The organism is uncultured Bradyrhizobium sp., from assembly GCF_964252615.1.
In the GTDB taxonomy this organism is placed as follows: Bacteria; Pseudomonadota; Alphaproteobacteria; order Rhizobiales; family Xanthobacteraceae; genus Bradyrhizobium.
The window spans coordinates 1-46190 of record NZ_CAXUNQ010000039.1 but is presented as its reverse complement, the minus strand read 5'-3'; the positions used below and the strand labels follow the sequence as shown (position 1 = coordinate 46190).

The window sequence follows — 46190 nt, the reverse complement described above, 5'->3', positions numbered from 1 at the left end:
AGAACCGGGACCCCGGCTCTGCAGCGCACCGCTCCGCAAGGGCTGCGCGCTGCGCCGCGTCCGGGGAACGCGCCCCGGGGAGCGCGATATCGCAACACGCCGCAACACACGCCGCGTCGCGTCAACCGCGGGACGAAGGCGAAGCTCACTCACTCGGCCGCCTGCGCATTCACTTCCGCCGATACCTGCCGGATCGCGCGCGCGAGTTGCTCTGCCGGCTGGGCGCCGGACACAGCGTATTTGCCGGCGAAGACGAAGGTCGGCACGCCGGAGATGCCCTTGTCGGAAGCTTCTCTTGCCTGCGTCGAGATGAGCTCCACGTCCTCGTCGGTGGCAAGACGCTTTCGCACGCTGTCCGCGTCCATGCCGCACGCGGCTGCCGCCTGCACCAGCACGTTTGCATCGGTAAGGTCGCCGCCTTCCCTAAAATACAATTCCATCAAGCGCTGCTTCATCGCGGAGGACTTGTCGCCGGATGGGTCGTGCTCCGCCCAGTGAATGAGCCGGTGACAATCGGTGGTGTTGGGCTGGCGCTTGACGAGGTCAGGCCGGTAGGTCAGTCCTTCTTCACCCGCCGCCGCGACCACGCGGCCCGCGATACCTTTATAGGCTTCGACCGAGCCGAACTTGGCAGTGAGATATTCGTCGCGGCTGATGCCTTCGCGGGGCACCCATGGATTGAGGAAGAACGGCCGCCAACGAATGTCGACCGGCACCTCGCCTGCCAGCGCCAGCGCGTTCTCGATGCGGCGCTTGCCGATGTAGCACCACGGGCACACCACGTCGGAGACGATATCGACCTGAAGCGGTTTTAGCGCGCTCATCGGTGGCTCCTTCTCGTGAAGCTCCACAAATAAGCCGACCGCGGACAGCGCACAAGAGAGTGCATCGCGGAAGCCATCATCCCGGGGGCGCGGAATGCACTCCCGACGCCATAACGGCGGTCTGGATCTGGAACACCAGATCGCTCGCCGCCGCGTCGATTTCGGCGCGGGACCGTCGAGCGAGCGCCGTGATCAGGGACTGAGCGAAGCGCGCCGCTTTGCGGCTGCAGTCCTGGCCTTCGCAATCGTGGATGTCGCGGCGGCCTTGGCTCTTCCGCCGTGGCGGTTCAGCGTCCTGGCGCCGCCCGCGCGGCCGTTCAGTTCGGCTTTGGCTCTGGCGGCCTTCTTCTCCGCCCTCGCCTTGGCGCGTTTTTTCTTTTCGCGTTGTTCGGCGCGCAGCTTCTTACGCTTCTTCTCGCAGGCGGCACACTTGCAGCCAATCGGTTTCAGATACGCCTTGAAGTAGTCGGTGCCGTAATCGTAATTGATCTCGTCGCCAGGCTCGATGTTTTTGATGGCGCGGATCACCACCTTGCGCTTGCGGGCGCTGACATCGGATTCCGCGTTCGGCCTGCAGGCGTGGTTGATGTAGCGCGCCACGTTTTTGCGCACCGAACCGTCAATGGTCCAGCGCCCATTCAGCTCGAACAGATATTTGTTTTCGATATCATCGTGCTTCTTGTTCCTGGAATCCAGCAGCGGACCAAAATAGCGGACGATTTTAGTGCCCTTCTTGATCGGCTTTGTTGCGAAAAGGCCGAGTCCGGTGCGGGAGCGGCCGATGCGGTAAGGCTTGTTCGATGAAATGGCAGGCATGATCGACTGAACTGACGCGCTGTTCGATGGTGGAGGATATCACGGAGACGCTGTTCTAAAACGATTCCACCGGAATGTCAGGTGTTTCGCCCGGGCTTGTCGATCCGTCCCCAGCTTGAACAGCCGGACGGACCCGCCCCGCCGTCGCATGTGCTAGGCTTTCTTCTTCGTTCTGCGGTATCGTGCCAGCAATCTTTCCCCCTTCGCCGCGATGCGCCGGGCTGCAGCGGCCGTCCGGGGCACCGGCTCGCCCCAGGCGTGGGCAGACAATGCGTGGCGCGTCGGCTTACCGCGTTGATCGACCAGCGGCGGCAGGTTGGCACGGCCGTAGAATCGCACCGCCCAACTGCCCTTGCGGCGCATCTCCGCCGGCGTCATGTCGGACACCGCCTTGCGCACGCCGGGCTTCAGATGCGAACCGTCCTTCTTCGCGAATGTTTTCCGTCCCGCCGCGGTCAATCCGCCCCGCGGGTCCTTGTCACGCGCCTTGCGCGACGATTTTTTCGCAGCCTTGTTATGAACCGCCTTCCGGCGGCCGACCTGCTTCTTCCCGGCGGATTTTTTCTTCGATCCTGTCTTTGACGCCATGCGCATATTATCCACGAGGTTGGGATAGGGTCGGCCAGCGCGGCGGGCGCTCGCCTTCGCCGCGGCTTTCCTTGCGGGAGAAAGATGCTTGGATGCCTTCCCCGCGCGTTTGCGCGGGTTGGGCCGCTTCCATGGGGCGCGCGTTGTTCTTGCCATCCGGCCCAACGCGTGACGGCGCCAAGGGTTGCAATTTCCGTACTGCGGAGAGGATGAATCCGCGCGGTGGCGTGCGGCGCAATTACCGCGCCAATGTACATGCTGCCCTTTCAATTCCGAGCGAATTTGATCTAACATTTCGCTGCAGTTCGCCGTAGGACGTACCGGGTCGAAGTCCCGTGCTGCCTACCTTGGATAAAGAATCCAATCCCGTTGCGGAGAGAGCTATGACGCGCCACTTGTTCGGTCTGGCATTGACGCTCGTTCTCGCAGCCGTCGGTTGCCCGCCATCGGCTTATGCGCAGGACCTAACGGATACGCGAAACAATGGCGCCGGCGTACCGAAACCGGTATTTTCCGACACCGGCGCCGATGCGGCGGATTACGGCGCCGCGGCGGGCTTTCCACCCGGCACCCGGGCGACGGCCAGCCAGGTCGGTCACCTCGTGTGGACCTACAGCCATTTCGGTGAGCTGTTTCCGTCTCGTCCGGTAAAGCGCGCGGCGACGCCATGGCTGTTCAAGCGGGCACCCGAACCGCCGATCTTCTACAATTTCAAATCAGAACGTTTCTCGATCGAAAACTATCTCAGCCGCAATCCGGCAACCGGGCTTCTGATCGCCAAGGACGATACGATTCTGGTCGAGCACTATCAGTACGCCCGCACCGATGCAGACCGCTTCCTGTCGCAGTCCATGGCAAAGACGATAACGGCGATGCTGATCGGCATCGCCGTCGCGGAGAACAAAATCAGGTCGATCGATGATCCCGTCTCGGCCTACGTTCCCGGCCTCGCCAACACCGAGTACGGAAGCACGCCGCTCCGGGCGCTGTTGCACATGTCGTCGGGAGTTTCCTTTACCGAGAACTACGACGGGTCCGACGACATCGCCCGGCTCGCACGCGACCTGTTTGAAGAGCCGGGCAAGGACCCCGTCGCCAGCGTTGCACGATTCAATACGCGCGTCGCTCCGCCGGGAACCAAGTGGCACTACGCCAGCGCCGAGACGGAAATCCTGGGTTTGGTATTGCGGGCTGCCGTCGGTGAACCCGTGGCTGATTATCTTCGTGACAGGATCTGGCAGGCGATCGGCGCAGAGTCCGACGCATCATGGGCGATCGACGGCACCGGGCAGGAAATAACCTTCTGCTGCTTCAACGCCGTGCTGCGGGACTATGCGCGCCTCGGCCGGCTGCTCGCTCATGACGGCGCATGGGACGGACGCCAGGTCATACCGCGGCAATGGGTGCTGGACGCGACGACCGTGCAGCCCGGCAATGCCTATCTCGCGCCGGGAACGGCCACGCCGTATTTCGGCTATGGATACCAGGTCTGGCTCGTTCCGGGCGAACCGCGGCGTTTCGCTTTGCTCGGCATCCGCGGCCAGATCATCCTGGTCGATCCGGCCTCGAAGCTCGTCATGGTGCAGACCGCCGTACGCAAGCAACCGTCCGAACCATCCTCCTATGCGGAGACGATTACCCTGTGGTTCAACGTGGTCGCGCAGCTTGGGAAATGAGAGGTTTCAGCGCGCTCGCGCGTCGTCCCGGCGAAGGTGAACCCACCGAGCGGCAGCCATTTCCCCACCGCCGGGGCCTGATCATCGTCACGACGCTGGCCACGGCCTATATGGCGAGCCATTTCTTTCGCGCCGCCAATGTCACCATCGGCCTCGATCTGATGCGCGATCTGGCGATCGGGCCGGAGGCGCTGGGCGCGCTGACCGGCGCCTTCTTCTTCGGCTTTGCCGCAGCGCAGATCCCCTGCGGCTTTTTGTTCGACCATTTCGGCCCGCGCCGGACCGTGGCCGGCATGCTCGTACTCGCCACGATCGGCGGCGCCGTCTTCACACTGGCACCGGGCTGGCCGATCCTGCTCACGGGCCGGGTGCTGATGGGTTGCGGCTTCGGGGTCATGCTGATCGGCAGCATGGTGGTGATCTCGCGCTGGTTTCCCGCGGACCGCTTTTCCACCGTCACGGCCATGGTGATGTCCATCGGCCTGCTCGGCAATCTGGTCGCCACCACTCCGCTGGCCTGGGCATCGCAGGCGATCGGCTGGCGTGGCGTGTTCGGCGCCGCCGTCGTCTTCACCGCGCTGGCTGCCGTTGCGGTCGGGCTGGTGGTACGTGATGCGCCGCCCGGCCACCCCTTTTTGGCGCGCACCCCGGAACCGCCACGCCAGATGCTGCACGGGCTCTTGGAGGTGCTGCGCAACCCCCGGCTGCGGCCCATCCTGGCGCTGAACTTTTGTAATTATGCCTGCACCTTCACCGTGCAGGGCTTGTGGGGCGGCCCGTTTCTGCGCGAGGTTCATGGACTGAGCCCGATCGAAGCCGGCAACGTCCTGCTCATCGCGGTCATCGCCTATCAGCTCGGCATGCTCGCCTTCGGCCCGCTGGACCGCCTGCTCAACACCCGCAAACGGATCGCCGCCGGCGGGACGCTGGCGATCATCTGCATCCTCGCGGCATTGGCGCTGCTGTCGCATCCGCCGGTCTGGGTGCCAATCGGCGCGATTCTGTGCATCGGTTTCTTCTCGGCCTCCTCGACCATGGTCATGACGCATGGCCGCGGCACCATTCCGGACCGCCTGATCGGGCGCGGCATCGCGACCATCAACACCTGCGTGATGTTCGGCGTCGCGTGCATGCAGACGCTGTCCGGCATCATCGTCGGCGCATTCGAACCGCTGTCCGGCGGCGCCCGCAGTGAATCCGCTTACCGCGCGCTATTCGCGGTGTTGACCCTGGTGCTGATCGCAGCGGTCGCGATCTACAGCCGCTCGCAGGACGTAAGGCCCAGCGACGAAATGCTGGGGCGGCGATAGCCGGGGGCATGAGCTCCACCGCGGATGCATTGCGACAAAAGGTCCGATAGTCTGTCGAGCAGAACGAAAAGAAACATGGGGTTGAGGAAGGGCGATGAGGCGGCTTAGCCTTAGCCCTGGCGTGGAGGGAACGATGAAGCTCGTTGCGAAGCTGTTCGCCGCGTTGCTTGTGCTGCTCATAGCGCAAGCGGCATCGGCGCAATCCGGTTATCCGAACCGCCCAGTGAAAATCCTGGTCGGCTTCACGCCCGGTACCGCGCCCGACCTTGCGGCGCGCATCCTTGCTGACCGGTTTTCGGACCTCTGGGGCACGCCGTTCGTGGTCGAGAACGTTCCCGGCGCCGGCAGCAACGTCGCCACCGATCGCGTCGCCAAGGCGGTAGCCGACGGCACCACGCTGCTGATGGGCGGCAACCCGTCGCTCGTCATCAATCCAAGCCTTTACGAGAAACTGCCGTTCGATCCGGTCAAGGACTTTGCGCCGATCTCCCAGGTGTTCATCGCGGCAAACGTGCTCGCCGTTCCAATCGACCAGCCGGTCAAAACCGTGGCGGAGCTGGTGGCGCTCGCCAAGGCGCAGCCCGGCCAGTTGTCCTATGCGCATGCCGGCGTGGGCACCTCGCAGCATCTCGGCGCCGAATTGTTCAAATACATGGCGCAGGTCGATATTGCAGCGGTGCCCTATCGCGGCAGCACGGCGTTGATGCCCGACCTGCTCGCCGGCCGCATCAACATGTCGTTCGCCAATATCGTGAACGTGTTGCCGCTCGCGCGCGAAGGGAAATTGCGCGCGCTGGCGATCACCTCGCGCAAGCGCTCAGGCTTGGCGCCGGAGTTGCCGACCATGGCGGAATCCGGCTTTCCCGGCTTCGAAGCCGTGCCGTGGTTCGGCCTGCTCGCGCCGGCCGGCACGCCGAAGGACGTTCTCGATAAATTGCACGATGAGACCGTCAGAACCCTGGCGATGCCGGAGGTTCGCAGGAAGTTCGATGAGCTTGGGCTGGAGCCAATCGGCAATACGCCGGCCGAGTTTGCAGCGGTCATCAGGAAAGAGACGCCGGAGTGGGCGAAGGTGATCAAGGATGCCGGCATCAAGCTCGGCAACTAGCTCACATAGGGCCCAAAAGCGAAGCGTATTGCATCATGTTGAGGCGACTGGCGGGTTACGCTTCCGGCTAATCCGACTACAATCTCCAGCCAGCGCGGCCCGGAGGTCATTGCAGCCGGACCGGCAGATTGAGCGGGCCGCGGAAACCGAATCCGTGCCAGCGCACGCCGGCCGGATCAGGCAAGGTCATGTTGGGGAAGCGCTCGAACAGCATGGGCAGCAGGATGACGCCAACGGTTCGCCGCGACAACTGCGCGCCCGCGCAATGGTGCGGGCCGTTGCCGAAAGCCTGGTGAGGATTGGGCTCGCGCAGCGCATTGTAGTTCTCGCCGTCTTCGAACACCTCCTCGTCCCGGTTGGCCGACGCCTGGATCGTCATCACGGTGTCGCCCTTCGGGATCCGGCAGCCGCGAATTTCAGTGTCCTCCATGACCCGCCGAGAACTCGCCTGGATCGGCGCCACCCACCGCACGCCTTCCTCGAAGGCCGCACGCCACCGGCCGGCTGCGCGCACGGCTTCAAGCTGATCCGGATGGGTAAGCAGACCGTAGAGGATGGTCAGCAAGGCGTCGCGCGGTTCGTTGATGCCGCCGCCGATCGCGATCTTGACGTTGGCGATGATCTGGCTTTCCGGAATCGGATTGTTCGCGTTTACCATGAAGGAGAGCGCCGATGAGTCCGGCTCGGCGGCCACGCGCGTCGCGTTGGCGCGGATGCATGTGTCCATTTCCGCATTGGCGATATCGGTGGCTTCGAAAGGTCCCGGCGTCCAGCCGAAATTGCCGGCGCCGTCGATCAGCGTCTGCGACCATCGCTGCATGGCTTCGTCGCTCGCATCCGGAACGCCCATTGCATGCGCCAGAATCCGCGCGGCAAGCGGTCCGGCAAGGGCGGGAAACAGATCGACGACTTCGCCGCGCGGCAGCCGGTCGAGATAGGCCGCGGCGAGTTTCGCATATAGCGGCGCCCACACCGATTCGATCGTCTTGGGCATCAATGCCGGCATCATCGCCATGCGCTCGGCGCGGTGCTCCTCATGGTCCTTGCGCATCAGCGTGCGTGCAAGAAAGGCGCGCCTCATGGGCGTGTCGGGGTCGTCGGAGCTGAACAGCGCGGCATTATCCTTCACCATTCTGGTGTCGGCAGCCCTGGTGAGGAAGGTACGGCCCACGGATTTGACCCGTAATACCGGCGCTTCGCGTCTCAGGCGCCGGTAGATCGGATACGGATCGCGCGTGAGTTCATCAATCGTTATGGTGTCGTCGAGGGGAGCCAGACCCGCGGTCGGCATGGGGCGATCCTGTTGGCTGCGGCCCATATGTGACAAACCATAAGGGCGGGCGCGGGACAGCGCAACCAAGGCGGCTGACCAGGTTATAAATAAGCCGCAACAAGCGGCGAGCCTGACGGGCCCCCACAAGGCGCGGTCGCGGTGTAATCGAAAGCCAAAGGCCGCCCGTTCGGCGGCCTCTTTCGTGTGCTGGAAAGCAGCCTGCGCGGCGGTGCTCGATTACATCTCTGCTTCGGCTTCGACGTTCACCACCGCCTTGGCAAGGGTGGATAACGCCGCGTCCGTCGCCTTTTCTTCCTTCAGCGTTGCCTCCAGCAGCGCCGCGGCGTCAGGCATGCCCAACTCATCGGCCCAGGTCCTGAGCGTGCCGTAGCGCGAAATCTCGTAATGCTCGACGGCCTGCGCCGCCGCGGTAAGACCGGCATCGAGAGCCGGCATGCCCTTGTAGTCGGTCATGATCTCCGCGCCCTCGTCGGTAATGCCCATGATGGCTTCGCACTTTTTGGCCTGCGGCTTCTTGCCCAAAATTCTGAACACCTGTTCGAGCCGTTTGATCTGGCCGCGCGTTTCCCGCTCGTGCTTGACGAATGCGGCCTTCAAATCTTTCGACTGCGCGGCCTTCGCCATTTTAGGCAGCGTTTTCAGGATTTTGTTTTCGGCGAAATAGACATCTTTCAGCGTGTCGTGGAAAAGGTCGCTGAGCAGTTTCGGCTTTTTGGCCACGGCTATCCTCCAGTGCCCCGCAATGCGGAGGCGTCGGTTTTGTTTGTTGAGCGGCAACGCGCCGATATGAACAAAGGTTCCAGAATGAAACCGCGCGTGACCGTCCCCGCGCGGCCGATTGATTTGTGCGTTCGCGAACCGGCACGGTGCCGCTATCGTCCGTCGTATTGTTCGGGCTCCATCGCCCACAGCCACTGGTCGTGACCGTGCGCGTAGTTGCGATTGGTCTGCGCCGGATTGCGGTTGACCAGTTGCCGCAGATACATCGGGTGGGTGGCGCTGCGCACCTCGTGCTCGATCGTGAACACAGGCCGGCCGCTTGCAGGTTCGACGATGTCGCGGAAGCGATATTGGTATTGATTGTCGTCGCTGTAGATCAAATTGCGCTCGCCGAGCCGTCGATAGGGCCCGGAAAAGTCGGTGATGTACATCTGCACGTGGTGGCCGTCATAGGCCGGCTGCGGCCGGTCGGTTTCGCGGAAGCGGAAATACTGATCCCGGCCCGTCTTCACCTGCGCGACCGTACCGTCGCCGTTCTGCAACGCGGCCGGCATTCCCATGATCTGCCGATAAAACGCGCAAATACCCGGCGCGGTCCCAACCGGCACGTCAAACTCGACATAAGGGATGCCGAGCGTGATGCGTCCGAACCGTGCGGCGTCCGGCTCGTAGCACCGCACGCGATTGCCCCACGGGCACGTCGCCTCAACATAGTCGTTGTGTTCGCTGAACGCGAAGGCCGACCCGTCAAGCTTTTTGGCGACCGACGCAAGCCGGGCAAGCAGCGCCTCGCGGCCCGACATCACGATACCGGTATAGCCGCGCAGCACCTGAGCCTCGCCGCTGGGCAGATGAAACTGGCTTCTGCCCACGTTGATCCACATGTTGCTGTCGGACACCATCACGTAGGGATCGCGGGTAAGTCCCAGCCCGGCCACATAGAACAGCGACGCCAGGCGCTGATCTGGCACCTGGACATTGACATGCTCGAAATGAATCGAGTTGCCGAGATCTTCGGCGGCGCGGTCGAATTGCTGGTTCATGCTGAAGGCATCCGGTGCAGGGCACACAGCTTGTTGCCGTCCGGATCGCGCAAATACGCGATATAGAGTTTCATTCCATTGCCTTCGCGTATCCCCGGCGGGTCTTCGCAGGTCTTTCCCCCGTGCGCGATACCGGCCGCATGAAACGCGTCGGCCGCTTCCGCCGACTCGGCGATGAAGCCGATGGTGCCGCCATTTGCCGGGGTTGCGGGTTTGCCGTCGATCGGCTTCGACACCGAGAAGGTGCCGGTCTTGGTTCGATAGAAAATGCGCTGGCGGTCGACCCGCCCAGGCGGGACGCCGAGGGGGCCGAGCAGCGCGTCATAAAACGACTTGGCTTTGTCCAGGTCGTTGGTTCCGATCATGATATGCGAAAACATCCTGCTATTTCCTCCCGATGTTCGTTGGAACGATGCCGCTTAGCTTCTGCGCTCGACTTTTACGGAATGAACGCTGATCGCGCTAGTGGCTGCCTGGCGTCGCCGTAAGTCCTGCCGCGGGCGGCCTTGCCCGCGCGTCGCGAAGTACTCACGCCCCAGGCCGGCCCATCGATCGCAGCATCGCATCAAGCAGTGTTTCGGCCTCGGTACCCTCGGGCAGGCGATGCAGGATATCGGTCAGCCGGCCGTCCAGCAGCAGCATGGTAAAGCCGTGCACCAGCGACCACGCCCGCGCGACGGCCGCGGCCTGATCCAGCGACAGCGTTTCGGCGGTGATATGTTCGTGGCGGCTGGCGCCGATCGCACCGGCGAGGCCGGCAAACGACGCATTTGCGGCCTCGTGCAGCGACGGCCGCGCCATGTCGAGCCGCTCGGTACGGAACATCAGCCCGTACATGCCGGGATGCGCGCGCGCATAGGCGACATAGGCTTTTGCCCGGGCCATGGCCCTGTCGAGCGGCGACGGACCGCGGGAATCCGCCGCGGCCATCGCGACATTGAACTGGCGAAAGCCGATCGCGGCGAGTTCACTGAGAAGGCCGGTCAAGTCGCCGAAATGATGGGTCGGTGCGGCATGCGACACGCCGGCTTCCCGCGCCACCGCGCGAAGGGTGAGACCCTGCAGCCCGTCGCGTTCCAGCACATTCTCGGCCGCCGTCAGCAGTGCCTCGTGCAGATCGCCGTGATGATACGGCGGATCCTCGCCAGCGCCCGCGCGGCGAACCGTCCCTCGCCCGCCGGCTCTCCGGTTCGACGCATCCTTGCGGCGAAGGGTCCGGATGCGGCCGATATTCGCTTTTGTCATGGGCGCCTTATAGGCTGCAATTTTGACACTGTAAAGATTCCGCTTGACCGCCATGCCGGCTTCGTCCAATAATCTTTACGATGTAAAGATCGATCCATGGGAGCGACCGATGCGGCAGCAGACGACCAATGTGGCCCGTACCAATCTGGCACCGATTCCGTTTGAATCCGACGCCGCTTTTCTCAAGATCGAGGGCGAACTGCCGCGCGAACTCAACGGCACGCTGTATCGCAACGGCCCCAATCCGCAATTCGATTCGCCCGGCGCGCACTGGTTCGTTGGCGACGGCATGCTGCATGCCTTTTATCTCGAAAACGGCCGCGCCAGCTATCGCAACCGCTGGGTTCGCACCACGAAATGGCAGACCGAGCATGACGCCGGCCGCGCGCTGTTCGGCGGGTTCGGCCAGAAACTTCCCGGCGCGCCGGCATCGACGCCGGCGGACGGCGGCGTCGCCAACACCAACATCATCTTTCACGGTGGACGCCTGCTCGCGCTGGAGGAAGGCCACCTGCCGACCGAGATCGAGCCGGGCACGCTGAAGACGCTGGGCACCACCAATTACGACAATCGCATCGCCGGCCCCTTCACCGCACATCCGAAAATCGATCCCGTTACCGGCGAGATGATGTTCTTCGGATATAACGCCGGCGGCCCGTTCACCCCCCTGCTCTCGTTCGGATCCGTCGATGCCTCCGGCATCGTCACCAGATTCGATCGTTTCGAGACGCCCTATGCCAGCATGGTGCATGACTTCATCGTCACCGAGAACCATCTGCTGTTCCCGATCCTCCCCGTCACCGGCAGCATGGAGCGCGCGAGGCGCGGGCGGCCAGCTTATGCCTGGGAGCCCGACAAGGGCGGCTATGTCGGCCTGATGAAGCGCAACGGCACCGCCGGCGATATCGCCTGGTTCCGCGCCGAAAGCTGTTACGTGTTCCATGTCATGAATGCCTGGGAAGACGGCGACCGCATCATCGCGGACGTGATGCAGTTCGAGGAAGCGCCGCTGTTCACCCATCCCGATGGCTCGCGGACCGATCCGAACAAGTCGCGCGCGCGCTTGTGCCGCTGGACCTTTGACCTAGCCGGCAATACCGATTGCTTCACCCAGACCTATCTCGACGACGTCACCGGCGAATTTCCGCGCATCGACGACCGCCGCGCCGGCCTTGCCAGCCAACACGGCTGGTACGCCTGCGCCAATCCCGGCCTGCCGATATTCGGCGCGCTGTCCGGCGTGGTGCATGTCGACGGCCGTGGATCGCGGCTCGGGCAGTATCTGCTACCCGCCGGCGACACCATTTCCGAGCCGGTATTCGTCGCGCGCGGACCTGACGCCGCCGAGGGCGATGGCTGGCTGCTGGCGGTGGTCTGGCGCGCGCCGGAAAACCGCAGCGACCTTGCGGTCTTCAACGCCTGCGATGTTGGGGCGGGTCCCACGGCATTGGTGCAGCTCGGCAGCCGCGTTCCGGACGGATTTCACGGCAATTGGGTCAGTGCAGCGTGATGAAGTCAAACATCATCGTCATTCCGGGATGCGCCACTTGGCGCAGGCCCGGAATCCATAATCGCCGATCGTAGTGAAAAGCATTGTAATTATTACACATTTTGAAACACGCCCGTTATTTTGACATTGTCAAGATTTCCGTTGACCCCGCCTCGAGTAAAGCTTAAACACATCTTTACAACGTAAAGATAACAGGCCCCGTGAGGCACGCCATGACCATCTTTCTGATCCTTGCTCCGTTCGGTGCTTTCGCCCTGCTGATGCTGATGGCCTCGGCGCCGGTCAGCCTGTTCACTTCCGCCGCGATCTGCCTTGCCGTCATCGGCTACGACGTCGTGCGCGGCCGCTCGATCAAGCTGCTCGGCGCGGCGTCGGTAGTGCTGTTCGGCGCCCTGGGCTGCTATGTCGCTTTGGTCGATCCCGGCCTCGGCACCTCTGCGATAAAACTCTGCATCGATGCCGGTGTGTTCGCGATCTCGCTGGCGTCGATCGCGTTCGGTTTCCCGTTCACCCTGCAATATGCCCGCGAGGTGGTCGATTCCGAAACCGCCGAACTGCCGGGCTTCCTGCCGGCGAACTACGTCATCACCTGGGCATGGACCGCGGCGTTCCTGGCGATGATGGCGGCAAACGTCCTGATGATCTACAGCCCGAGCCTGCCGCTGTGGTCGGGCCTCGCGATCGCCTTTGCTGCCCGCAACAGCGCCAGCTATTTCACCAAATGGTATCCTGAATACCGGAAAGCCAAGTATGCTGCCGCTCCGACCGCCGCCAACGCGATGGCCAGTTAGGAACCCGCCGATGAAAGACGTCTTCGCCAAGCTCGCCACCGATTTTTTCTCCACCATCGTTTTCCTGGCGTTGTACGTCGTCACCGGCAACCTCCTGCTCGCGACCGGCGTTGCCATCGCCGGCGCGATCGCGCAGGTGGTCTATGCCCGCGTCAAGGACGAGCGCTTAAGCTTCATGACCTATGCGAGTCTCGGGCTGGTCATCGTTCTTGGCAGCGCGACGCTGCTGACCAACGATCCGCGCTTCGTGCTGGCGAAGCCCTCGATCGCGCATTTTGCGATCGGCGCCATCATGCTGAAGCGCGGCTGGATGCTGCGCTACATGCCGCCGATCGTAACCCAGACGATCCCGGAATATGTCACCATCGCCGGCTACGCTTGGGCGGCGCTGATGTTCGTGCTCGGCCTCGGCGTGATCGCGGCGGCATCTACCGGCGACATCAAGCTGTGGGCGTTCTACGTCTCAGTGGTCGCGATCGGCGCCAAGATCGCGGCATTCGCCGTCCAGTATGCTGCGTTCCGCATTCTGGTCACCAACCGGATTCGTGCCGCACGCGCCTGATCGCGGCTGCGACGCCCTCGCCTCTTGCGCGCCGGGCTGTTGCTGTGACATGCCTATGCACGAGCAACGATTATCGAAGGAGATACCATGTCGGTCGACGGAAACTGGAAAATCACCATGAGCACGCCGATGGGGGAGCGCAAAGCGGATCTGACGCTGCAGAGTTCCGGCGGCACGCTGACCGGCACGCAGGGGGCAGAAGGCCAGTCCGGCCCGATCTTCGACGGCACCGTCAATGGCGACAACGTCGCCTGGAAAATATCGATCACCAATCCGATGCCGCTGACGCTGGCGTTTACCGGCAAGGTCGCCGGCGATACCATCAGCGGCGACATGGGCATCGGCGCGATGGGCAGCTTTCCATTCAAGGGGGCGCGGGCGTGAGGGCACGCAGCCTGCATTATCACCGTCATTCCGGATGCGCCTATTGGCGCGGGCCCGGAATCCATACTCTCCGTGGTGGTTATGGATTCCGAGCTCGCGCTTCGCGCGCCCCGCAATGACGAGCGTTTTTGTTCCACGTAACTCCCCTCACCCCAAATTCAACTCCTTGAAGAAATCATTGCCCTTGTCGTCGATGATGATGAAGGCCGGGAAATCCTCGACCTCGATCCGCCAGGTCGCTTCCATGCCGAGTTCGGGATATTCCACCACCTCGACCTTTTTGATGCAGTGCTCGGCGAGGTTTGCCGCGGCGCCTCCGATCGAGCCGAGATAGAAGCCGCCGTGCTTCTTGCAGGCCTCGCGCACGGCAGGCGCGCGATTGCCTTTCGCCACCATCACCATCGATCCGCCCGCGGCCTGGAACTGGTCGACAAAAGAATCCATCCGGCCCGCCGTGGTCGGCCCGAACGCGCCGGAGGCGTAGCCGTCCGGCGTCTTGGCGGGCCCGGCATAGTAGACCGGATGGTTCCTGAAATAATCCGGCAGCGGTTCGCCCTTTTCCAGCCGCTCGCGCAGTTTGGCATGCGCCGAATCCCGCGCGACGATCATGGTGCCCGTAAGCGACAGTCTTGTCTTGATGGGATGCCTTGATAGCGTCGAAAGTATTTCCTTCATCGGCTGGTTGAGATCGATCTTCACCACTTCGCCGCCGAGCGTTTGCTCCACCTGCGGCAGATATTGCGCCGGGTTGTGTTCGAGCTCTTCAAGATAGACGCCGTCCCTGGTGATCTTGCCGAGCACCTGGCGATCCGCCGAGCAGGACACGCCGAGCCCGATCGGAAGCGACGCGCCGTGGCGCGGCAGCCGAATCACCCGCACGTCATGACAGAAATATTTGCCGCCGAACTGCGCACCGACGCCGAGCGACTGCGTCATCTTCAGGATTTCCTGCTCCATTTCCAGATCGCGGAACGCGTTGCCGTCCGCCGAACCGTGGGTCGGCAGCGCATCGAGATAACGGGCCGAGGCGAGTTTCACCGTCTTCATGCAGAGTTCGGCCGAGGTACCGCCGATTACGATGGCGAGATGATAGGGCGGACACGCCGCGGTGCCCAGCGTCAGCACTTTTTCCTTCAGGAAGGCGAGCAGCCGGTCCCTGGTCAGTACCGACGGTGTCGCCTGGAACAAAAAGCTCTTGTTCGCGCTTCCGCCGCCCTTGGCCATGAACATGAACTTGTAGGCGTCATCCCCTTCGGCATAGATCTCGCACTGCGCCGGCATGTTGTTGGCGGTATTTTTCTCCTCATACATCGACAGCGGCGCCACCTGCGAGTAGCGCAGATTGCGCCGCAGATAAGCGTCGCGCGCGCCTTCGCTTAACGCCGCCTCGTCGTCGCCGTCGGTGATGACGTTGCAGCCTTTCTTGCCCATGATGATGGCGGTGCCGGTGTCCTGGCACATCGGCAGCACGCCGCCGGCGGCGATGTTGGCGTTCTTCAGAAAATCGAACGCGACGAACTTGTCGTTGTCGGAAGCCTCCGCATCGTCGAGGATGGAGCGCAACTGCCTGAGATGCCCCGGCCTGAGGTAGTGGTTGATATCGCCGAACGCGGCCTCGCTCAATGCCCGCAGCGCCTCGCGCGACACTACGAGCATCTCGCGGCCGAGCACCTTTTCGACGCGGACACCATCGGTAGTGATTTTCTTGTAGGGCGCGGTGTCGGCGCCGAGCGGGAATAAGGGCGTGTGTCTGTACGGCGGTACAGGGGTGGCGGCGGACGGGATCGGAGTTGGGGCGTTCATGGCAGACTCAGCTGGCAGCGGCATATAAGATCAAGAACCCCGCCTGTATGCGCCAAGAAGAGCTGCGTTTTCAATGCAATTCTGTACCGGGCTTGACCCAGCAACCCATCTTCCTGAAGAGTCTTTTTTAGACGGATGCGCGGGTCGAGCCCGCGCATGACGATTCCAGGCGAGGAAATTTGACGATGACATTCATGCAAAAATACAGATCGCAGTCTTCCGCAGCGGCCTTCGCGCTATTCGCGACCTTCGCCCTCGCCTCCCCCGCCCGCGCCGACCGTTGCGAGGATATCGCGGGCCAGCTCAAGGGCCAGATCGACGGCCTCAAGGTCGGCATCACCGCGGCACGGGTGGTTTACCTGTCGCATCCGGACGCCAAGGAGCTGTCGCTGGGCTGCCGCGGCCGCGATTACAGCAATGAACTCTATGCCAAGGCCGATGGCCGTAAGCCGAAGCCGGCGTTTTACGATTTGGTGGCGCGGGCGTCGGCGATCGTGTTCACGGTACCGGTGGACAACACGCTGAAAGGCGCGACCCGCTGCATCAAGCGGATGGGGATTTTCCGCGGCGACAATGTGAAGATCCGCTATCGCCGCCTCGACATGGTATGCAACCGCACCAAGACCGACGCCGCGATCGCCATTTCTCGGCGCAAGGACGAGTGAGGATCTATCCCGGATCCGATGCAGCACTCCGCAAGCCGGGATAGGCGTTCCTCCCGCGACGCCCGTCAATGCTGCAACCAGCCCATCGGTGAGAAGTTGAACCGGACTGCAATCCGGGATTTAGTACCGCAAGCAACAAATTGCCTGGAGGCCGGCGATGCCCGACGCAAAAACCTACACCGGCGGCTGCCATTGCGGCATGGTGCGGTTCGAATGCACCTGCGATCTTGCCACGGTGACCGCATGCAACTGCTCGATCTGCACCAAGAAAGGCCTGCATTTCACGTTCGTGGCGCCGAAACGTTTTCAGTTGCGCGCCGGCGAGGAGAATTTGAAAGAGTACCTGTTCAACAAGCACGTGATCCGGCACCAATTTTGCGCCGATTGCGGCGTCGAGGTATTCGCACGCGGCCGCAGGCCGGACGGCACCGAAATGGTGGCGTTGAACGTAAGCTGCATCGACGGCATCGAACTGGCAAAATTGCAGATGACGCCGATCGATGGAAGAAGCATGTAGCCTTCATTCCGGGGCCCGCCGAGCGCGACCTGGAATCCAGAGCAGTACGCGGTGCCGGATTCCGGATTCGCGCCAAGTGGCGCGCCCGAATGAGGAGTATCTAAATATCCAGCGCCTTGTAGCGGCGGAAGATACCGTCTTCGTTGAAGGGAATGCGGCGGTCGCTTTCGAGATAGGCCCTGATGTTGGGCCGCACGGCGACGCGGTCGCGCAGTTCCACCAGCCTCGGAATCCTGCGCTCGAATTTCGCCATGCGCTTGGGAAACGCGTAGCGCAGTCCCTCTACGATCTGCAACAGCGAGAGATCGACATAGGTCGCGCGGCGCCCGGTGGTAAAGGTGCCGCCGCTGTCGCTCACCAGGCGCTCGAAATATCCGAGATATTTCGGCACCCGCTCGTTCCAGAATTCGTCGGTGCGTTTTTTCGCCGGCCCGCGCTGGTCCTCGTAATACAGCGACGGCCCCAGCGGATGATGGGTGTCGTGAATTTCCAGCACCATATCCGCGATGGTGAGCTGCAGTTGGTGCACCCACAGCTTTCCTGCTTCCGCCTTCGGCGCAAGGCCGTGGCGCGCGCCCAGATAGAGCAGGATGTTGGCGGTCTGTGCGATCACCAGCTTGCCGGCTTTGAGGAACGGCGGCGCGAACGGTGGCGTGCCGGCGGCCGCCATCATCCCGGTCATCGCCGCCATGCCGCCGGCGCCGCGCGCCACATCGTCGTAGCCGGCGCCGGCATCTTCCAGCGCCAGCCGGACATATTCGCCACGGCCCTGGATGCCCGGCCAGTAATAGAGTCGGTAGCGCATGCAGGACCTCCTGGGCGTCGCGCAGCCCGAACGGGTTTAACGGGTCGTTAAGCCATTCGTTCGAAACCACCGTTATAGATCGAACTCCGAAAGGAAGCCGCGACATACTTACGGAATCTCAACGCTATTCGGTAAAGCGCCGGTTCCAGACAAGATGAATGCGCCGCAATACCCAGGCTTAAGATTTAGGTTTGTTACGTAATCCAGCAGGGGGAAGCACGCGTCATGCCGCCGGATACCGGTTTCGCTTTTGCCTATCACCAGTTGCTTGTCGCCGCGGCAGGCTCGGTTTGCCTGTTCGGCACCTGGGTCGGCATGCGGCATTTCGCGCGCGCCCGCGCGACCCAAGGTCCGACGCGCTATGGCTGGCTGTTCATGGCGTCGGTCGGCACCGGCGTCGCGCTGTGGGCATCGACGTTCATCTCGATTCTCGCGCTCGATCCCTCGCTTGACAGCGGTTTCGAGCCGCTGGCAACCGCCGCCGTGCTGGTGATCGCCATCGTCGCCTGCCTCCTGGGCTTCCAGATCGGCAGCCGGCCATATCCGGCACTGGCGCCGGAACTGGGTGGACTGGTCGTGGGGGTCGGCCTGCTCGCCATGCACTATGTCGGGCTGAGCGGCTGGCATGTCGCCGGCACCACGCATTGGAACCCGTGGGGCGTCGGCCTCACATTGATTGTTGGCCTCAGCCTCAGTGCGCTCTCGGTCAATCGGGCCAATCGCCCGGTGACGCGATATTGCCGTCATGGTGCGGCGATCGTGATGGCCTTCATGATCTGCGCCATGCATTATACGCTGACAGCAGCGTCCAGCACGATCCCCGATCCTTCCGTGACGCTGCCGGGATACCTGATCCCCGCTTACATGCTCGGCATCAGCGCGGTCGGCGCCGTGCTGCTGGTGATGGGCAGCGGTTTTTCGACGTATGTCGTCGACCTGCGCACGCGCACGGAATCGGCCGACCGCATCAACCAGCTGTCGTTCAACGACAGCATGACAGGATTGCCGAACCGTATCGCGTTCAACGAACGGCTGGCGTTCACATTGGCCGAAGCGCACGAACTGGCGCACCAGGTCGCTGCGTTCTCGATTGACCTCGACGGTTTCAAGGACGTCAACGACGTGTTCGGCCACAGCGCCGGCGACCTGCTGTTGATCGAAGCCGCAGACCGGATGCGCCGGCTGCTCGGCCCCGGCGAATTCCTGGCGCGGCAGGGCGGCGACGAGTTTTTGGGGCTGCAGATGTCCGGCAATCACCCCCACGACGCGCAGGCCTTCGCCGAACGCATCGCCGCCGTGTTTGACCTGCCATTCCAGCTCCATGACCGGCCGGTCGCCCTCACCACCTCGATCGGGTTTTCGATCTTTCCGACCGATACGCCGCAACGCGACCAGCTATTGAGCAACGCCAAGCTCGCGATGCACCGGGGAAAAAGCAAACAGCGTGGGTTGATCACGAAGTATCAGCGCGAGATGGACGATGCCGCGCGCGACCGGCGCGCCCTGGCACGCGACCTGCTGACCGCGACCGCGGGCGGCGAGCTCGAACTGCATTATCAACTGCAGGCATCGCTCCATGACGGAAAGGTCTGCGGCGCCGAAGCCTTGATGCGCTGGCGCCATCCCAGCCGCGGCATGATCTCGCCGGCGGAATTCATCCCGCTGTCGGAGGAAACCGAAGCGATCATCCCGATGGGCGAATGGGCGCTGCGCACCGCCTGCCGCGACGCGGCGGCAGGCAAAATCCCTGGCACGATAGCGGTCAATCTGTCGCCGGTGCAGTTCAGCCGCGATGACCTTGCCGAAAAAATCCACGCCATCCTGATCGAAACCGGACTGTCGCCGAAACGGCTCGAGGTCGAGGTCACGGAATCCACCTTGATGTCGGACCAGGCCCGCGGCCTGCACATCCTGCGCAAGCTGAAATCGATGGGCATATCGATTGCGATGGACGACTTCGGCACCGGCTATTCGTCGCTTGCGATGCTGCATGCATTTCCATTCGACAAGATCAAGCTCGACCAGTCGTTTGTAAAGCGGCTGCCTGCCGACGCCGCGGCGGCGGCAATCGTCCGCACCGTACTGACGCTGGGGCGCAGCCTCGGCATCCCCGTGCTTGCGGAAGGCATAGAAACCGAGACGCAGTGGGATTTCCTGGCGCAGGAAGGGTGCGCCAAAGGCCAGGGCTTTCTGTTCGCAAAGCCCGTCGCATTGGCGAAATTATCCGGCGCGATCGCGGCGGCGGCGGCTTTTGAAATCGCTCTCGATGCCGAGACAACCGCGCGGCGTAGGGTGGGGTGAGCGCAAGCGAAACCCACCTCACCTACCGCAATCGGATGGTGGGGCGTTCACGCACCTGCGACAATTCAATTTGCGGCGAAGCAGTACATCAGCCCGTCGCCCCCGGTGCTCTTCAGGTCGTTCTGCGAGCAGCCGCCGTCGGGTCCGCGTGAAGGATGCGACGAGTTCCAGGACTTTGAGGCATCGTCGTCGCGAAGTCCGATACGGTCGGAATGGCCGACCATTGCCGAGCCCTGCGTGCTGCTCGTCCAGTTCTTGCAGGTGCGGTCGTCGGCGCCTGCGAATGCGGTGCCGTCCGGCTGCGATCCGGTCAGCACGTCATGGCAGTTCGGGGTGTCGCCGCGGCCGTTGATGACGTCGCCCTTTTCGCTGAGCGCGGTCTGTTTGGTGAGGTTGTTGGCGCCGTGCAACTCGGCGACGTCCTTGGCGACCACGACGCCCTTGGCATTCTGCCACGGACCCTGACCGATGCGGTCGCGCGCGTTGATCGCGGGCTTGCCGTCGGCGGCCTGGGTCGACAGATATGCGCGCCATGTCTTTGCACCGGCGCCCGCCGCCTGCGCCAGCGTCTGGCAATAATTGTCCGCACCCGCAAGGCCGCCGAGATTGGCACCGTTGCCGATGCCGGTGCTGGTAAGGAAGAATGTGGTGCCGGCGCCCTGCGCATAAGCGCCTGTCGAGATGACGGCGACTGCGGCGGCGAGGCACGCGCGGGAAACCATTCTGCGAACTGAAAACATCATATTCCTCCCGATTTGTTCTGATCCGCCGGTTCGTTGACCGACGGGCATGCCCAATATCAACACGCATTACCAGACATTATTCCCGCCGCACCGAGCTGCAACCACGGTGCGGCGGCGTCAAATCAAAAGGCGCCGCGAGCTCGTCGCGGCGCCTCATATTCAGACCATCAGGCAGGCTCAAGCCTGCTGAATGGCCGAAAGTTCCCAGCTTGCTGCGCGCGGCCGCACGAAGGTCCATACTTCGGTGACCTCGGTGGGCTGCTCGCTGCCGCCGACCAGGCGGCCGGTGCTGCGCTCGATGGTCTTGTCGACCAGCGAAAACCGCATCGCGACGCTGGCGTAGTCGGTATCGCCTTCGCGCCAGGCTTCGGCAAGATCCCCCTGCAGCAACTTGACGTCCGAAACCTTGTTGAGGTCGTTGCGGGCCTTGTTCTCCGCAAGGTCTTTGGTGAAGTACGATACCATTTCCGGCGTCGCCAGCGTATGCAGCTTGGCGACATCCTCATTGGACCAAGCGGCCTGGATTTCGCCCAGCAGGCGTTCGAAGGCTTCGTAGTCGGAAGGCCCGATTTCGAGCGGCGCGCTGCCTGATCCCAGCCCAAAACCGGAGCCGGTGCGTAAACTGGCCAGCGGACCCGGCCCCGCGGCCGGTCCAGACGCGGGGCCGGCATAGGCCGAAGCCGTCGCGTTGCGGCGCTGCCACCAATTCATGGCCAGCCGGACCACAACGATGATGAGGCCGATCTGCAGGATCAGCCCGAAGATCGACGACAGTCCGCCAAGGCCGCCGAACATGCCGCCACCGAACAGCATGCCAAGCAGGCCGGCGCCGAGGAAGCCCGCGGCGAGGCCGCCGAGCATGCCCATGCCGGGCCGGTTGAAGAAACCGCCCCTGGCGGCCGTGGCCGCACCTGCGCCCATTCCGGGGCTGCCCGGCTGGGTCATGGTGCGATTGAACGGCTGCGCCGCATTCGGCGCGGTCGAGGTGCTAGGCGGCGCCGAGAAGGTCCGCGACCCTCGCGAGCCCGAGCTGCTGCCGCCGCCGATCCGGGCGTCGGCCGCGGAGATCGCGAGCATCAGTGGTAACGCCAACGATAGAACGACGGCGATCATCTTGACGATGCCGCGTGTGCGCTGCGTGAAATTCATCGGTTTTCCCTCATTCCCCGGCAGGGGGAAGCGCTCCTAACATGGGCACCCCTGCCCAAAAGTGAAGCGCCCATGACGACGCAGGGCTGCGGCGCTCGGTCGCGGGCGGGCGGCGATACCGCCGGAAACAGTCGTCCCGCGCAGCGGTGACCGATAACCCCTGGCGTTAATGGGTAGCGCGCATCGTTGTAACGGCGTTCATCAAACAAGACGACAAAGCATGTGGGTCCCCGCCTGCGCGGAGACGACGCAATGCGGCAGCGTCGGCGCGTATCACCCCGGCGCCATGGTCTGCTTGACCTTCTCGACCAGCGCGCTGAGCGCGAACGGTTTCGGCAGGAACGCGAACTGCTCGTCGTCCCGCAGCACGCTCTTGTCAAAGGCGTCCTCGGCGTAGCCCGAGACGAAGATGATCTTCAGATCCGGATTGCGCGCGCGCATCGCCTTCAGCAGCGTCGGCCCGTCCATCTCCGGCATCACCACGTCGGAGACGACGAGATCGACCGCGCCGTTCTTTTCTTCCAGCGCTTCCATGGCTTCGACGCCGTTGGCCGCCTCGATCACGCTGTAGCCGCGCGAGCGCAAACCCCGCGCATTCAGCGAGCGCAGCCCGTCCTCGTCCTCGACCAGCAGAATGGTGCCCTGCCCGGTCAGGTCAGCGGCGCGTTTGGCTTCCGGCTGCTCTTTTGCAGCGCCATTGACAGCGGCCTCCGGCTGCACCTCCTGTTCGGCATGGTGCCGCGGCAGGAAGATACGGAACGAGGTACCCCGGCCGGCTTCGGAATCGACATAGACGAAACCGCCGGTCTGCTTGACGATGCCGTACACCGTCGACAGCCCGAGCCCGGTGCCCTTGCCGACGTCCTTGGTCGAGAAGAACGGCTCAAAGATCTTGTCGACGATATCGGCCGCGATCCCGGTGCCGGTATCGCTGACGTCGATCCGCACATAATCCGCCGGCGGCATGCCTTTATAGGACAATTTTCCGGCTTCCTCGGCGGAAACGTTGGCGGTGCGCACCGTCAGCCTGCCGCCGTCCGGCATGGCGTCGCGCGCGTTGACCGCTAGATTGACGATCACCTGCTCGAATTGCGACAGATCCGCTTTCACCGGCCACAGGTCGCGTCCGTGCTGGATTTCCAGCGCCACTTTTTCTCCGATCAGCCGCTTCAGCAAGCGGTCGACGTCCGACAGCGCTTCGCGGAGATCGAGCACCTGCGGCCGCAATGTCTGCTTGCGGGAGAATGCCAGCAATTGCCGCACCAGCGTCGCCGCGCGCGTGGCATTCTGCTTGATCTGCATAATGTCCTGGAATGACGGGTCGGTCGGCTTGTGGGCGTTGAGCAGGAAGTCGTTCGCCATCATGATGGCGGACAGCACGTTGTTGAAGTCGTGCGCGATGCCACCGGCGAGCTGGCCGACGGTTTCCATCTTCTGCGCCTGATTGATCTGGCTCTCCAGCCGGCGCCGCTCGGTGGTTTCCAGCATATAGACGATGGCCGCTTCGCTGTCGTTTTCCTCGCCCTCCACCGCGGTGACGAAGAATTGCCCCCAGCGTTCCCCGGTCCCCTTGAGCATCGCCTCGACCGGCGCAATGTCGCCGTGCCCTTCGGCGGCCTGGTTGATCGCGGCGACGAGCCGGCCGCGGTCGCGATCGTTCACCGAGGCGAGAATCGATTTGCTGACCCCGCCATCGTCATCGAGGTTCTGCGCCAGCTTGGCGAAGCGCGCATTGGCGCGCACCACCGCGCCTGCCTTGTCGACGGTGGCGATCGCCATCGGGGTATGATCGAAGAACCGCATGAAGCGTACTTCAGCGGCGCGCTGCGGATCGAGCCGCTCGTCGCGGGCTCGGCTGATCACCAGCGTCCGTGATGCGCCGGGCACGCCGTCGGCGCCGAATGCCAGCTTGTGATAGAGCCGCACCGGCATGGTCTTGCCGCCGCGCATCCGCAGATCGATGTCGAACACTTCGGTTTTGACCTCGCCGGGCACCGGCACGATCGAGGTCAGCAGCGACGCGCCGTCGCCGGATACGACATCGGTCAGCTTCAACCCGCCGTTGCCGATCTCCGCCAGATCGTAATCCAGCCAGTTCGCCAGCGTGGCGTTGACATAGACGAGGTTGCCGGCCGCATTGACCGAGAAGAATCCGCACGGCGCGTGATCGAGATATTCGATGGCGTGCTGCAACTCCTGAAACACGTCTTCCTGCCGCTCGCGATCCCGCGTAATATCGGCAATCGACCACACCGCGAATTTGATCTCGCGCTTGCTTCGGCCGAGCGGCCGGACCCGCATCCGCAGCCAGCGGCCCTGCATGCCGTCGCTGCCGGCAACGCGGACCTCCTCCTGCTGGCGTTTTCCCTCGCGCGCGGCTTTCAAGAGGCGGAACACCGCTTCGGATACGTCGGGATTGCCGATAAATACCCGCTCCACCGGACGGGCATCCTGCGGCGTCGCGGCCCCGGTCAACGCAAGATAGGCGGCGTTGGCGTAGACCACATGGCCGCGCGAATCGGTGACCGCAAGTCCGTCGAAAGCGTGATCGGCAATCGGCCGCATGATCGGATCGTCCGCAATGCGGTCGGCAAAACGAACGATGCCGGCTGCGAACGCGAACAGGTTGAACAGCCCGACCATTGCCAGCAGCGCCAGCAGCCCCAGGATATAAGGCTGCGCCTGCGCCCGGCCGAGGGTCATGAACGCAACCGCCGCCGCGACAATGGCGCCCGCGACCAGCAGCACCAGCACGATACTGCCGCTGCGCCGCGCCGGCTCATGCGCCGGGGATGGTGGCAGATCGTTGTCGGGCTCGATGGTCATCGGATGAGCGGTGGCCTGTTGAAATGGATGGAACGCACGCAGACGCGATAACTCCTGAGTGCCTGAATCGGCCCCACCGGTGCAAGCATGTCGTGCGGTTATTTCATGATTTCACGCCCCGACGCAGCGCAGCGCGCTGGTGCGCTGCTGAGCCGGGGCCGTAACGAACGCCGGCTTTTGCCACGGTCCCGGTTCTGCAAAGCAGCGCCGAAGAAGCACTGCGTCGCGCCGGGGTCGCGGACACTTCAAACCCGTCGTCCCGACAGCCCCCGCTTCAGCCCCATTACATAGCCGATGATTTCGGCAACGGCGTGATAATGCTCGACCGGAATCTCGTCGTCGATCTCCACCGTGGCGTGCAGGGCGCGGGCCAAGGCTACGTTCTCGACGATGGGAATATCGTGGGCTTTCGCGACTTCCCGAATCTTGAGCGCGATAATGTCGACGCCCTTGGCGACGCAGATCGGCGCCGACATGCCGCGCTCATAGGACAGCGCCACCGCGTAATGGGTCGGGTTGGTGATGATCACCGAGGCTTTTGGAACCGCGGCCATCATCCGCTTCTTCATGCGCGCATGACGCAACTGCCGGATCCGGCCCTTGACGTGCGGATCGCCTTCGGACTGCTTGAACTCTTCCTTCATTTCCCGCAGCGACATCTTCTGGCGCTCGAACCATTGCCGGTACTGGAAGAAATAATCCGCAATTGCGACCAGCGCCAGCATCGCCACCACCGCGCCCATCAGCTGCAGTATCAGGGTGATGGTCGTGCCCAGAATTGACGCCGGGTCGAACCGCACCATCGCATCCAGCCGATGCCGCTCCGGCCACAGGATCGCGGTCATGACCGCGCCAAGTGCGGCCAGCTTGAAAATGCCCTTGGCGAAATTCACCGCGGCCTGTTTGCCGAACAGCCGCTTGGCCCCGGCCAGCGGCGAGATCTTGCTCAGCTTGGGCTTTAAGGATTCGCCCGACCACACCAGCCGGTGCTGCACCATGTTGCCGGCGACCGCCGCGATCATCAGCAGCAGCAGCGGGACGCCGATGGCCGCGATCACCGCCATTCCGAGGCTTTGCGCCAACGCCAGCAGGCTTGGGCCATCGGCGTGGATCATCCAGGAATTGGCCACCAGACTGCGCAACGGCAGCAGGATGCCGCCGCCGATCGATCCGGAAAATGTCGACAGCACCAGCGTCGCACCGGCGATCATGAACCAGGTGTTGACCTCCTGGCTCTTGGCGACGTCGCCGCGGTCATGGGCGTCATCCAGCCGTTTTTGCGTCGGATCCTCTGTTTTTTCCGCGGCGTCGTTCTCGTCGGCCATCGTTTTAGCTCCGCGGGATCAATTGATGCATGACGCTGACGACGTAATCCATGTAAGTTCCCATCATCGTCGCCAGCACCGCGGCGAAAATCAGGAAGCCGGCCAGGATCGAGAGCGGCACGCCGACGAAATAAACCTGCATCTGCGGCATCAGCCGCGCCAGCACGCCAAGCCCCACATTGAACACGAGGCCGAATACCAGAAAAGGTGCCGCCAGCTGGGCGCCGATCTTGAAGGCGGCGGCGAATGCGCGGGTGGCGAGCGCAGCGATGTCGCCGCTGGGCATCAACTCGCCCGGCGAAAAGATCGCGTAGCTGTCGTTGAGCGCGGCGATCACCAGATAATGGGTGTCGGTGGCAAACAGCAGCGTCAGGCCAAGAATGGTGAGGAAGTTGCCGATCAGGAGGCCCTGCTGGCCCTGGGTCGGATCGACGGCGGTCACGAAGCCGAGGCCGAGCTGCTGGGCGATCACCGAGCCCGCGACCTGTAGCGCGGACAGCGTGACCCGCGCAGTGGCGCCGAGCACCACGCCGATGACGATCTCGTGCACCAGCATCACCATCAGCGGCGCCATCGACTGCATATCGATGGTGTAGGCGGCGCGGTGCAGCGGCAGGATGATCAGCGTCAGCGCCAGCGCGATCGCAAGCTTGATGCGGACCGGAATGTTGGTCTCGCCAAACCCCGGCAACAGCATCACCATCGCGCCGATGCGGGCGAATACCAGCATGAAGGCGGCGGCGAGCGCGGGCAGCAGCGAGATATCGATACGCATGGGCAAAGAGTGCCTTGAATGAATGGACGCCGCATTCAGCCTGGCCCCATCCCGAGAAGCGTGATCTTGCATCAGCCCCCGATGATTCGCGACGAGATCCGCAGCATGTGGCCCTGCAGCGCGTCCGCCATGAACGGCAGCGCCAGCAGCAGCGTCACGAAAATCGCAAGTATCTTCGGCACGAAGATCAGGGTCTGTTCCTGGATCTGCGTCAGCGCCTGGATCAGCGACACTGCGACGCCGACAATGAGGCCGACGACCATCAGCGGCGACGACACCACCACGATGGTCCAGATCGCATCGCGCGCGACGTCGAGGGTTTCAGCGCCGGTCATGATCTCAATTCCATTCTTGCTCGGTCAACTCGTTCGTCATTCCGGGATGCGCCGCTTGGCGCAGGCCCGGAATCCATGCTTTCTGTGCCAGCGTGGGGAGGCTGACACGAATACCGGAGATACATGGATTCCGCGCCCGCGCTTCGCGCGCCCCGGAATGGCAACTAGATCGGCATCTTCATGATGTCTTCGTAAGACTGGATCACGCGGTCGCGCACCGATACCAGCGTGGAGACCGCGACGTCGGTTTCCGCCACCGCCGTCACGACATCCATCACGTTGGACTTGCCCGACGCCATCGCCAGCGTCTGGGCGTCGGACTTGCGCCCGGAATCCATCACGCTGCCGATGGCGTCCTTGAGCATTGCGCCGAACGACTGGCCGCCGCCTTGTTCGGAAGCCTTCCCTGCACCGATACCGCCGCCGGATTCCAGCATGCGGCCGAGGCTCGCGTAGGCATTTGCAGCGACTGTCGGGGAAGCCATGGCTATAATTTCCTTCAGGCTTTGAGGATGTCGAGGGTGCGTTGAATCATCCGCCGCGTCGCGCTGATGATATTGAGGTTTGCCTCGTAGGATCGTTGCGCGTCGCGCATGTCGGTCATTTCGATCAGCGGATTGACGTTGGGGTATTTGACGTTGCCGGCGGCATCCGCCGACGGGTTGCTCGGCTCATACTTGACGCGAAACGCGGACGCGTCGGTCTTGACCTTGCCCAAGGTCACGACCTTGGCGTCCAGCGTACGGTCGAGCGCTGAAGAGAAGGTCGGCACCTTGCGGCGATAGGGTTCGCCTCCTGCGGTCGGCGCGGTCGAATCCGCATTCGCGATGTTTTCCGAGATCACCCGCATCCGCCCGGCCTGCGCCCGAAGCCCGGAAGTCGCGATGCCCATGGAGCGAATGAAATCCCCGCCATCGTCGGCCATGATGTCGTTTTCCTATCTCAGCGTTTTCCGATTGCCGTCTTCAGCAGCCCGAGGCCGCGGCTGTAGAGCGATGTCGCTGCCGCGTAGTCCATCTGGTTGGCGGAAACCTTCAGCATCTCGTCTTCCAGGTTGACCGCATTGCCGGCCGGCCGGGTCTCGTAACCGGCCTTGGCATTCTGCGCGAAGCCGCCTCCGCCGCCGGACGGGGCGATATGCGCGGCGCTGGTGCGCATCATCGCCAGCGATCCCATGCCTGCTGCGGCGCCCGCGCCATTGCGGCCGAACTTCGGCTCGACCAGATCGCGCGGCTTGAAATTCGGCGTGTCGGAGTTGGAGATGTTCTCGGCAAGCACGCGCTGACGCTCCTGATGCCACTGCATCTTGGTGCGCAGCGCCGACAGAACCGGAAGATCGTTGATCGGCATCGGCGGGCCTCCGCTTCAGCGCGCAATGGCGCGAAGTAGGCAGAATTTGCCGCTGTTATGGTTAACAGCGGGTTAAAGAATCCGGACCTTGTGGGCCGGGATGCTGCTCCGTGATGGATTGCGCTTGCAGCTCATTTTGCTGCGTACGGCCGCATTAACCAACCAAACCGTTGACGTTCTACGCGCCCAGAAGTTGTTTTGGTTGCGCCGATTCATGCTTTATTAAGGGATGCGGCGGCAGTTCTTGCCGCGGAGAATTAAGAGTTAGGGCAAAACTTACGCTTTTGCGCCGTTTGCTGTATCGTCCTGAGCGGCGTTCGACGAATCTTAAGAGGTCAAGAAAGCGCTATTTGCCGGGGATAACGCATGTCGACACAGCTCACATTCTTCTTCGCGTTCGTGGTCGTTCTGGCCCTGATCGGCGCCGCCGCCTGGTTGGTACGCCGATTCGCCGGGAATCGGCTCGGCGCCAACACCAACCGCGGGCGGATGCCGCGGCTGGCCGTGATCGATGCCGCCGCGGTGGACGGCCGCAGGCGGCTGGTGCTGGTGCGCCGCGACAACGTCGAACACCTGCTGATGATCGGCGGTCCCAGCGACATCGTCGTGGAACAAAATATCGTGCGCGCCATCCCGGCACGCGACCAGGCGCCGCCGCGGCCCAATGTCGGAGCCGAACTGCCGCCGCGGGTGGTACTTCCCGACGTCGGCAGTTGGCCGGACGGCGACGCCGCGCCCGATCACCCGGAACCCGCGATGCCGGAGCCGCCGCCGCGTTCCGCCCGGCCTCCTTTCGCGGACGAGGTTCGCCGTCCGGCCGCGCTGCCCGAGCGGCGCGGCAGTGATCTGTTGTCGGGTCCGGCAATGACCGAATCCACGCTGCGTTCCGAATCGCGCCTGGAACCGCGCGGTGAACCGATGCCATCGCGGCCGGCGCGCAGCGAGCCGATCATTCCCCGTCCCTCGCGCCCGCTCGAGCCGCCGAAGCCGCCGCGCGCGCCGGAACGAGCCGCGGTTCCGCCTCCGGCTGCACCGTTACCTGCCGTTTCCTCGGCCGACCAGAACCTCGCCGAGATGGCGCAGCGGCTCGAAGCAGCCTTGCGCCGTCCGGCCGGCGATTCGGACGAGCCGCGAGTCGGCGCGCCGCCGGTAGCGCCGGAGCCGCCGGCTAACCGGCCCCGCAACGAGGCACCGCCGGTTGCTCCGCCGTCGCCGAAGAGCGGCTTCGAGAATCTCGAAGACGAAATGGCGTCACTGCTGGGCCGCCCGAAATCGCCTTCGTGAGATCGGCGACAGCCCCGCGTAGAGTTTTATTTTTTGTCGGTCTGATATTGGCGGGGTCAACCGCCGATCCGGCGTTCGCGCAAGATATCAGCATCAATCTCGGCCAGAGCAATGGCGGCGTCACCGAGCGCGCGATCCAGTTGATCGCGCTGTTGACGGTACTGTCGATTGCGCCGTCGATCCTGATCATGATGACGTCGTTCACCCGCATCGTGGTGGTGCTGTCGCTGCTGCGTACCGCTTTGGGCACCGCGACCGCACCGCCGAACTCGGTCATCCTGGCGCTGGCGCTGTTTCTCACCGCCTTCGTGATGGGCCCGGTGCTGCAGAAGTCCTACGATGACGGCATCAAGCCGCTGGTCGCCAACCAGATCAGCGTCGAAGAAGCCTTGCAGCGCGCCGTGGTGCCGCTGCGCGGCTTCATGCAGAAGAACGTGCGCGAGAAGGACCTGAAACTGTTCATGGACCTGTCGGGCGAGCCGCCGCCGGCGACGCCCGCCGACATGTCGCTGCGGATCCTGGTGCCGGCGTTCATGATCTCCGAGTTGAAGCGCGCATTCGAGATCGGCTTCCTGCTGTTCCTGCCGTTTCTGATCATCGACCTTGTAGTCGCCTCGGTGCTGATGTCGATGGGCATGATGATGCTGCCGCCGGTGGTGGTCTCGCTGCCGTTCAAGCTGATCTTCTTCGTGCTGGTCGACGGCTGGTCGCTGGTGGCGGGCAGTCTGGTGCAAAGTTACGGCGGGTAGACAACCATCGTCATGGCCGGGCCTGAACCTGGCGATCATCCACTTTGAAGGATTCCCGCGAAGATTGATGGATGCGGGCCGAGCCCGCGCATGACGCTTCGTTTGGCATGGTCCCGGTCTGCGACGCGGCACTTCGCGTCGCGTCCGGGATACAACTCAACTCACGTCATATTGCTTGCTGAGATGGTCGCCGATCTGGACGACCATTGCGACGCATTCGGGATAGCCGGGTTTGCCGACGGTGGTGGCGTCGGCCGTGGCCCGGAGTTCCCAGCTATCACCGTCACGCAGTACCGAGATGGCGATTCCGTCCGGGCAATTGAGATGGGCCTTCAACTCCGCCCTCGCCATCGCAATGAGTTCGGCTTCGGTCTTGGTGGGCTTGCTCATGATGGCGGCTTTCTCCGGACGGTCGATGGCCGCACGTTGCCGTTTCGGCGCGTGTCTGTCGAGGGGGAGCAGTGTCGCGCCAACGCAGATGTCGTCCTTGCGAAGATGGGCACCCATAACCCGCTGCGGATGGAAGCGCGCTACCCTATCTTGCCGCCTCGACCCGCTTCAGTCCGACGATCGCTGGCAGCGAGCCGGTCGGGAAAGGGTCGGGCTTCTGGGTTTCCGGCGGCAGCGGCGCCTTCGCGGTCATGTCGGGGAAACGCGCTTTCATTTCCCGAAGAAACCCGTCAAGCGTATCGACGCTGGCCGCCATCTTGGCGATCTGAGCGAACTCGGCACTGTTAGACGAAGCCGGCTTGCTCGCAGCCTCGAACGCGGCGCGGTCGGTTTCGCCGCTCATCAGCGCCGCATATTTTTCGCGGAAGCGCGCCAGCCCCAGCGAATCCTCCGCCAGCGCGTAGCCGACCATGGCGCGGATCACGTCGCCCTTCTCCACCGGGTTGAGCGGTTTGAAATCGCGCCAGCGGTCGCCGTAATAGAGTTCGATCTGCTCGGAAGATTCGCGCCATCGCCGAGCCGCCCAGTAGATATCCGAGCGCAGCCGGACCGCCTCGCGCCCGCCGATGTTGGAGATGATGTCGAGGCCGAGATCGCGGCGGCCGATGTCGCTCTGCGCGCGCGCCTCCAGCAACAGCCGCTGCTGGCGCAATTCGCCTGCGAGATCGGAAATGCGGGTGGTGCGAAGCGCGGCGATGGCGCGATCCGGCTTGCGGTTCATCAGGTAAACCATTGCCAGCCTTGCCGCCACCTGCGCGCGCGCGGCACCCTCCAGCCGGTGATCGACCTGGTATTGCAGCAACTCTGCGGCCTGGTCGAGCAGGTCGACACCGGCCAGGCGATCGGCGAGGCGGCGGATCATTTCGTCGCCGCGCCGTCCGATCGGGGTCAATTCACTGTATTCGTAGAACAGCGCCAGCGCATCGACCGGCGGCATATCGTCGCCTTTCGGGCTAAGGAACAGCTGCGCAAACAGCGCAGCCGCGGCGTCCTGCGCACCCCGCGAAAGGTCCGAATTGGGCTCCAGTTTTGTAGCGGTCCGCGCCGCCGCCAGCGACTCGCCGTAGCGGCCGCTGTCCGAATAGATCCGCGCCATCATCTGCAGCGCCTTGACCTCGAGCCCGTCGCCGCGCCACGTCATCGAAAGCGTTTCGAGATCGCGCAGCGCATCCGCCTGGGTAACCTCGTCGCGCTTCTGGCGCAACGCGATGTCGAGCAGCCGCGCTTCCATCGCGGAAGCGCGATCGGCCGATTGCGCCGCCGACTTGTATTCGGCCAACGCATCCTTTTCGCGTCCCAGCGCCTCGGCCATTTTTCCGCGCAGCACCGAAATCTGGGGTTTCAGCTCGGTTGGAATACCGATTACGTCGAGATCGTTGCTGCGGCTCGCCGCACCGGAATAATCCTTGACCTCGATCGAGGCGCGCATCGCTTGCGTAATTACGACGCGCTGCAATTCCAGCGGCAGCGAGGTGATGGCGAATTCCACGTTCTTGAACTTTTCCCGTGCGTCGGCCCATTTGCCCTGCCGCGCCAGCGCGAGCGCCTTCCAGAGCTGCGAATCGTAATTGGCGCCGATTGCCGGAGCCGCGAGATCTTTTAACCCCTGCTCGGGACGGCCCATCAGCGTCGAGGCGACCGAATGCACGATCAGCGCGGAGAGGTCTTCCTGTCCCGGTTTTGCCTCGCTCAACGTAAGATCCAGCACGCCTTTGGCTTCCGGATACATCGCGCGCGACATATAAAATCGCGCCAGATCGAGGCGCGCCGCCGAACGCCGCTCGGCCGTTGCCCCGGACGCCGCTGTGATCAACGCATCCAGTCGCTTCACAAATTCGTCGGCCTGGTTCTTGCGCCATTCGTTGATATCGAAGACGGGACGAACCGCCATGGAGGCGCGCTCGGCGCCGGCATCCGCCGGCGACAGCGTAAGGCCGCCGGGCCGGCTCAGCGTGATCTTGTCGGATGCGATTTCGGCGGCGACGTCGTCGGAGTGGGGCTGGATCACCACGCCATGGCTCGATTCGAGCAACGAAAACTCGACAAAATCCTGCTGCCGGATGAAACCGGCACCGGGCGGCGGTGCGGTGACCACCATCAGGGCGTCGCCGGCATCGGGATCGACCATCCGATGCATCGCTCCCGGCCCTGCGAGCGCCACGGTGACATTGGCGCGCGCCGGATCGCTAATGTTGCGGGTCGCCGCGAGCGGCTGCGACGGGGCTTGCATGGTGTCGGCGAAGGTCACCAGCCAGTTCTGCCCGGTCCTGTCTTCGCCGGTCAGCGACGCCAGTTGCGGGCGATTGAGACGCATGCGGATCGCCTGCCCCTTCTCCATCGGCATCGCACTGACATCGCCGATCACCGATCCCGCCTCGCGGCGGATCGGCTCCAGATCGAGGGGCCTGGTGGAATCGAACACGAGCCAGACGACGTCGGCGCGGCGGAACAAGGCCGCCGGCGCCGACGTTGCGAATGAAAATACCAGGTGCAATCCGTCGCTGTTGCGCCTGGCTTCGACCCGGTCGACCGCGTCCGGCTTGGCCGCAACCGGTGGTTCGGCGGCAGCGAGCACGATTTTCGGCGGCGCTGAAATCGGCACGGCCGCTTGTTTTGTAGCCGCAGCGGCGGATTTGGCCGGCGTTACCGGGCGCGGTTTCGTCTCGGGTTCGGGTTTCGGATCGGGCCTGGCTTCGAGCTTGACCTGCTGCGCTATCGTTTCCTCAGTCGGCGGCACGATCTCGCCGGAGCGTTGCGGCGGCGCTTCGTCACCGGGCTTGCCTGATTTGGCCGCCGGAGCGGTCGGCACGGCCGCCGCAGGCGACGGGGCCGGCTTTTCCGATTGCTGGAAACCGATATCGACAATGTAGTTCTTGTCCTCGCGGAACGAATGGACGTCGACATCGCCGATCAGCGCAACTTCTACCGACGCGCTTTCGCCGTCGATCTTCTGGTTGATCGAGGCGATGTTGGAAGGGGCGGCAAGCTTGGCGTCGGCGAGATCGAAAATCAGCGCGCTGTTGAATGCCAGCGCCAGCTTCTGCTCGTTCAGAGCCGAGGAGACGCTGGCGCCATCCGGCAGTTCGAATACGAAGCGTACAAAGGTCGGCTGAACCGAGGCACGCACGCGGACCGGCGCCCGTTTCAACGCCGATTCCGCGGCGCGCTGTGCGCGCAACGCGCGCTCGGCGGCCCGGGCACGCTCGGACAATTCACGGATCACCTCCTGCGGCAGGTTTGGCGGCAAGCCGTTCCAGCTCTCCGGCAACAGATCGACGAAGATGCGTTCACCCGCCGTCATGGCATTGACGGTGACCCGCCGCGCCAACGATAACCGGATCGCAGCACCATCCGGATCGCGCCGCGCTGAGCCAACGTAACCCGGCACCGCCTCCGAAAGTTTGTCGACGGATATATCGACCGGCCGCTTGAAACGGATCACGACAATCGAGCCGGCCACGCTGACATCGGATTCGACGTCCTCGGCGAGCTTGATGACAAGCCGCGCGTAGCCGTCGGGCGCGGAGAACACCGCCTCGCCCTTGACAGGCTCGGCCCGGCAGGCGCCGGCGAACAGTAAAGCCAGCAGGAAAAGGCCGGCGGCGCACGCGGACAGGCAGCGCTGCGCGCATGCGCGAGCTTGCGACCGATCGTCAGCGGCAGCCGCCTGGGCCATGCAAAGAGTCTTCCCGCTCACGTTTCGTCCGCGGCTCGAAGTCGCGTGCCCTAAGTCTAGAATTGCCGATTTAAGGACTTGTTAAATATCCCCGCTAATTACGATTTTGCGGGAGCATCTTGCCTTCGATCTTGGGGAGTTCGGCGGCGGTGGCCGACTTGTCGCCGCCGGCGCGGCGCGCCATTTCGACGGTCAGGCGTTCGGCAGCCTCCGGCGACATCAGCCCCAAAATATCCGACATCTTTCGTGGGGCGATTTTCGAAGCAATCTCGAACAGCACGTTCATCTCCAGCCGGTCGAACACTTTTGCGGCGTCCTTCGGCTTCATGCCCTCATACATGGTGACGAGGCCTTTCAGGCGTACGTCTTCTGCTTCCTTCTTCTGCTCGGTCGCAGCCCCCATGCGCGATTCGGCGGCCTTCAGTTCTTCGACCTTTCCCTCGATGCGCTTCTCGGCCGACTTCAGGAGATTTTCCCGTATGTCAATCTCCCGTGCGCGGGCTTCCAGCTCCTGGCGGCGCGCCTGCAGCCGCTCCAGCAACGCGCGCTCCGAGGGCGATATCGATGGCGCCTGGTCCGGAAAGGCGACGGTGCCCTCCGGCGGCTTCGCCGTCTCCGGTGCGCTCAACGCGGGCTTGGGCGGCGCCTCTTCCTTTTTCGCGGCGACCGATCCGGTGATATCCGACGGATCTGACCTGCCGCCCGGGAAGTTGAAACTTTCCTGTGCCCAGGAGCGCTTGGTCGATTTGGGCTGGTAGTCGAACACATAGCCGCCGTCGATCACCAGGCCCGCGACCTTCAGCGCCGCGAGGCCGAGGATCGCGATCAGGACAACCGGAATGACGCGGATCTCACGGAGCGCCTTCATGCAGCGAGACCGTTCGGCCTCCTGCGGTCGGAGAAGGCTTGCGCCGCAGCGGCAACCGCCTTCGCCGCCGATAGCTTCGGCGGTTCCGGCTCAGCCGGCCGCGCCGCGACCGCGATCTTGCTGATCCGCCGCAACACGCCGTCGCCTTCCGCGAGCAGCTTTGTCAGTTGCCTGGACATGTCGGTAGCGGCATTGAGCTGGCTGCCGAGATTCTCGTTGACGTCGCGCACGGTGTGCTTGAGCCCGCCGATGGCGCGCTCGGCAATCTCCGTCGCGGTGATCAACTCGCCGATGGTCGCCTTCAAGGACTGCTCGTCGGCCTTGAGCCGAAGCAGGCGTTTGTTGAGCACCATGCAGTAGCCGATCGTGAGCAGCAGCAGCACCGCAACCAGACTCTCGATCACCATTCCGAATGAATGACTCATTGTGCCTCCATCAACTTGGTTTGCTCTTCGGCCTTCTCGAACATCGCGAAGGTAGTATTGGGCTTTCGGAGTTGCTTGGTGACGCGGATGGCGACGCGATCGCCGACCCGGCCCATGCGGCCTTCGGTCAGCGTCACATTGCCGCAACGCACCGCGATCAGCGCGTCGGAGCGCATTTCCAGCGGCAGCGTATCGCCGACCTTCAGCCTCATCAGCTGCTTGAGCGGAATGTCGGCCTCATAGAGCACGGCGTCGACCGAAATCTGCGCCTGCGCAATTTCCGTCGCCAAATGTCCTTCCCAGATCGGGTCGCGGCCGAATTTCTCGCCCATGAACATCTGCAACAGCACGTTGCGGATCGGCTCGATGGTCGCATAGGGCAGCAGCAATTCGATAATGCCGCCGCGGTCTTCCATGTCGATGCGCAGCCGCACCAGGATTGCAGCATTGGCCGGCCGGCTGATGGCGGCGAAACGCGGGTTGGTCTCCAGACGATCGATCTTGAACGTCACCGGCGAGAGCGGCCGGAACGCCTGCTCGGCATCCGACAGCACGACCTCGACCAGCCGCTTCACCAGATTGGTCTCGATGGTGGTGTAGGGCCGGCCCTCGATGCGCAGCGATGTCTGGCCGCGCCGTCCGCCCAGCAGCACGTCGATCATGGAATAGATCAGGCTGGAATCCACCGTGGCGAGGCCGAAGTTTTCCCACTCCTCGGCCTTGAACACGGAAAGCACCGCCGGCAACGGGATCGAATTCATGTAGTCGCCGAACCGTACCGAGGTGATGCGGTCGAGGGAAACCTCGACGTTGTCGGAGGTGAAGTTGCGCAACGACGTGGTCATCAGCCGGACCAGCCGGTCGAACACGATTTCGAGCATCGGCAGGCGTTCGTAGGACACCATCGCGGAATCGATGATGGCGCGAATGCCGGAATTGTCGTCGAGATTGACCTCGCCGACCGAGAAGCCGAGCAGGTTGTCGATTTCCTCCTGCGACAGCACGCGCTCGCCGCCGTTCTTGCCGCTGCCAAGATCGCGGCCGCCGTCCTCGACCATGGCGGCCCACTGCAACGCCATCGCGCCGGAGAGTTCGTTGTCCGCAGCGGATTCTGCGGCCGCCGCCGGATCCTCGGAATCCAGCGACGCCTCCCACTGGGCGGCGATTGCATCCTGGTCGACCTGGTCGTTGCCCGCCATCGTCTCACACCCGTCCCGTCACTGAATGACGATTTCCTTGAACAGCACGGCGTTGACCTGCCCCGGCGCCACCACGACGTTGACCCGTCGCGTCAATTCCTCCTTCAGCCGGAACAGTCCGGCCGAGCCGGTGAGATCGGCGGGGCGCAATTCACGCATGTAGGTCTGAAAAATATCGCTGACGCGCGGCATGGTCGGCTTGATGGTTTCGACCTGCTTTTCTTCCTTGACCTCGAGCACGACCTTCACTTTGAGATACTGGATCCGCTCGCCGGGCGCGCCGACCAGGTTGACCAGCACCTCCGGCACGTCGAGGAAGATGGGCGCTTTCGGCGCCGCGATTTCGGCGTGGGCTTCCTCGCCGTGACCGCGAAAGAAAAAGAACCAGGTCGCGCCGCCGCCGCCGACCAGCAGCAGCGCCGCGGCGGCCATGATGATCAGCTTCTTCTTGCTTTTTTTCGGCGCGGCAGCCGCCGCAGCGCCGTCTTCCTTGTCGTCATTGTCCGCCATCGCCCGCCCGCCAAGTCCCATACCAGAGGAGATTCGATGCGGCCGAGCAGGCTTAAGACGCGATACAAGGCCCCCGGCGCGCATGCGCCATCATTCGTGCGACACTAGGTTTGCAATGGTTAATGGAACCTTTCTTTTGTCCCTCAACTAGGAAAAAACTGCCGGGTAGGCTTGGGCTACATCCCCCGCGAGTCGTCCCCGCAAACGCGAGGATCCATACGCTGTGTCGCCTGGTTTGCGCACCGGAGCAAAGGCCTTTTGCGACCATCGGCGCCAGGGGTAGGTCCCCGCCTTCGCGGGCACGATTCGGAGAGAGGATGCCGTCATCCTGGAGAGCCGCGCGCTTGCGCGGCGTCTCGAGAATCGCCATGAGGGCTTGCGGCGATCCTTCGGGGCTCGCCCAATGGGGCGAGCACCCCAGGATGACGGCGGTGTTGTCCCAGCCAGGTAAAAACTGCCGGGTCATTATGGTCAACAAGACCTTTCTGCCTGGCGCGGCCCGGCCAGGGCAACGTCTAAACCATTGCAAAACAACCGCTTCTTCAATTGGCACGGCTTTCGCTCTGGGTGCAGCGAACCGCGGCTTGGGAGAGCCTTGGCGGTTCGCTTAGGTCCGCACCCGGCTTGGGAGAGCCGATGCGGATCGCGAAAGGGGAGAACCACCCGATGGAGAATATGCTTCTCGTCGGACTATCGCGGCAGATGACGCTGGAACGGCAGATGGATGTCGTCGCCAACAACGTCGCCAACGTCAACACCACCGGCTACAAGGCCGGCAAGTCGCTGTTTCACGAATACCTGACCTCGGGCGCGCACCAGGACGATTTCAAAGGCGCCGACCGCCGTATCAGCTATGTGACCGACCGCGCCACCTATCACGATTTCGCGCAAGGCGCAGCCGAGCCGACCAAGAACCCGCTCGACCTTGCAATCGACGGCCAAGGCTTCCTGGTGGTGCAGACCCCCGGCGGCGAGCGCTATACCCGGGACGGTTCGCTGCAGATCAATTCGCAAGGCCAGCTTGTCACGGCGGCCGGCAATCCGGTGCTGGGCACCAGCGGTCCGATCGTGTTCCAGCCGACCGACAAGGAAATCAGCATCACCGCCGACGGCAGCGTCAGCGTCCTTGAAGGCACCAATCGGATTGACTCGGTGCGCGGCAAGCTGCGCCTCGTCAGCTTCGCGCAGGCGCAGAAGCTGGTGAAGGAAGGCGCCAATCTTTATTCAGGCGGCGAAGGCAACGCGGCGCAGCCCGACGCCGCCTCCAAGGTGCGCCAGGGTTTTGTCGAAAAATCCAACGTCAATTCGGTGGCCGAGATGAGCAAGATGATCGAGGTGACGCGCGCCTACACGCAAATCTCGTCGATGCTGCAGAGCCAAGGCGACTTGCGGAAATCCGCACTCGAAAAACTAGCCGACGTTCCGGCGTAAGGGAATCCAATCATGCGCGCTCTCTCTACCGCGGCGACGGGAATGGCGGCCCAGGAACTCAACGTCCAGGTGATTTCCAACAACATCGCCAACCTGCGCACCACCGGCTACAAGAAACAGCGCGCGGCGTTCCAGGACCTGATCTACGACCACGTCCGCCGGGTCGGCGCGCAGGCGTCCGACCAGGGCACCATCCTTCCCGTCGGCATCGATATCGGCGGCGGCGTGAAAACCGTCGGCACGCCGCGGCTGATGACGCAAGGCACGCTGTCGCCGACCGGCAACGATCTCGACATCGCCATCCGCGGCGAAGGTTTTTTCAAGATCCAGATGCCGGACGGCACCTACAGCTATACCCGCGACGGCTCGTTCCAGATGGACGCGCAGGGCCGCGTGGTCACCGCGCAAGGCAATCCGGTGCAGCCGACCATCACGATCCCGCAGAATTCGTCAGGCCTGACCATCAATGCGCAGGGGCAGGTGACCGTGACGCTGCCGGGCTCCACCACGCCCACGACCGTCGGTCAGATCGGGCTGACGCGCTTCATCAACAAGGCCGGACTGCAGCCGAACGGCGACAACCTGTTCACCGACACCCCCGCATCCGGCACGCCGCAGGACGGCGTGGCCGGCGCCGACGGCTTCGGCGACATGCAGCAGTCCAACCTCGAACAGGCCAATGTCGAGGTGGTCTCGGAGATCTCCGACCTGATCGCGGCGCAGCGCGCCTACGAGATGAACGCCAAGGTCATCAGCGCCGCCGACCAGATGCTGCAATCCACCGCCAACCTGTTCCGCTGAGGCGCCGATGATGACCGTCCGTTCGCTTCTCCTCGCAACCGCCCTGCTCGCGGCCGCCGCACCGGCTGCGCGCGCGCAAAGCCCCGCAGACATCGCCGCACCGGTGCTGCGCGCCAACGTCAACGTGACCGGCGACGTGGTGCGGATCGGAGACGTGATCGACAATGCCGGCGCCGCAGCCCAGATCGCGATCTATCGCGCGCCGGATCCTGGCACCACAGGGACGGTGGCGACCGCGCAGGTGATCGGCGCGTTGCGCGCGCATCAGGTGATCGGCGTCGATACCAAGGACCTGAAGGCGATTTCGGTGACGCGGCTGGCGCGCACGCTGGAGGCCAGGGATATCGAACTGCAGGTCGCCCGCACGCTGGAGCGGCGCAACGGACTTGGCGACGCCGCCAACCTCACATTGACTTTCGATCGCGAAGTGCAGACGCTGCAGCTCGAAACCTCGAACAGCGGCGCATTGCAGCCGGTTTCGTCGCGTTACGAGCCGCGCAGCGGCCGTTTCGACGTAAGCTTTGAAATAACCAACGCCTCGGGTTCTTCGCCGGCGCGGCTGCGTTTCACCGGCACCGCGGTCGAAACCGTCGACGCCGCGGTGCTGGTGCGCGGCGTCGAGCGCAATGAAGTGCTGAAATCCTCCGACGTGGTGATCGAGCGGCGGCCGAAGGCCGAGGTCGGCGGCGATGCGACAGGCCGCGACGGCGCGGTCGGGATGCAGGCGCGGCGGCAATTGCGCGCCGGACAGGCGCTTCGCGCCGCCGATCTGGCAAAACCCGATCTGGTGACGCGCGACCAGAACGTCACCCTGATCTACCAGTCGTCCGGGCTCTATCTGACCATCCGCGGCAAGGCGCTGGAGGGCGGCACCGAAGGCGACGTGGTCAATGTGCTCAATCTGCAATCCAAGCGCACCGTATCAGGCATCGTGGTCGGCCGCGGCCAGGTTTCGGTTGCGATGGCTGCACCCCGCCTTCCCGCCGCTGCCGACGCATCCGCAACGGGTGCCGCCGAACCCGCCGTTCCCGTCTCCGTAGCCGCCATCGGCACCGGTCCTCAAAAAGCTGAGTAGAGTTGATGTTCATGTCCCCATCGTTCAATCGCGCCGCGCTCACCGCCCTGTCGCTGGCGGTCGCCGGACTCGGCGGCGGCTGCTCGGCGCTCGACCGTTTCGCGGCGCTCGGCGAGAAGCCGGCATTGACGGCGATCGAAAATCCGACGGCGCAGCCCGGCTACAAGCCGGTACAGATGCCGATGCCGAAGCCGGAGCCGGCGTCGTACAACGCCAACTCGCTGTGGCGCAACGGCTCCCGCGCGTTCTTCAAGGACCAGCGCGCGCATCAGATCGGCGACCTGCTCACGGTGACGGTGAATTTCACCGACAAGGCCAATATCGCCAACGAAACCCAGCGCAGCCGCGCGGCCAAGGAAGATTCGGGTATCACGGACTTCATCGGCTCAAAACTGATCAAGAATCCGGCCACCGCCGTCCTGCCCGGCCGGCTATTGACGGCCGACGGCACGTCGTCGACCGACAACAAGGGTTCGGTGCAGCGCCAGGAGAATCTGCAGACTTCCATCGCCGCCGTGGTCACGCAGGTGCTGCCCAACGGCAACCTGGTGGTCGAAGGCAAGCAGGAGATCCGCGTCAATTTCGAAATCCGCGAACTGATCGTCGCCGGCATCGTTCGGCCCGAGGACATCCAGAGCGACAATACCATCGACTCCGGCAAGATCGCCCAGGCCCGCATCGCCTATGGCGGCCGCGGCCAGATCACCGACGTGCAGCAGCCGCGCTACGGCCAGCAGTTCATGGATGTGGTCTTGCCGTTCTAGAACTTAACGCGTGCCCCCGACGCAGCGCCGTTCTCGCGGTGCGTCGGGGCACTAACGAACGCGGTGTCCGGTACGGGCCCGGTTCTGCGGAGCAGCATGACCGGCGATGCCTTGCATCGCCTTGGAATCTGCATCGCGCCCGGGATACGAAAACAGCTCCCACGCCAAAGCGCGGTCCAGCCGCGACAAGGCGGTCGACGCGGCCTTCGTCAGCTCCCCTGGCGAAGGCCGTGTCATTTTATATGGAGCAAAGCAGATCAATGACTTACGAGGAAAAACCGGAACAGACCTTGCGCGAAGGTGCTGACCATTTGACGAACGAAGCAAGTACTTGCGAGCCCGGTGACGCAGGGCTGACACAGCGGCGTTCACGACGTGTTCGCAAGCGTCCGGCTACGCCAGAGCAGCGCAAGCTGATCGCCATCCGCGTGAGGTTTGGCGCAGACACCCCGAAGGGTGCATCTTGCTCGAACCTGGTTGAACAGCTCGGCCACTACCCAAAGGCTGTCGGGGTTCAACGGGCAGACCTAGCCAAGCTGATCCCCGAACAAATAGCGCGGCTGGCCCGTCCATGAGCCTTAAACGAAACATCAAGGAACTGACCTTGGCGCGTCTGCGCGATGTGCTGGACTATGACCCGGCGACGGGAGCCCTGACGTGGCGGATTCGCCTGGGACCGATGTGCAAGTTCGGCAAGACCGCAGGCATCGTCAAATCTGGCTACCGCCGGATTGCCATTGACGGTCACAGCTATACAGCGAGCCATCTTGCCTGGTTCCACCATTACGGCGAAGTCCCGAACGGGTTGGTCGATCACGAAAACCGCGACACTGACGACAACCGCATCGAGAACCTTCGTTTGGCAACATTTTCCGAAAACGCCAGAAACAGGAAATGCTCGGCTCTGAGCACCACTGGCCTCAAGGGCGCCGCACGATTTAACAGCCCAAAGAACGCCAAGCGGTTCCGCTCAACCATCACGATTGACGGCCGGCGGATTCACCTTGGGCAATTCGATACCGCCGAGGAAGCGCACAAAGCTTACGCCAAGAAGGCTGCGGAGCTTCATGGCGAATTTGTACGGACACGTTAGAGCCGCTGATGGTGGCAGAGGGAGTGAGAGATGGCGAACCTTTACGACGTGATCGAGGTTGGGATGGAAAAACCTCACCCTGTCCGAATCATAACTCGGCGCACGAGCCTGAAAAATGCCGATGCCATCATAGCGACGGCCGTGGCCCGGCGTGGTGTCGAGGGCCACTTTTTCACCAAGGTACGGCCCGACGCTTACAAGGACGGCGAGTCGTATCGGTTCGGCGACCCTCAGTAGGAAACGCTGATGTCCCCTACATGCGGTTTCTGAGGAGGCCCGCTCCCATGCCTCACCCATAGCCAAGAGCCGAAAATGACAAAAGACCAGAAGATCGCAGCAGTTGCCTACGACATTGAGCGCCTGCTTATGGAGCGTCTTGATGGTCCGAAGGACGCGGCGAAGGCTCTCCTAATGGCTCATGTGACGTTGACCAAGCACGAAGGGCTTGGTCGCAAAGCGGTTGGCGTAATGCTAACCGAATATTGGCATATGTTTAGGCTGGGCTATTTCGGATGTGAACAATGAGTTCCTACACGCTGGAACGTCGGCTTGCTGCCCCCGTGGCTTGCGGGGATGCCATTGGAGAGGCGTTACCGGAGACCTTCGCGGATGTAGCCAGCTTGACGGAGCGCCATTCAGTTGCCCGCGCTGCGCCAAGGGATGGGGCCTTGTTTGGATTGAAGCCCCGACGACAGAGGTGCTGCAATGACAGCAAGGCTTTGGAAAATGAAGGTGGACGAAGTGATGAACCGGATTGAGAACGAGACCTATAGCGGCAAAACCTTAACTGGAGATATGACGGTAACGGCAGGCACCAATCGCCAGCGCCGCTATGTCTCAATTCGCATCGCAGCTAGCCCCGGCGATGCAGAATTACATTTCGACGCTACTGTGGCCGAGCAGTTGGGAAAGATGCTCGTTGCCGCCGCTGAGAGCACACGAGCGCAATGACAACCGCTTACCCATTCGAGGGGAAGCGTGAGGGCCAGCCTCACGCGGTACGCGGCGCCCGTCTCGGAAGCCGCGCTAGAGGTCTTAGAGGAGCGAACATGACCGAGGAAGCTATCTGCCCGGTGTGCGGGGAGCGCGACCCCTACCCGCAATGGTTCTGCATGACTCGTGCGACAGGCAACGCCAAGCAGGGTGAGCCTTGCAGCTATAGCTTGGATGCTGCGGTCCGCATGAAGGACCGCTTCAACGCGCCAGCCGTCTCGAATGGAGAGCGTTGATGTTCCCTGACGAAGAAAAGAATGCCGTTCGCCAGTTAGGTGAGTTGATCGGCTATCCGCGGCTGATCTCACTCGCGATGCATTTGCGGGTCGAGAAGCCACCGCCGGTTGACCTCTCTCGCGGTCGTTGCGTTCATCGAATACCCCTCAATGAGCATTGTGAGCAATGCGCCCAACAGACACCGGGAGCGTGACGTGAATCTGTTTATAGTCATTTATATCGCCGGACAGATCGGCGGCACGGTCGGCCCTCTCCCTTATGGGATGGAAGAGTGTCAACTGCGTGCGGCCACACAATGGTCCAAAGGCGATCCGAACATTGTCACGCCGCAAGGGTACACGATGCAGGACATCCGTCTGACGTGTGGGTGGCATGAAGTCAGGCCCGGTAATGACCCGGACGCCGCGCGCCCGCGTTCGTGACCGAAGAAAGCGAGAGAGCATGAACCAACCGCCAGAACACTTCGGCCAAGAACCAGAGCGGCGCGTCTCGTTTGGAGATCGGCTCGCGGGTCTATGCGCCATTGAACTATCCGCCGCAAAGGGCGATCCTGATCGCGCTGCGGCAATGATAGAACGGCTCTTGAACTCCTTGGCCTTCACTATTGCCGTTGCGTCACGCGGCGACCCCAAGGGCATTGGGGAGATGTTGCAGGGCGCGGAATCATATCTCTATGAGGCCGCCGCCGATCATCAAAAAGTTGCTGGTGCCCTTGAGGGGCTACAGCGTTCCTGAGCAGGAAATGAGACCATGGCAGAGAGCTATATCGTTTCGCCGTTCAGGAAGCCCAAGACGCCCATCCTGAAAGGTGGCGCTGCCGTGCGGATGATCTGCCCGACGTGCGGGAATGACGATCAAAACAGATTTCTGACGGTGACCAGCCTAGGCGGGACTGAGTGGCATGGCGCAGTTTGCGCTCCCTGCGAGGCAACCGCCATAGACCAGCACTCATAAACAGCGACAGAGCCATGGCAACCATTATCCGGGAGATCGATGAAGCAAAGAGCGAGCGCGGCCTGCAGCGGCGCAAGGCCGGGGAAGGTTTCGGCGCCCCCCTACTGCATTGTTGCTGTATCTGCCATACGGTTGCGCCGTGGGGCAACGGCTGGTCTACCTACTGCAGTGAAAATGACATCGACAATAGCGTGGCGATTCCGAAATTCTGCTCTCGGCTGTGCGTGGAGAAAGGTGGTCCAGAAGCCCGCAATGTGACCGAGGTCATGCGGGAAGCCGCGCGGGCTTTGGAGTGGCGGGAGCCAAAGATCGTTTACCGGGAGCGGGAATTGACCGAGCGCGAGAAGTGGCAAGATGCTGTCCGGCGCCAGAGCCTAAAACATCCACGATCATAAGCGACACAGGCGAGAGAGACCATGGGAACTGTAATACTCAATCCGGCTGCGGCGGCCGAAACGGTCTGCCACGAAGAGCAGCTACGCCTCTGGGCCGACGATATGATCTCTGCCATCGGCATGCAGGGGGATTTTTTGAAGGACCTGGCATATTGCGATCTTGTCAATCTCCACCGCGTTGTGGAGAGCGAGATCAAGAGCATCATCGAAAGCGCCTTTGATCATCCCGAGGCGCGCACAATACGCCGCACCTGAGCGCTCTTGGCCAATAAGCACCCCATCACCATGACCCTACCCCACCCCACCGACGACGACCCGAACGAGGCCTATGAAGTCCTGCCCTCGCCCGATGAACCGCATGGCCCGAAAGGATGGTGGATGGTGACGCGGAACGGGATTCCAGTGCGGCACTCAGGAAGCAAAGAAGCAATGGAGCGATACGCAACCGATCCTGAATGGAGGAAACAGGTTGCGGCTGGGGAAGTGAAGGTGTGGAAGGGGTAGATAAGCCCGAGGCGGACGCGCAACCGCCGATCAGGTTAGCATCGCCGTCCATCCAGGGGCGATCCGAGCGGGCGAAGGCAACTATTGGATGGTTGCCGTGCCAAAACCGCCGGTCCTACCCTCTGTCTTCATGAGCACCAAATCCCGCGAGCACTTGTTTGACAGCACCATCCGCGCCAGCGCGGAGCAGGCCAAGAACGCGCGCAAACAAGCCGACAAGCTATCCTGCGAAGCCTGGAATTACCGCATGCTGGGCTACAAAGGACCGGCCCAACCCTCTCCCATGGTCGGCGACGCCCTGAACGCTGGATACCGTT

The 46190-nt window shown here is 63.2% G+C and carries 51 protein-coding genes and 1 pseudogene; 27 read left to right on the top strand and 25 right to left on the bottom strand.

Translation table 11 applies throughout. The annotated features are described in order from the left end of the window. Nucleotides 1–149 precede the first annotated feature (149 nt). The 3 genes from ACFE72_RS17775 to ACFE72_RS17765 form a co-directional block, all read right to left on the bottom strand. Nucleotides 150–824, bottom strand: a complete 675-nt coding sequence (locus ACFE72_RS17775) for a DsbA family oxidoreductase (protein WP_375414439.1) — start codon at nucleotides 822–824, stop codon at nucleotides 150–152. Between the two features lie 192 nt (nucleotides 825–1016). Then, nucleotides 1017–1640, bottom strand: a complete 624-nt coding sequence (locus ACFE72_RS17770) for an SET domain-containing protein (RefSeq protein WP_375414438.1) — start codon at nucleotides 1638–1640, stop codon at nucleotides 1017–1019. Between the two features lie 153 nt (nucleotides 1641–1793). Continuing rightward, nucleotides 1794–2228, bottom strand: coding sequence for a DUF6321 domain-containing protein (locus tag ACFE72_RS17765; RefSeq protein WP_375414437.1), 435 nt, complete (start codon nucleotides 2226–2228; stop codon nucleotides 1794–1796). A 383-nt stretch (nucleotides 2229–2611) separates the two neighbouring features. On the opposite strand from ACFE72_RS17765, the gene ACFE72_RS17760 reads away from it, so the two are divergent. The 3 genes from ACFE72_RS17760 to ACFE72_RS17750 all read left to right on the top strand — a co-directional run bounded on the left by ACFE72_RS17760 (nucleotide 2612) and on the right by ACFE72_RS17750 (nucleotide 6322). Beyond that, a complete protein-coding gene (locus ACFE72_RS17760) occupies nucleotides 2612–3904 on the top strand; it encodes a serine hydrolase domain-containing protein (RefSeq protein ID WP_375414436.1) in 1293 nt (430 codons plus the stop codon). Next, nucleotides 3901–5214, top strand: coding sequence for an MFS transporter (locus ACFE72_RS17755; RefSeq protein ID WP_375414435.1), 1314 nt, complete (start codon nucleotides 3901–3903; stop codon nucleotides 5212–5214). Before ACFE72_RS17760 ends, ACFE72_RS17755 begins: the two co-directional genes overlap by 4 nt. Nucleotides 5215–5347: 133 nt before the next feature. Then, nucleotides 5348–6322 (top strand): Bug family tripartite tricarboxylate transporter substrate binding protein, encoded by a 975-nt coding sequence (locus tag ACFE72_RS17750; protein WP_375414434.1) that lies wholly within the window; start codon nucleotides 5348–5350, stop codon nucleotides 6320–6322. 106 nt (nucleotides 6323–6428) lie between these two features. On the opposite strand, the gene ACFE72_RS17745 is transcribed toward ACFE72_RS17750, so the two are convergent. The 5 genes from ACFE72_RS17745 to ACFE72_RS17725 form a co-directional block, all read right to left on the bottom strand. Further along, nucleotides 6429–7613, bottom strand: coding sequence for a cytochrome P450 (locus tag ACFE72_RS17745; protein WP_375414433.1), 1185 nt, complete (start codon nucleotides 7611–7613; stop codon nucleotides 6429–6431). A 219-nt stretch (nucleotides 7614–7832) separates the two neighbouring features. Continuing rightward, on the bottom strand, nucleotides 7833–8336 hold the full coding sequence (locus ACFE72_RS17740; protein ID WP_375414432.1) for a ferritin-like domain-containing protein: 504 nt from the start codon (nucleotides 8334–8336) through the stop codon (nucleotides 7833–7835). Between the two features lie 152 nt (nucleotides 8337–8488). Next, on the bottom strand, nucleotides 8489–9379 hold the full coding sequence (locus tag ACFE72_RS17735; RefSeq protein WP_375414431.1) for a hypothetical protein: 891 nt from the start codon (nucleotides 9377–9379) through the stop codon (nucleotides 8489–8491). After that, nucleotides 9376–9759 carry a VOC family protein gene (locus tag ACFE72_RS17730; protein ID WP_375414430.1) on the bottom strand — a complete coding sequence of 128 codons (384 nt, stop codon included), beginning with the start codon at nucleotides 9757–9759 and terminating at the stop codon, nucleotides 9376–9378. Before ACFE72_RS17730 ends, ACFE72_RS17735 begins: the two co-directional genes overlap by 4 nt. Nucleotides 9760–9907: 148 nt before the next feature. Then, nucleotides 9908–10624 (bottom strand): TetR/AcrR family transcriptional regulator, encoded by a 717-nt coding sequence (locus ACFE72_RS17725; protein ID WP_375414429.1) that lies wholly within the window; start codon nucleotides 10622–10624, stop codon nucleotides 9908–9910. 109 nt (nucleotides 10625–10733) lie between these two features. On the opposite strand from ACFE72_RS17725, the gene ACFE72_RS17720 reads away from it, so the two are divergent. The 4 genes from ACFE72_RS17720 to ACFE72_RS17705 all read left to right on the top strand — a co-directional run bounded on the left by ACFE72_RS17720 (nucleotide 10734) and on the right by ACFE72_RS17705 (nucleotide 13871). Continuing rightward, a complete protein-coding gene (locus tag ACFE72_RS17720) occupies nucleotides 10734–12134 on the top strand; it encodes a carotenoid oxygenase family protein (protein ID WP_375414428.1) in 1401 nt (466 codons plus the stop codon). Nucleotides 12135–12346: 212 nt separating this feature from the next. Beyond that, entirely contained in the window at nucleotides 12347–12925 is a 579-nt protein-coding gene (locus ACFE72_RS17715; RefSeq protein ID WP_375414427.1) for a hypothetical protein, read from the top strand. A 10-nt stretch (nucleotides 12926–12935) separates the two neighbouring features. Beyond that, nucleotides 12936–13487: an inner membrane-spanning protein YciB gene (locus ACFE72_RS17710; protein WP_375414426.1), complete on the top strand. Its 552-nt coding sequence runs from the start codon at nucleotides 12936–12938 to the stop codon at nucleotides 13485–13487. A gap of 87 nt (nucleotides 13488–13574) precedes the next feature. Next, a complete protein-coding gene (locus ACFE72_RS17705) occupies nucleotides 13575–13871 on the top strand; it encodes a hypothetical protein (protein ID WP_375414425.1) in 297 nt (98 codons plus the stop codon). Between the two features lie 147 nt (nucleotides 13872–14018). Here the strand turns inward: ACFE72_RS17705 and ACFE72_RS17700 are convergent, their stop codons facing one another. Beyond that, a complete protein-coding gene (locus tag ACFE72_RS17700) occupies nucleotides 14019–15674 on the bottom strand; it encodes a fumarate hydratase (RefSeq protein ID WP_375414424.1) in 1656 nt (551 codons plus the stop codon). A 185-nt stretch (nucleotides 15675–15859) separates the two neighbouring features. On the opposite strand from ACFE72_RS17700, the gene ACFE72_RS17695 reads away from it, so the two are divergent. Next, nucleotides 15860–16339 carry a hypothetical protein gene (locus ACFE72_RS17695; RefSeq protein WP_375414423.1) on the top strand — a complete coding sequence of 160 codons (480 nt, stop codon included), beginning with the start codon at nucleotides 15860–15862 and terminating at the stop codon, nucleotides 16337–16339. A 157-nt stretch (nucleotides 16340–16496) separates the two neighbouring features. Then, nucleotides 16497–16856 (top strand): GFA family protein, encoded by a 360-nt coding sequence (locus ACFE72_RS17690; protein ID WP_375414422.1) that lies wholly within the window; start codon nucleotides 16497–16499, stop codon nucleotides 16854–16856. A gap of 100 nt (nucleotides 16857–16956) precedes the next feature. Here ACFE72_RS17690 and ACFE72_RS17685 read toward each other — a convergent pair whose 3' ends face one another. Next, nucleotides 16957–17661 carry a glutathione S-transferase gene (locus tag ACFE72_RS17685; RefSeq protein ID WP_375414421.1) on the bottom strand — a complete coding sequence of 235 codons (705 nt, stop codon included), beginning with the start codon at nucleotides 17659–17661 and terminating at the stop codon, nucleotides 16957–16959. Between the two features lie 225 nt (nucleotides 17662–17886). Here ACFE72_RS17685 and ACFE72_RS17680 point away from each other — a divergent pair, with 225 nt between their 5' ends. Continuing rightward, a complete protein-coding gene (locus ACFE72_RS17680; RefSeq protein WP_375414420.1) occupies nucleotides 17887–19962 on the top strand; it encodes a putative bifunctional diguanylate cyclase/phosphodiesterase in 2076 nt (691 codons plus the stop codon). 65 nt (nucleotides 19963–20027) lie between these two features. On the opposite strand, the gene ACFE72_RS17675 is transcribed toward ACFE72_RS17680, so the two are convergent. From ACFE72_RS17675 to flgB, 9 genes are all read right to left on the bottom strand, one after another. Continuing rightward, a complete protein-coding gene (locus ACFE72_RS17675; protein WP_375414419.1) occupies nucleotides 20028–20702 on the bottom strand; it encodes a lectin in 675 nt (224 codons plus the stop codon). A gap of 180 nt (nucleotides 20703–20882) precedes the next feature. Beyond that, nucleotides 20883–21854, bottom strand: coding sequence for a Tim44-like domain-containing protein (locus ACFE72_RS17670; RefSeq protein ID WP_375414418.1), 972 nt, complete (start codon nucleotides 21852–21854; stop codon nucleotides 20883–20885). Between the two features lie 273 nt (nucleotides 21855–22127). Beyond that, nucleotides 22128–24680, bottom strand: a complete 2553-nt coding sequence (gene cckA, locus ACFE72_RS17665) for a cell cycle histidine kinase CckA (RefSeq protein ID WP_375414417.1) — start codon at nucleotides 24678–24680, stop codon at nucleotides 22128–22130. 245 nt (nucleotides 24681–24925) lie between these two features. Further along, nucleotides 24926–26005: a flagellar biosynthesis protein FlhB gene (gene flhB, locus ACFE72_RS17660; protein ID WP_375414416.1), complete on the bottom strand. Its 1080-nt coding sequence runs from the start codon at nucleotides 26003–26005 to the stop codon at nucleotides 24926–24928. Between the two features lie 4 nt (nucleotides 26006–26009). Next, complete coding sequence (fliR, locus tag ACFE72_RS17655) at nucleotides 26010–26780, bottom strand: flagellar biosynthetic protein FliR (protein WP_375414415.1); 771 nt, start codon at nucleotides 26778–26780, stop codon at nucleotides 26010–26012. 71 nt (nucleotides 26781–26851) lie between these two features. After that, nucleotides 26852–27115 carry a flagellar biosynthesis protein FliQ gene (gene fliQ, locus ACFE72_RS17650; RefSeq protein ID WP_375414414.1) on the bottom strand — a complete coding sequence of 88 codons (264 nt, stop codon included), beginning with the start codon at nucleotides 27113–27115 and terminating at the stop codon, nucleotides 26852–26854. 164 nt (nucleotides 27116–27279) lie between these two features. Beyond that, nucleotides 27280–27600, bottom strand: a complete 321-nt coding sequence (fliE, locus tag ACFE72_RS17645) for a flagellar hook-basal body complex protein FliE (protein ID WP_375414413.1) — start codon at nucleotides 27598–27600, stop codon at nucleotides 27280–27282. A 14-nt stretch (nucleotides 27601–27614) separates the two neighbouring features. Next, a complete protein-coding gene (flgC, locus tag ACFE72_RS17640) occupies nucleotides 27615–28040 on the bottom strand; it encodes a flagellar basal body rod protein FlgC (RefSeq protein WP_375414412.1) in 426 nt (141 codons plus the stop codon). Nucleotides 28041–28057: 17 nt separating this feature from the next. Continuing rightward, nucleotides 28058–28465: a flagellar basal body rod protein FlgB gene (gene flgB, locus ACFE72_RS17635; RefSeq protein WP_375414411.1), complete on the bottom strand. Its 408-nt coding sequence runs from the start codon at nucleotides 28463–28465 to the stop codon at nucleotides 28058–28060. A gap of 366 nt (nucleotides 28466–28831) precedes the next feature. Here flgB and ACFE72_RS17630 point away from each other — a divergent pair, with 366 nt between their 5' ends. Both ACFE72_RS17630 and fliP read left to right on the top strand, forming a co-directional pair. Continuing rightward, nucleotides 28832–29749: a flagellar biosynthetic protein FliO gene (locus ACFE72_RS17630; RefSeq protein ID WP_375414410.1), complete on the top strand. Its 918-nt coding sequence runs from the start codon at nucleotides 28832–28834 to the stop codon at nucleotides 29747–29749. Then, complete coding sequence (gene fliP, locus ACFE72_RS17625; RefSeq protein ID WP_375414409.1) at nucleotides 29746–30498, top strand: flagellar type III secretion system pore protein FliP; 753 nt, start codon at nucleotides 29746–29748, stop codon at nucleotides 30496–30498. Before ACFE72_RS17630 ends, fliP begins: the two co-directional genes overlap by 4 nt. A gap of 156 nt (nucleotides 30499–30654) precedes the next feature. Here the strand turns inward: fliP and ACFE72_RS17620 are convergent, their stop codons facing one another. From ACFE72_RS17620 to fliL, 6 genes are all read right to left on the bottom strand, one after another. Then, entirely contained in the window at nucleotides 30655–30888 is a 234-nt protein-coding gene (locus ACFE72_RS17620; protein WP_375414441.1) for a hypothetical protein, read from the bottom strand. Between the two features lie 145 nt (nucleotides 30889–31033). Beyond that, on the bottom strand, nucleotides 31034–34624 hold the full coding sequence (locus ACFE72_RS17615; RefSeq protein WP_375414408.1) for a tetratricopeptide repeat protein: 3591 nt from the start codon (nucleotides 34622–34624) through the stop codon (nucleotides 31034–31036). A gap of 94 nt (nucleotides 34625–34718) precedes the next feature. Then, the gene (locus ACFE72_RS17610) at nucleotides 34719–35492 is read right to left on the bottom strand and encodes a MotE family protein (RefSeq protein WP_375414407.1); all 774 of its coding nucleotides are present in this window, start codon (nucleotides 35490–35492) and stop codon (nucleotides 34719–34721) included. Further along, a complete protein-coding gene (locus tag ACFE72_RS17605) occupies nucleotides 35489–35917 on the bottom strand; it encodes a DUF6468 domain-containing protein (protein WP_375414406.1) in 429 nt (142 codons plus the stop codon). The genes ACFE72_RS17610 and ACFE72_RS17605 overlap by 4 nt, the downstream gene beginning before the upstream one ends. Beyond that, nucleotides 35914–37116 carry a flagellar motor switch protein FliM gene (fliM, locus tag ACFE72_RS17600; RefSeq protein WP_375414405.1) on the bottom strand — a complete coding sequence of 401 codons (1203 nt, stop codon included), beginning with the start codon at nucleotides 37114–37116 and terminating at the stop codon, nucleotides 35914–35916. Before fliM ends, ACFE72_RS17605 begins: the two co-directional genes overlap by 4 nt. 18 nt (nucleotides 37117–37134) lie before the next feature. Further along, entirely contained in the window at nucleotides 37135–37626 is a 492-nt protein-coding gene (fliL, locus tag ACFE72_RS17595) for a flagellar basal body-associated protein FliL (RefSeq protein WP_375414404.1), read from the bottom strand. Nucleotides 37627–38292: 666 nt separating this feature from the next. On the opposite strand from fliL, the gene flgF reads away from it, so the two are divergent. From flgF to ACFE72_RS17520, 15 genes and pseudogenes are all read left to right on the top strand, one after another. Beyond that, a complete protein-coding gene (gene flgF / locus ACFE72_RS17590) occupies nucleotides 38293–39057 on the top strand; it encodes a flagellar basal-body rod protein FlgF (protein ID WP_375414440.1) in 765 nt (254 codons plus the stop codon). 12 nt (nucleotides 39058–39069) lie between these two features. Continuing rightward, nucleotides 39070–39858 carry a flagellar basal-body rod protein FlgG gene (gene flgG, locus ACFE72_RS17585; RefSeq protein ID WP_375414403.1) on the top strand — a complete coding sequence of 263 codons (789 nt, stop codon included), beginning with the start codon at nucleotides 39070–39072 and terminating at the stop codon, nucleotides 39856–39858. 7 nt (nucleotides 39859–39865) lie between these two features. Then, a complete protein-coding gene (flgA, locus tag ACFE72_RS17580) occupies nucleotides 39866–40933 on the top strand; it encodes a flagellar basal body P-ring formation chaperone FlgA (protein WP_375414402.1) in 1068 nt (355 codons plus the stop codon). Between the two features lie 5 nt (nucleotides 40934–40938). Then, the gene (flgH, locus tag ACFE72_RS17575; protein WP_375414401.1) at nucleotides 40939–41697 is read left to right on the top strand and encodes a flagellar basal body L-ring protein FlgH; all 759 of its coding nucleotides are present in this window, start codon (nucleotides 40939–40941) and stop codon (nucleotides 41695–41697) included. Nucleotides 41698–41957: 260 nt separating this feature from the next. Beyond that, nucleotides 41958–42272, top strand: coding sequence for a hypothetical protein (locus ACFE72_RS17570; protein WP_375414400.1), 315 nt, complete (start codon nucleotides 41958–41960; stop codon nucleotides 42270–42272). Then, on the top strand, nucleotides 42269–42790 hold the full coding sequence (locus ACFE72_RS17565) for an HNH endonuclease (RefSeq protein WP_375414399.1): 522 nt from the start codon (nucleotides 42269–42271) through the stop codon (nucleotides 42788–42790). The genes ACFE72_RS17570 and ACFE72_RS17565 overlap by 4 nt, the downstream gene beginning before the upstream one ends. A gap of 30 nt (nucleotides 42791–42820) precedes the next feature. After that, nucleotides 42821–43027, top strand: a complete 207-nt coding sequence (locus tag ACFE72_RS17560) for a hypothetical protein (RefSeq protein ID WP_375414398.1) — start codon at nucleotides 42821–42823, stop codon at nucleotides 43025–43027. Between the two features lie 75 nt (nucleotides 43028–43102). Next, nucleotides 43103–43315 (top strand): hypothetical protein, encoded by a 213-nt coding sequence (locus tag ACFE72_RS17555; protein WP_375414397.1) that lies wholly within the window; start codon nucleotides 43103–43105, stop codon nucleotides 43313–43315. Nucleotides 43316–43495: 180 nt separating this feature from the next. Further along, nucleotides 43496–43741, top strand: coding sequence for a hypothetical protein (locus ACFE72_RS17550; protein WP_375414396.1), 246 nt, complete (start codon nucleotides 43496–43498; stop codon nucleotides 43739–43741). A 98-nt stretch (nucleotides 43742–43839) separates the two neighbouring features. After that, nucleotides 43840–44019 (top strand): hypothetical protein, encoded by a 180-nt coding sequence (locus tag ACFE72_RS17545; RefSeq protein ID WP_375414395.1) that lies wholly within the window; start codon nucleotides 43840–43842, stop codon nucleotides 44017–44019. 108 nt (nucleotides 44020–44127) lie between these two features. Then, complete coding sequence (locus tag ACFE72_RS17540; RefSeq protein WP_375414394.1) at nucleotides 44128–44442, top strand: hypothetical protein; 315 nt, start codon at nucleotides 44128–44130, stop codon at nucleotides 44440–44442. 19 nt (nucleotides 44443–44461) lie between these two features. Continuing rightward, nucleotides 44462–44755 carry a hypothetical protein gene (locus tag ACFE72_RS17535; RefSeq protein ID WP_375414393.1) on the top strand — a complete coding sequence of 98 codons (294 nt, stop codon included), beginning with the start codon at nucleotides 44462–44464 and terminating at the stop codon, nucleotides 44753–44755. Nucleotides 44756–44988: 233 nt separating this feature from the next. After that, the gene (locus ACFE72_RS17530; protein ID WP_375414392.1) at nucleotides 44989–45369 is read left to right on the top strand and encodes a hypothetical protein; all 381 of its coding nucleotides are present in this window, start codon (nucleotides 44989–44991) and stop codon (nucleotides 45367–45369) included. A 21-nt stretch (nucleotides 45370–45390) separates the two neighbouring features. Further along, nucleotides 45391–45624: a hypothetical protein gene (locus ACFE72_RS17525; RefSeq protein ID WP_375414391.1), complete on the top strand. Its 234-nt coding sequence runs from the start codon at nucleotides 45391–45393 to the stop codon at nucleotides 45622–45624. Nucleotides 45625–46003: 379 nt separating this feature from the next. After that, nucleotides 46004–46190, top strand: a pseudogene (locus ACFE72_RS17520) (hypothetical protein); the annotation flags it as partial.

What these genes read in the sequence shown, in the direction of transcription:
- ACFE72_RS17775 (WP_375414439.1), bottom strand. Translation starts at nt 824, where the DNA reads ATGAGCGCGCTAAAACCGCTTCAGGTCGATATCGTCTCCGACGTGGTG.
- ACFE72_RS17770 (WP_375414438.1), bottom strand. Translation starts at nt 1,640, where the DNA reads ATGCCTGCCATTTCATCGAACAAGCCTTACCGCATCGGCCGCTCCCGC.
- ACFE72_RS17765 (WP_375414437.1), bottom strand. Translation starts at nt 2,228, where the DNA reads ATGGCGTCAAAGACAGGATCGAAGAAAAAATCCGCCGGGAAGAAGCAG.
- ACFE72_RS17760 (WP_375414436.1), top strand. Translation starts at nt 2,612, where the DNA reads ATGACGCGCCACTTGTTCGGTCTGGCATTGACGCTCGTTCTCGCAGCC.
- ACFE72_RS17755 (WP_375414435.1), top strand. Translation starts at nt 3,901, where the DNA reads ATGAGAGGTTTCAGCGCGCTCGCGCGTCGTCCCGGCGAAGGTGAACCC.
- ACFE72_RS17750 (WP_375414434.1), top strand. Translation starts at nt 5,348, where the DNA reads ATGAAGCTCGTTGCGAAGCTGTTCGCCGCGTTGCTTGTGCTGCTCATA.
- ACFE72_RS17745 (WP_375414433.1), bottom strand. Translation starts at nt 7,613, where the DNA reads ATGCCGACCGCGGGTCTGGCTCCCCTCGACGACACCATAACGATTGAT.
- ACFE72_RS17735 (WP_375414431.1), bottom strand. Translation starts at nt 9,379, where the DNA reads ATGAACCAGCAATTCGACCGCGCCGCCGAAGATCTCGGCAACTCGATT.
- ACFE72_RS17730 (WP_375414430.1), bottom strand. Translation starts at nt 9,759, where the DNA reads ATGTTTTCGCATATCATGATCGGAACCAACGACCTGGACAAAGCCAAG.
- ACFE72_RS17725 (WP_375414429.1), bottom strand. Translation starts at nt 10,624, where the DNA reads ATGACAAAAGCGAATATCGGCCGCATCCGGACCCTTCGCCGCAAGGAT.
- ACFE72_RS17720 (WP_375414428.1), top strand. Translation starts at nt 10,734, where the DNA reads ATGCGGCAGCAGACGACCAATGTGGCCCGTACCAATCTGGCACCGATT.
- ACFE72_RS17715 (WP_375414427.1), top strand. Translation starts at nt 12,347, where the DNA reads ATGACCATCTTTCTGATCCTTGCTCCGTTCGGTGCTTTCGCCCTGCTG.
- ACFE72_RS17710 (WP_375414426.1), top strand. Translation starts at nt 12,936, where the DNA reads ATGAAAGACGTCTTCGCCAAGCTCGCCACCGATTTTTTCTCCACCATC.
- ACFE72_RS17705 (WP_375414425.1), top strand. Translation starts at nt 13,575, where the DNA reads ATGTCGGTCGACGGAAACTGGAAAATCACCATGAGCACGCCGATGGGG.
- ACFE72_RS17700 (WP_375414424.1), bottom strand. Translation starts at nt 15,674, where the DNA reads ATGAACGCCCCAACTCCGATCCCGTCCGCCGCCACCCCTGTACCGCCG.
- ACFE72_RS17695 (WP_375414423.1), top strand. Translation starts at nt 15,860, where the DNA reads ATGACATTCATGCAAAAATACAGATCGCAGTCTTCCGCAGCGGCCTTC.
- ACFE72_RS17690 (WP_375414422.1), top strand. Translation starts at nt 16,497, where the DNA reads ATGCCCGACGCAAAAACCTACACCGGCGGCTGCCATTGCGGCATGGTG.
- ACFE72_RS17685 (WP_375414421.1), bottom strand. Translation starts at nt 17,661, where the DNA reads ATGCGCTACCGACTCTATTACTGGCCGGGCATCCAGGGCCGTGGCGAA.
- ACFE72_RS17680 (WP_375414420.1), top strand. Translation starts at nt 17,887, where the DNA reads ATGCCGCCGGATACCGGTTTCGCTTTTGCCTATCACCAGTTGCTTGTC.
- ACFE72_RS17675 (WP_375414419.1), bottom strand. Translation starts at nt 20,702, where the DNA reads ATGTTTTCAGTTCGCAGAATGGTTTCCCGCGCGTGCCTCGCCGCCGCA.
- ACFE72_RS17670 (WP_375414418.1), bottom strand. Translation starts at nt 21,854, where the DNA reads ATGAATTTCACGCAGCGCACACGCGGCATCGTCAAGATGATCGCCGTC.
- cckA (WP_375414417.1), bottom strand. Translation starts at nt 24,680, where the DNA reads ATGACCATCGAGCCCGACAACGATCTGCCACCATCCCCGGCGCATGAG.
- flhB (WP_375414416.1), bottom strand. Translation starts at nt 26,005, where the DNA reads ATGGCCGACGAGAACGACGCCGCGGAAAAAACAGAGGATCCGACGCAA.
- fliR (WP_375414415.1), bottom strand. Translation starts at nt 26,780, where the DNA reads ATGCGTATCGATATCTCGCTGCTGCCCGCGCTCGCCGCCGCCTTCATG.
- fliQ (WP_375414414.1), bottom strand. Translation starts at nt 27,115, where the DNA reads ATGACCGGCGCTGAAACCCTCGACGTCGCGCGCGATGCGATCTGGACC.
- fliE (WP_375414413.1), bottom strand. Translation starts at nt 27,600, where the DNA reads ATGGCTTCCCCGACAGTCGCTGCAAATGCCTACGCGAGCCTCGGCCGC.
- flgC (WP_375414412.1), bottom strand. Translation starts at nt 28,040, where the DNA reads ATGGCCGACGATGGCGGGGATTTCATTCGCTCCATGGGCATCGCGACT.
- flgB (WP_375414411.1), bottom strand. Translation starts at nt 28,465, where the DNA reads ATGCCGATCAACGATCTTCCGGTTCTGTCGGCGCTGCGCACCAAGATG.
- ACFE72_RS17630 (WP_375414410.1), top strand. Translation starts at nt 28,832, where the DNA reads ATGTCGACACAGCTCACATTCTTCTTCGCGTTCGTGGTCGTTCTGGCC.
- ACFE72_RS17620 (WP_375414441.1), bottom strand. Translation starts at nt 30,888, where the DNA reads ATGAGCAAGCCCACCAAGACCGAAGCCGAACTCATTGCGATGGCGAGG.
- ACFE72_RS17615 (WP_375414408.1), bottom strand. Translation starts at nt 34,624, where the DNA reads ATGGCCCAGGCGGCTGCCGCTGACGATCGGTCGCAAGCTCGCGCATGC.
- ACFE72_RS17610 (WP_375414407.1), bottom strand. Translation starts at nt 35,492, where the DNA reads ATGAAGGCGCTCCGTGAGATCCGCGTCATTCCGGTTGTCCTGATCGCG.
- ACFE72_RS17605 (WP_375414406.1), bottom strand. Translation starts at nt 35,917, where the DNA reads ATGAGTCATTCATTCGGAATGGTGATCGAGAGTCTGGTTGCGGTGCTG.
- fliM (WP_375414405.1), bottom strand. Translation starts at nt 37,116, where the DNA reads ATGGCGGGCAACGACCAGGTCGACCAGGATGCAATCGCCGCCCAGTGG.
- fliL (WP_375414404.1), bottom strand. Translation starts at nt 37,626, where the DNA reads ATGGCGGACAATGACGACAAGGAAGACGGCGCTGCGGCGGCTGCCGCG.
- flgF (WP_375414440.1), top strand. Translation starts at nt 38,293, where the DNA reads ATGGAGAATATGCTTCTCGTCGGACTATCGCGGCAGATGACGCTGGAA.
- flgG (WP_375414403.1), top strand. Translation starts at nt 39,070, where the DNA reads ATGCGCGCTCTCTCTACCGCGGCGACGGGAATGGCGGCCCAGGAACTC.
- flgA (WP_375414402.1), top strand. Translation starts at nt 39,866, where the DNA reads ATGATGACCGTCCGTTCGCTTCTCCTCGCAACCGCCCTGCTCGCGGCC.
- flgH (WP_375414401.1), top strand. Translation starts at nt 40,939, where the DNA reads ATGTTCATGTCCCCATCGTTCAATCGCGCCGCGCTCACCGCCCTGTCG.
- ACFE72_RS17570 (WP_375414400.1), top strand. Translation starts at nt 41,958, where the DNA reads ATGACTTACGAGGAAAAACCGGAACAGACCTTGCGCGAAGGTGCTGAC.
- ACFE72_RS17565 (WP_375414399.1), top strand. Translation starts at nt 42,269, where the DNA reads ATGAGCCTTAAACGAAACATCAAGGAACTGACCTTGGCGCGTCTGCGC.
- ACFE72_RS17560 (WP_375414398.1), top strand. Translation starts at nt 42,821, where the DNA reads ATGGCGAACCTTTACGACGTGATCGAGGTTGGGATGGAAAAACCTCAC.
- ACFE72_RS17555 (WP_375414397.1), top strand. Translation starts at nt 43,103, where the DNA reads ATGACAAAAGACCAGAAGATCGCAGCAGTTGCCTACGACATTGAGCGC.
- ACFE72_RS17550 (WP_375414396.1), top strand. Translation starts at nt 43,496, where the DNA reads ATGACAGCAAGGCTTTGGAAAATGAAGGTGGACGAAGTGATGAACCGG.
- ACFE72_RS17545 (WP_375414395.1), top strand. Translation starts at nt 43,840, where the DNA reads ATGACCGAGGAAGCTATCTGCCCGGTGTGCGGGGAGCGCGACCCCTAC.
- ACFE72_RS17535 (WP_375414393.1), top strand. Translation starts at nt 44,462, where the DNA reads ATGAACCAACCGCCAGAACACTTCGGCCAAGAACCAGAGCGGCGCGTC.
- ACFE72_RS17530 (WP_375414392.1), top strand. Translation starts at nt 44,989, where the DNA reads ATGGCAACCATTATCCGGGAGATCGATGAAGCAAAGAGCGAGCGCGGC.
- ACFE72_RS17525 (WP_375414391.1), top strand. Translation starts at nt 45,391, where the DNA reads ATGGGAACTGTAATACTCAATCCGGCTGCGGCGGCCGAAACGGTCTGC.